Annotated in this window: 49 protein-coding genes and 4 pseudogenes (2 of these 53 running past the window's edge); 36 read left to right on the forward strand and 17 right to left on the reverse strand. The window is 73.1% G+C overall.

The window, feature by feature from the left end:
• The 3 genes from VSR01_RS23310 to VSR01_RS23320 all read left to right on the forward strand — a co-directional run.
• Positions 1-111 carry the 3' portion of a GNAT family N-acetyltransferase gene (locus tag VSR01_RS23310; RefSeq protein ID WP_326451104.1) on the forward strand. The gene continues 411 nt to the left of window position 1, outside the view, so the window shows 111 of its 522 coding nt (coding positions 412-522); its start codon lies beyond the left edge, outside the window; its stop codon occupies positions 109-111.
• Positions 112-178: 67 nt separating this feature from the next.
• Positions 179-535, forward strand: a complete 357-nt coding sequence (locus VSR01_RS23315; RefSeq protein ID WP_326451105.1) for a DUF4229 domain-containing protein — start codon at positions 179-181, stop codon at positions 533-535.
• 121 nt (positions 536-656) lie between these two features.
• Complete coding sequence (locus VSR01_RS23320; RefSeq protein WP_326453775.1) at positions 657-1265, forward strand: TetR/AcrR family transcriptional regulator; 609 nt, start codon at positions 657-659, stop codon at positions 1263-1265.
• Between the two features lie 29 nt (positions 1266-1294).
• Here the strand turns inward: VSR01_RS23320 and VSR01_RS23325 are convergent, their stop codons facing one another.
• Together VSR01_RS23325 and VSR01_RS23330 are read right to left on the reverse strand one after the other, a co-directional pair.
• Positions 1295-2233 carry a MaoC family dehydratase gene (locus VSR01_RS23325; protein WP_326451106.1) on the reverse strand — a complete coding sequence of 313 codons (939 nt, stop codon included), beginning with the start codon at positions 2231-2233 and terminating at the stop codon, positions 1295-1297.
• A gap of 1 nt (position 2234) precedes the next feature.
• Positions 2235-3698 (reverse strand): 3-oxoacyl-ACP reductase, encoded by a 1464-nt coding sequence (locus VSR01_RS23330; protein ID WP_326451107.1) that lies wholly within the window; start codon positions 3696-3698, stop codon positions 2235-2237.
• Between the two features lie 121 nt (positions 3699-3819).
• Here VSR01_RS23330 and VSR01_RS23335 point away from each other — a divergent pair, with 121 nt between their 5' ends.
• Positions 3820-5109 carry an acetyl-CoA C-acetyltransferase gene (locus VSR01_RS23335; RefSeq protein ID WP_326451108.1) on the forward strand — a complete coding sequence of 430 codons (1290 nt, stop codon included), beginning with the start codon at positions 3820-3822 and terminating at the stop codon, positions 5107-5109.
• Positions 5110-5488: 379 nt separating this feature from the next.
• Positions 5489-7408, forward strand: a complete 1920-nt coding sequence (locus VSR01_RS23340; RefSeq protein ID WP_326451109.1) for an AMP-dependent synthetase/ligase — start codon at positions 5489-5491, stop codon at positions 7406-7408.
• A 161-nt stretch (positions 7409-7569) separates the two neighbouring features.
• Here VSR01_RS23340 and VSR01_RS23345 read toward each other — a convergent pair whose 3' ends face one another.
• Positions 7570-7773 (reverse strand): cold-shock protein, encoded by a 204-nt coding sequence (locus tag VSR01_RS23345; RefSeq protein ID WP_103887033.1) that lies wholly within the window; start codon positions 7771-7773, stop codon positions 7570-7572.
• 312 nt (positions 7774-8085) lie between these two features.
• Between VSR01_RS23345 and VSR01_RS23350 the strand changes: the two genes are divergently transcribed.
• From VSR01_RS23350 to VSR01_RS23395, 11 genes and pseudogenes are all read left to right on the forward strand, one after another.
• Positions 8086-8970 (forward strand): menaquinone biosynthetic enzyme MqnA/MqnD family protein, encoded by an 885-nt coding sequence (locus tag VSR01_RS23350; RefSeq protein ID WP_326451110.1) that lies wholly within the window; start codon positions 8086-8088, stop codon positions 8968-8970.
• A gap of 370 nt (positions 8971-9340) precedes the next feature.
• Positions 9341-9769, forward strand: a pseudogene (locus VSR01_RS23355) (RHS repeat domain-containing protein); the annotation flags it as partial.
• A gap of 14 nt (positions 9770-9783) precedes the next feature.
• Positions 9784-9945, forward strand: a pseudogene (locus VSR01_RS37895) (SUKH-3 domain-containing protein); the annotation flags it as partial.
• A gap of 71 nt (positions 9946-10016) precedes the next feature.
• Positions 10017-10697, forward strand: a complete 681-nt coding sequence (locus tag VSR01_RS23360; RefSeq protein WP_326451111.1) for an SUKH-3 domain-containing protein — start codon at positions 10017-10019, stop codon at positions 10695-10697.
• A gap of 54 nt (positions 10698-10751) precedes the next feature.
• Positions 10752-11081 (forward strand): hypothetical protein, encoded by a 330-nt coding sequence (locus VSR01_RS23365; RefSeq protein WP_326451112.1) that lies wholly within the window; start codon positions 10752-10754, stop codon positions 11079-11081.
• A gap of 35 nt (positions 11082-11116) precedes the next feature.
• Positions 11117-11770 carry a hypothetical protein gene (locus VSR01_RS23370; RefSeq protein ID WP_326453776.1) on the forward strand — a complete coding sequence of 218 codons (654 nt, stop codon included), beginning with the start codon at positions 11117-11119 and terminating at the stop codon, positions 11768-11770.
• A gap of 66 nt (positions 11771-11836) precedes the next feature.
• Positions 11837-12136, forward strand: a complete 300-nt coding sequence (locus VSR01_RS23375; protein WP_326451113.1) for a WXG100 family type VII secretion target — start codon at positions 11837-11839, stop codon at positions 12134-12136.
• A 170-nt stretch (positions 12137-12306) separates the two neighbouring features.
• Positions 12307-13524, forward strand: coding sequence for a cyclic dehypoxanthinyl futalosine synthase (mqnC, locus tag VSR01_RS23380; RefSeq protein ID WP_326451114.1), 1218 nt, complete (start codon positions 12307-12309; stop codon positions 13522-13524).
• A 7-nt stretch (positions 13525-13531) separates the two neighbouring features.
• Positions 13532-14224, forward strand: a complete 693-nt coding sequence (locus VSR01_RS23385) for a demethylmenaquinone methyltransferase (RefSeq protein WP_326451115.1) — start codon at positions 13532-13534, stop codon at positions 14222-14224.
• Positions 14225-14384: 160 nt separating this feature from the next.
• Positions 14385-16700, forward strand: coding sequence for a zinc ribbon domain-containing protein (locus VSR01_RS23390; protein WP_326451116.1), 2316 nt, complete (start codon positions 14385-14387; stop codon positions 16698-16700).
• A gap of 165 nt (positions 16701-16865) precedes the next feature.
• The gene (locus tag VSR01_RS23395; protein WP_326451117.1) at positions 16866-18155 is read left to right on the forward strand and encodes a geranylgeranyl reductase family protein; all 1290 of its coding nucleotides are present in this window, start codon (positions 16866-16868) and stop codon (positions 18153-18155) included.
• Positions 18156-18256: 101 nt separating this feature from the next.
• Here the strand turns inward: VSR01_RS23395 and VSR01_RS23400 are convergent, their stop codons facing one another.
• Complete coding sequence (locus VSR01_RS23400) at positions 18257-20170, reverse strand: serine/threonine-protein kinase (protein WP_326451118.1); 1914 nt, start codon at positions 20168-20170, stop codon at positions 18257-18259.
• 301 nt (positions 20171-20471) lie between these two features.
• Between VSR01_RS23400 and VSR01_RS23405 the strand changes: the two genes are divergently transcribed.
• The 4 genes from VSR01_RS23405 to VSR01_RS23415 are packed head-to-tail and all read left to right on the forward strand — an operon-like array spanning position 20472 to position 25115.
• Entirely contained in the window at positions 20472-22925 is a 2454-nt protein-coding gene (locus VSR01_RS23405; protein ID WP_326451119.1) for an MMPL family transporter, read from the forward strand.
• Positions 22922-23953, forward strand: a complete 1032-nt coding sequence (locus VSR01_RS23410; protein ID WP_442785521.1) for a histidine kinase dimerization/phosphoacceptor domain-containing protein — start codon at positions 22922-22924, stop codon at positions 23951-23953. The genes VSR01_RS23405 and VSR01_RS23410 overlap by 4 nt, the downstream gene beginning before the upstream one ends.
• Positions 23914-24432, forward strand: coding sequence for an ATP-binding protein (locus VSR01_RS37900; RefSeq protein WP_442785522.1), 519 nt, complete (start codon positions 23914-23916; stop codon positions 24430-24432). The genes VSR01_RS23410 and VSR01_RS37900 overlap by 40 nt, the downstream gene beginning before the upstream one ends.
• Positions 24429-25115, forward strand: coding sequence for a response regulator transcription factor (locus tag VSR01_RS23415; RefSeq protein ID WP_326451120.1), 687 nt, complete (start codon positions 24429-24431; stop codon positions 25113-25115). The genes VSR01_RS37900 and VSR01_RS23415 overlap by 4 nt, the downstream gene beginning before the upstream one ends.
• 30 nt (positions 25116-25145) lie before the next feature.
• Here VSR01_RS23415 and tgmC read toward each other — a convergent pair whose 3' ends face one another.
• From tgmC to VSR01_RS23440, 5 genes are all read right to left on the reverse strand, one after another.
• Positions 25146-26315, reverse strand: coding sequence for an ATP-grasp peptide maturase system methyltransferase (gene tgmC, locus VSR01_RS23420; protein ID WP_326451121.1), 1170 nt, complete (start codon positions 26313-26315; stop codon positions 25146-25148).
• Entirely contained in the window at positions 26312-27268 is a 957-nt protein-coding gene (gene tgmB / locus VSR01_RS23425) for an ATP-grasp ribosomal peptide maturase (RefSeq protein WP_326453777.1), read from the reverse strand. Before tgmB ends, tgmC begins: the two co-directional genes overlap by 4 nt.
• Before the next feature lie 5 nt (positions 27269-27273).
• Positions 27274-27522, reverse strand: coding sequence for a putative ATP-grasp-modified RiPP (gene tgmA / locus VSR01_RS23430; protein WP_326451122.1), 249 nt, complete (start codon positions 27520-27522; stop codon positions 27274-27276).
• Positions 27523-27589: 67 nt separating this feature from the next.
• Positions 27590-27994, reverse strand: coding sequence for a hypothetical protein (locus tag VSR01_RS23435; protein WP_326451123.1), 405 nt, complete (start codon positions 27992-27994; stop codon positions 27590-27592).
• 53 nt (positions 27995-28047) lie between these two features.
• On the reverse strand, positions 28048-28479 hold the full coding sequence (locus VSR01_RS23440; protein WP_326451124.1) for an ATP-binding protein: 432 nt from the start codon (positions 28477-28479) through the stop codon (positions 28048-28050).
• A 140-nt stretch (positions 28480-28619) separates the two neighbouring features.
• Here VSR01_RS23440 and VSR01_RS23445 point away from each other — a divergent pair, with 140 nt between their 5' ends.
• Entirely contained in the window at positions 28620-29972 is a 1353-nt protein-coding gene (locus VSR01_RS23445; protein WP_326451125.1) for a tetratricopeptide repeat protein, read from the forward strand.
• 32 nt (positions 29973-30004) lie between these two features.
• Positions 30005-30505 carry an NUDIX domain-containing protein gene (locus tag VSR01_RS23450; protein ID WP_326451126.1) on the forward strand — a complete coding sequence of 167 codons (501 nt, stop codon included), beginning with the start codon at positions 30005-30007 and terminating at the stop codon, positions 30503-30505.
• 166 nt (positions 30506-30671) lie between these two features.
• Here VSR01_RS23450 and VSR01_RS23455 read toward each other — a convergent pair whose 3' ends face one another.
• Positions 30672-31457: a C40 family peptidase gene (locus VSR01_RS23455; RefSeq protein ID WP_326451127.1), complete on the reverse strand. Its 786-nt coding sequence runs from the start codon at positions 31455-31457 to the stop codon at positions 30672-30674.
• Between the two features lie 749 nt (positions 31458-32206).
• Between VSR01_RS23455 and VSR01_RS23460 the strand changes: the two are divergent.
• The 14 genes and pseudogenes from VSR01_RS23460 (at position 32207) to nuoN (ending at position 48654) form a co-directional block, all read left to right on the forward strand.
• Positions 32207-32564: pseudogene (locus VSR01_RS23460) on the forward strand (NADH-quinone oxidoreductase subunit A).
• A gap of 93 nt (positions 32565-32657) precedes the next feature.
• A complete protein-coding gene (locus tag VSR01_RS23465) occupies positions 32658-33212 on the forward strand; it encodes a NuoB/complex I 20 kDa subunit family protein (protein WP_326451128.1) in 555 nt (184 codons plus the stop codon).
• Entirely contained in the window at positions 33209-34120 is a 912-nt protein-coding gene (locus tag VSR01_RS23470) for an NADH-quinone oxidoreductase subunit C (protein ID WP_326451129.1), read from the forward strand. Before VSR01_RS23465 ends, VSR01_RS23470 begins: the two co-directional genes overlap by 4 nt.
• Positions 34117-35454, forward strand: a complete 1338-nt coding sequence (locus VSR01_RS23475; RefSeq protein ID WP_326451130.1) for an NADH-quinone oxidoreductase subunit D — start codon at positions 34117-34119, stop codon at positions 35452-35454. The genes VSR01_RS23470 and VSR01_RS23475 overlap by 4 nt, the downstream gene beginning before the upstream one ends.
• Entirely contained in the window at positions 35451-36215 is a 765-nt protein-coding gene (gene nuoE, locus VSR01_RS23480) for an NADH-quinone oxidoreductase subunit NuoE (RefSeq protein WP_326451131.1), read from the forward strand. The genes VSR01_RS23475 and nuoE overlap by 4 nt, the downstream gene beginning before the upstream one ends.
• Positions 36215-37549, forward strand: a complete 1335-nt coding sequence (nuoF, locus tag VSR01_RS23485; protein WP_326451132.1) for an NADH-quinone oxidoreductase subunit NuoF — start codon at positions 36215-36217, stop codon at positions 37547-37549. The genes nuoE and nuoF overlap by 1 nt, the downstream gene beginning before the upstream one ends.
• Positions 37546-40107: an NADH-quinone oxidoreductase subunit G gene (locus VSR01_RS23490; RefSeq protein WP_326451133.1), complete on the forward strand. Its 2562-nt coding sequence runs from the start codon at positions 37546-37548 to the stop codon at positions 40105-40107. Before nuoF ends, VSR01_RS23490 begins: the two co-directional genes overlap by 4 nt.
• Positions 40104-41570, forward strand: a complete 1467-nt coding sequence (nuoH, locus tag VSR01_RS23495) for an NADH-quinone oxidoreductase subunit NuoH (protein ID WP_326451134.1) — start codon at positions 40104-40106, stop codon at positions 41568-41570. Before VSR01_RS23490 ends, nuoH begins: the two co-directional genes overlap by 4 nt.
• A complete protein-coding gene (gene nuoI / locus VSR01_RS23500; protein WP_326451135.1) occupies positions 41563-42225 on the forward strand; it encodes an NADH-quinone oxidoreductase subunit NuoI in 663 nt (220 codons plus the stop codon). Before nuoH ends, nuoI begins: the two co-directional genes overlap by 8 nt.
• Positions 42222-43111: pseudogene (locus tag VSR01_RS23505) on the forward strand (NADH-quinone oxidoreductase subunit J). Before nuoI ends, VSR01_RS23505 begins: the two are co-directional and overlap by 4 nt.
• On the forward strand, positions 43108-43407 hold the full coding sequence (gene nuoK / locus VSR01_RS23510) for an NADH-quinone oxidoreductase subunit NuoK (protein WP_326451136.1): 300 nt from the start codon (positions 43108-43110) through the stop codon (positions 43405-43407). Before VSR01_RS23505 ends, nuoK begins: the two are co-directional and overlap by 4 nt.
• An 11-nt stretch (positions 43408-43418) precedes the next feature.
• Entirely contained in the window at positions 43419-45383 is a 1965-nt protein-coding gene (gene nuoL / locus VSR01_RS23515; RefSeq protein WP_326451137.1) for an NADH-quinone oxidoreductase subunit L, read from the forward strand.
• A 5-nt stretch (positions 45384-45388) separates the two neighbouring features.
• Positions 45389-46993, forward strand: a complete 1605-nt coding sequence (locus VSR01_RS23520) for an NADH-quinone oxidoreductase subunit M (RefSeq protein WP_326451138.1) — start codon at positions 45389-45391, stop codon at positions 46991-46993.
• Positions 46990-48654, forward strand: coding sequence for an NADH-quinone oxidoreductase subunit NuoN (nuoN, locus tag VSR01_RS23525; protein WP_326451139.1), 1665 nt, complete (start codon positions 46990-46992; stop codon positions 48652-48654). The genes VSR01_RS23520 and nuoN overlap by 4 nt, the downstream gene beginning before the upstream one ends.
• A gap of 97 nt (positions 48655-48751) precedes the next feature.
• Here the strand turns inward: nuoN and VSR01_RS23530 are convergent, their stop codons facing one another.
• The 7 genes from VSR01_RS23530 to VSR01_RS23560 form a co-directional block, all read right to left on the reverse strand.
• Positions 48752-49819 carry a polysaccharide deacetylase family protein gene (locus tag VSR01_RS23530; protein ID WP_326451140.1) on the reverse strand — a complete coding sequence of 356 codons (1068 nt, stop codon included), beginning with the start codon at positions 49817-49819 and terminating at the stop codon, positions 48752-48754.
• 17 nt (positions 49820-49836) lie between these two features.
• Positions 49837-50889 (reverse strand): glycoside hydrolase family 11 protein, encoded by a 1053-nt coding sequence (locus VSR01_RS23535; RefSeq protein ID WP_326451141.1) that lies wholly within the window; start codon positions 50887-50889, stop codon positions 49837-49839.
• 351 nt (positions 50890-51240) lie between these two features.
• Positions 51241-51735: a hypothetical protein gene (locus tag VSR01_RS23540; protein WP_326451142.1), complete on the reverse strand. Its 495-nt coding sequence runs from the start codon at positions 51733-51735 to the stop codon at positions 51241-51243.
• A gap of 217 nt (positions 51736-51952) precedes the next feature.
• Positions 51953-52843, reverse strand: a complete 891-nt coding sequence (locus VSR01_RS23545) for a class I SAM-dependent methyltransferase (protein WP_326451143.1) — start codon at positions 52841-52843, stop codon at positions 51953-51955.
• A gap of 138 nt (positions 52844-52981) precedes the next feature.
• Positions 52982-54112, reverse strand: a complete 1131-nt coding sequence (locus VSR01_RS23550; RefSeq protein WP_326451144.1) for a hypothetical protein — start codon at positions 54110-54112, stop codon at positions 52982-52984.
• Positions 54109-56283, reverse strand: coding sequence for a hypothetical protein (locus VSR01_RS23555; protein ID WP_326451145.1), 2175 nt, complete (start codon positions 56281-56283; stop codon positions 54109-54111). Before VSR01_RS23555 ends, VSR01_RS23550 begins: the two co-directional genes overlap by 4 nt.
• Positions 56284-56411: 128 nt before the next feature.
• Positions 56412-57549, reverse strand: partial view of a hypothetical protein gene (locus VSR01_RS23560; protein WP_326451146.1) — the 3' portion only. The gene runs 368 nt beyond the window's last position; 1138 of the gene's 1506 nt are visible here — the last part of the coding sequence; its start codon lies off the right edge, out of view; the stop codon is at positions 56412-56414.

Raw genomic sequence — 57549 nt, forward strand, 5'->3', positions numbered from 1 at the left:
GACCGCTTCTACGCCGGCTGCGGCTACAAGGAGGTCGGCCGCATCCCCGGCGCGATCCGTGTCGCGCCCGGCGACGACCGCGACGACATCGTGATGCTGCTGACGCTCTGACCGGGGCGCGGAGCCGCGGGGGCGGGGCGGCGTCGGGGGCCGGGAAGCCGCGTGCTTCACTGGACGTATGCTCCGATACACCGCACTGCGCTTCGGCCTCATCGTCGCCAGCTTCGGGGTCATCTGGGGGCTCGTCCGGCTGCGGATCCTGCCGGCCGGGCTCGGTGACTCCAACTACCTGTGGGTGGGCCTGCTCGCCCTCGTCGTCTCCGCGCCGCTGAGCTGGGTGCTGCTGCGTGACGTCCGCGAGCAGGCCGCCGTCCAGGTCTCCCAGCGCGTCGAGCGCACCCGGCAGAGCTTCGCCGCCGCGGCCGGCGAGGAGGACGAGGCGGACGACGCCGCGCGCGCGACCACCGGCGCCCGCGCCGCCGCGGACACCGGCGCGGGCGACGCCCGCCCGGCCGGAGAGCCGCACACCGCCTGAGCCTTCTCTCATAGGCTTGCTCCTGGGGATCGGCGTGGGGCGAGGGGAGAGGGTGGGACCTGTGGGAGTCGAGGAGAAGGTCCGGGGGAAACGGGTGCCGCGGGCCGTCCGCGAGCAGCAGATGCTCGACGCGGCGGTGGCGGCGTTCGCCAGGCGCGGCTACCGCGCCGCCTCCATGGACGAGATCGCCGTCGCGGCCGGCGTCAGCAAGCCGCTGGTCTACCTCTACCTGAACTCCAAGGACGACCTGTTCACCGCGTGCATCCGGCGCGAGGCCGAGGCGCTCAAGGCGGCGGTGCGCGCGTCGGTCGAGGTCGGCGCGCCGGCCGACCGGCAGTTGTGGAGCGGGCTGCTGGGCTTCTTCGAGTACACCGCGGCCCACCCCGACGGCTGGACGATCCTGTACAGCCAGGCGCGTACGGTCGGCGAGCCGTTCGCGGACGAGGTGGCCGCGATGCGGGCGGAGATCGTGGAGTTCGTGCGCGGGCTGATCGCGGCGGCGGCGCGGGACGCGGAGTGCGACGAGGAGCTGGCCGAGCGGGAGGTGGCGGCGCTCGCCCACGCGCTGGTCGGCGCCGCGGAGTCGCTGGCCGGCCGGCCCGGCCCCGCGACGGGCCGCGAGAACGCGGCGACGCTGATGAACTTCGCGTGGTCCGGCCTGGCCAACCTCATGTCCGGCCACACCTGGACCCCCTCCGGTTTCCGCCCGACGCCGCGCGCCGGCCGCTGAGCCACCCGGCCGCCCCCACGCCGGGCGTCTCAGCGGTCGAACGTGCCGGTCACATGGACGTCGTGCGCCGAGCGGACCTCGAAGCGGGCGCCCCGCGCGGCGTAGGAGACCTCCGCGGGGAGCGGGATGGGGCGGCGGAAGGACGCGGCCAGGTGCGTCACGTCAGGCCCGGCGGCGGCGACGCAGCGGGCCACCGTCCACATGCCGTGCACGATCGCCCGGGGGAAGCCCAGCGGTCGCGCCGTCCACGGGTAGAGGTGGATCGGGTTCCAGTCGCCGGTCACCCGGGCGTGCCGGCGCCCGAGGTCCGCGCCCAGCCGCCACCGCGCGACCTCCGGCAGCGGCCCCGCTGGCCCCGCAGGCCCCGCCGGCTCGGGCGGCTCGGGCGGCCCGGCAGCGTCGGCGCGCGCGGCCGCCGCCTCGTCCACCCGGTGCCGCGCCAGATACGTGCTGCGGTCGCACCAGACCGTTTGCCCGCCGAGCCGCGCCTGCGTCACCATCACGACCTCCGTCCCGCGCCGGTGCGCGCGCAACCCCTCCGCGTACACCACCAGGTCCGGCCGGTCGCCCGCGGTCAGCGGCCGGGACGCCTGGATGTCGATCGAGGTGTGCACCAGCCCCATCAGCGGCAGCGGGAACGCCCGGGCCGCCATGATCCGCGCGGCCAGCGGAAAGCCCAGCACATGGGGGTAGGTCAGCGGCAGCACGGCTCCCGCGCCGGCCTCGGCGCCAAGCCCCGCGCCGTCTCCGCCAAGCTCCCCGCCGGCCCCGCCGGCCTCCGCGTCGGCCCTCGCGTCCGCCCGCGGGTCCGGCGCGAAACCGCAGACGCGGGCGTACGCGGCCAGCCGCGCCGGGTCGACGCGCACCGCGGTCCGGGTGAGCACGGTCGGCGGCAGCTCGGCCGCGGGGGAGGGGCGCTTGCCCAGGCCCGCCACCGCTCCACGTACCAGCGTGAGCGCGAGCGCCATCTCACGCCCCCAGCAGGGACTGGCCGCAGACCCGGACCACCTGGCCGGTCACCCCTCCCGAGCCGGGCGCGGCGAGCCACGCGACGGTCTCCGCGACGTCCACCGGCAGGCCGCCCTGGCCGAGGGAGTTCATCCGGCGGCCGGCCTCCCGGATGAACAGCGGGACGGCCGCGGTCATCTGCGTCTCGATGAAGCCGGGCGCGACCGCGTTGACGGTGATGCCCCGCGCCCGCAGCTGCGGGTCGGCGGCCAGTGCGCGGACGAAGCCGATGATCCCGGCCTTGGACGCGGCGTAGTTGGTCTGTCCGGCGTTGCCCGCGATGCCGCTGATCGACGCGGTCGCGACGATCCGCGCGTGGTCGCCGAGGGTGCCGGCCTTCAGCAGGTGGCCGGTGGTGCGCAGCACGCTGTCGAGGTTGACGTCCAGGACCGCGTCCCAGCGGTCGGCGTCCATGTTGGCGAGCTTGCGGTCGCGGGTGATGCCGGCGTTGTGCACCAGGACGTCGAGCCGCCCGGCCGCGCCCCCTCCGCCGGCCGCGCCCCCTTCCGCGCCCCCTTCCGCGCTCCCTGCCGCGCCCCCTTCCGCGGCCGGGTCCGCGGCGGTCCGGTCCACGTCGGTCCGGTCCGCGGCGGCCGGCCCGGACGCGAGCGCCTCGACGGCCGCCGCGATCCGCTCGCCCGCGTCGGCCGCGGTGATGTCCAGCGGCAGCGCGGTGCCGCCGAGCCGCGCGGCCACCTCGGCCAGCGACTCGGCCGCCTGCGGCACGTCCAGGCACAGCACGTGCAGTCCGTCCCTGGCCAGCGTCGTGGCCACCGATTCGCCGATGCCGCGCGCCGCGCCGGTGACCAGGGCGACGCGCTGTCCCGGCCGGGCGGGCCCGGGCAGCGCGGACCCCACCTCGATGACCTGCCCGCTGACGTACGCCGACTTCGGCGACAGCAGGAAGTCCAGCGCCGGTTCGGGGTCCGCGCCGGGCGCCAGGCGCAGCAGCTGCACGGTCCTGCCCTGGCCGATCTCCTTGCCGAGCGAGCGGACGAAGCCCTCCAGCGCCTGCTGGGCGGCGGCCTGGCGCGGGTCCGCCGGGTCGGGCCGGCGGCCCAGCACCACCACCCGGCCGCAGGGAGACAGGGAGCTGACCAGCGGGTGCAGGCTGGTGTGCACCGCGCGCAGCCCGGCCGGGTCGGCGATCGCCGTCGCGTCCAGCACGACCCCGGCGTACGGCCTGCCGCCAACGCCGCCCGCCGCGCCGCCCGCCGCGCCGCCCGCCGCGCCGTCCCGCGCCCCACCGGCCGCACCGCCCGCCGGCTGCGCGGTCTCGCCCGCGGTCAGCCGCAGGAACGCGCCGTCGAACGCCGGACGCGCGGCCGACCACCGTCGCAGCGGGGTGGGCCGGGGCAGCCCGAGGCTCCGGGTGAGGAAGCGGCCCGGGGCCGTGCCGGTGAAGCGAAGGTAGCGATCGGCCATTGGCCTTCTCCTTACTCTGGAGTAAGTTTACCGGCGGTAAGGCTACTGGTGAGTCGCCGCTCCGGCCAAGAGACCGCCCTTCAGGCCCCCTCGGACCGCCCGACCACTTACGGAGGAGCGCATGCAGTCCGCCCAGACCGTTCGACGGGTCGCCGTGATCGCCGGCAACCGGATCCCCTTCGCCCGCTCCGACGGGCCCTACGCCACCGCGTCCAACCAGGAGATGCTCACCGCCGCGCTGGACGGCCTCGCGGTGCGCGCCGGGCTCTCCGGCGAGCGGCTCGGCGAGTTCGCGGCCGGCGCGGTGCTCAAGCACGCCCGCGACTTCAACCTCGCCCGCGAGACCGTGCTCGGCTCGGTGCTCGCGCACGACACCCCCGCGTACGACGTCCAGCAGGCGTGCGGCACCGGCCTGCAGGCGGTGTTCGCGGTCGCCGCCAAGATCGCGCTCGGCGTGATCGACGCGGGGATCGCCGGCGGCGCCGACACCGCGAGCGACGCGCCGCTGGGCGTCAACGACGAACTGCGCCGCACCCTGCTGGCCGCGCGCCGGGCCCGCGGATTGGGCGGCCGGGTGCGCGCGCTGGCCGGTGTGCGGCCCCGGCACCTGGTCCCGGACATCCCGCGCAACGCCGAGCCGCGCACCGGCCTGTCGATGGGCGAGCACGCGGCGCTCACCGCCGAGCGGTGGGGCATCACCCGCGCGGCCCAGGACGATCTGGCCGCGGCCAGCCACCAGCGCCTCGCCGCGGCGTACGAGCGCGGCTTCCTCGACGAGCTGGTCACCCCCTTCCGCGGCCTGGAGCGCGACCAGAACCTGCGGCCGGACTCCACGCCCGAGCGGCTGGCCCGCCTCAAACCCGTGTACGGGGGCCCCGGCGGCACGATGACCGCGGGCAACTCCACGCCGCTCACCGACGGCGCGGCGGTCGTGCTGCTGGCGAGCGAGGAGTGGGCGGCGGCGCGCGGGCTCGAACCGCTGGCGTACCTCACCGCGTACGAGACGGCGGCGGTGGACTTCGTCGACGGCGACGAGGGGCTGCTGATGGCCCCCGCGTACGCCGTGCCGCGGATGCTCGCGCGCGCCGGGCTCGACCTCGGCGACTTCGACTTCTACGAGGTGCACGAGGCGTTCGCGTCGCAGGTGCTGGCGACGCTGGCCGCGTGGGAGGACAAGGAGTTCTGCGAACGGCGGCTCGGGCTGGACGCCCCGCTGGGGCCGGTGGACCGGTCGCGGCTCAACGTCGTGGGGTCGTCGCTGGCCACGGGGCATCCGTTCGCCGCGACGGGCGCGCGGATCGTGGCGACGCTCGCGCGGCTGCTGGCCGAGCGGGACGCTCCCGGCCGCGGGCTCATCTCCATCTGCGCGGCCGGCGGCCAGGGCGTCACCGCGATCCTCGAACGCGCGTGACGCTCGCGCTGTGCGCTGCCCCCCTTCCCCCGGCCGCGCCGGCCCGCGCTTCGGCTCGCGCTGGGCGTCGCGCTCTTCCCGGGCTGCGCCCGTCCCTGCTTCGGCTCGGCGCTGGGCCTGTTTTTCAGGGGCGCGGGGAACTGCTCCCCCAGACTCCGTCCGGGGGTGCCCCCAGCAGCCCACCACCGGGCCGGTGGTCCGGAGCGATCCGATCTGCCCCTTCGGGGCGGTGGCGACCTTCCGCGCCGCGAGGGCTGGTCGCGCAGTTCCCCGCGCCCCTGGGGGGGCAAGGCCCGGCGTCGGCCCGACGCACAAACCCCTGCCCCTGCCGGCGCAGCGCCCAGCGCATTGCCGGACCAACCCTCGACCGGAGGTCGACATGCTGATACGCCACGTACGTCCGCCGGCGCAGCCCGTCGCGGGGGCGCCCGAGACCAGGCGCACCGCCGACCGGGTCGTGGAAGCCGCGGTGCCCGCGCTGGTGGAGCCGCCGCGCCGCGGCAGCCTGGGCGACATCCCGTACACGAACGCCGCGGAGGCCCCGGGGGACCCCGTGCTGGCCCGCAAGGACGACCACGGCGTCTGGCGCGACGTCAGCGCGCGCGCCTTCGCCGAGGAGGTCACCGCGCTCGCGAAGGGCCTGATCGCCGCCGGCCTGAAACCGGGCGACCGGCTCGCGATCATGGCGCGGACCACCTACGCCTGGACGCTGCTGGACTTCGCCGGCTGGGCGGCCGGCCTGATCACCGTACCGATCTACCCGACCAGCTCCGCCTCGCAGACCGCCTGGATCCTCGCCGACTCCGGCGCCGCCGCCTGCGCCGTGGAGAACGTCGAGCAGTCCCGCCTGGTCAGCGGGGTGCGCCGGGAGCTGCCCGGGCTGCGCGAGCTGTGGCAGATCGACGAGGGCGCGCTCGGCCGGCTCAGCGCGCAGGGCCGCGACCTGCCCGACGCGCTGGTCACCGCGCGGCGGCAGGCGCTGGGCCCGGACTCGGTGGCGACGCTGATCTACACCTCGGGCACCACCGGCCGCCCCAAGGGCTGCGTGCTGACCCACGGCAACTTCTTCGCCGAGGTGGACAACGCCGTCGAGCTGCTGCACCCGGTCTTCAAGACGGTGAGCACCGAGCCCGCCTCGACGCTGCTGTTCCTGCCGCTGTCGCACGTCTTCGGCCGGATGGTCGCGGTGGGCTGCCTGCGCGCCCGGGTGCGGCTCGGCCACGCGCCGAGCATCGCCACCGAGGACCTGCTCGCCGACCTGGCCGGTTTCCGCCCGACCTTCCTGCTGGCGATCCCGTACGTGCTGGAGAAGGTCTACAACACCGGCCGGGCCACCGCGGAGAAGATGGGCCGCGCGGCCTCCTTCGACCGGGCCGCCGCCGTCGCCCGGCGCTACGGCGAGGCGCTGGTGGACCGGCAGACCGGTGCGGGCCCCGGCCCCTCGCTCGGGCTGCGGCTGGCCCACGGGCTGTACGACCCGCTGGTCTACCGCCGGATCAGGGCCGCGCTCGGCGGCAAGGTGCGGTACGCGATCTGCGGCGGCTCCCCGCTGGGCAAGCGGCTCGCGGCCTTCTACGCGGGCGCCGGCGTCATGGTCTTCGAGGGCTACGGCCTGACCGAGACCACCGCCGCCGCCACGGTGACGCCGCCGCTGCGGCCCCGGCTCGGCACCGTCGGCTGGCCGCTGCCCGGCACGGCGGTGCGGATCGCCGAGGACGGCGAGGTGCTGCTGCGCGGCGGCCAGGTCTTCGCCGGCTACTGGGGCGACACCGCGGCGACCCCCGGCGGCCGGGCGGCGGCCGGGGACGGGCGCTGGTTCCCCACCGGGGACATCGGGGAGCTGGACGAGGCCGGCTATCTGACCATCACCGGGCGCAAGAAGGAGATCATCATCACCAGCGGCGGCAAGAACGTGTCGCCCGCGCCGCTGGAGGACCGGCTGCGGGCGCACCCGCTGGTCGCGCAGTGCATGGTGGTGGGCGACGACCGGCCGTTCGTCGCCGCGCTGATCACCCTGGACGCCGACGGCGTGGAGCACTGGCAGCGGATGCGGCACAAGGAGGGGCTGCGCCCGGCCGAGCTGGCCCGGGACCCCGAGCTGCTCGCGGAGCTGCAGAAGGCCGTGGACGGCGCGAACGCGAGCGTCTCGCAGGCCGAGTCGATCCGGAAGTTCCGGGTGCTCGCGGTGGACTTCACCGAGGACGGCGGCCACCTCACGCCGTCCATGAAGCTGAAGCGGTCGGCGGTCGCGCGGGACTTCGCCGCGGAGATCGACGAGCTGTACGCGCGCCGGAGCTGAGGGTGAGCGCGGGGGCGGGGGCGGTGCGGGGCCCCGCGAGGCAGGCGCCCCTACGCGAGGGAGGTGCCCCCACGCAAGGCAGGGGCCCCGCACGCGGTGCGGGGCCCCTTGGTACTACAGGTTCTGGGCGCGACAGCGCCGACCTTCCGGACTAGCGGGAACTAGTTCGGGGTGACGTTCTCCGCCTGGGGGCCCTTCGGGCCCTGCGTGACGTCGAAGGTCACCGGCTGGTTCTCCTCCAGGGAGCGGAAGCCGGTCGCGTTGATCGCGGAGTAGTGAACGAAGACATCCGGGCCGCCGCCGTCCTGGGCGATGAAGCCGAAGCCCTTTTCAGCGTTGAACCACTTGACGGTTCCGGTAGCCATAAAGCCCTCCTTGGGCCCAAAGGGTCGCCCTGCTCCAGAACCTGCATGTGCAATGTCTGAAAACTACAAAAGCCTGCGGGTCACATGCTCCGCAGGCTTTGTACTGCAAGGAAACCAAACTGCAACTTGCCGCTGAGCCTAGCACGGGGGTCCCGACCGGGGAAGGCTTGCAAGATCCCGGTTCGCCGGCACGCCGCCGGCCCGCGTCCCGCGGGTGTCCGGACGGCGTCCGGCACGCCGCCGGCAGGTGTCCGGCGCGCCGCCGCGGACCCCGCGGCCGGTGGCGGAGGGGGCAGGAGTAGCGTCCGCGATATGGACACATCTGCGCGTGACGACACAGAAGGCACAGGCGGCGGCACGAACGGCATGGTCCGCCCCCGGGTGGGCCACATCCAGTTCCTCAACTGCGTCCCGCTCTACTGGGGCCTGGCCAGGACCGGCACGCTGCTGGACGTGGAGCTGACCAAGGACACCCCGGAGAAGCTCAGCGCCCAGCTGGTGGAGGGCTCGCTCGACATCGGCCCGGTCACCCTCATGGAGTACCTCAAGCACGCCGACCAGCTCGTCGCGCTGCCCGACATCGCGGTGGGCTGCGACGGCCCGGTGATGTCCTGCGTGATCGTCTCGCAGCTGCCGCTGGAGCAGCTCGACGGCCAGCGGGTCGCCCTCGGCTCCACCAGCCGTACCTCGGTGCGGCTGGCCGAGCTGATGCTCACCGAGCGCTACGGCGTCGCGCCCGACTACTACACCTGCCCGCCCGACCTGTCGCTGATGATGCAGGAGGCGCCGGCCGCCGTGCTGATCGGCGACGCGGCGCTGCGCGCGAACCTGCACGACGGGCCGCGGCTGGGCCTGGACGTCCACGACCTCGGCACGATGTGGAAGGAGTGGACCGGGCTGCCCTTCGTCTTCGCGATCTGGGCGGTGCGCCGCGACTACCTCGCCGCGCATCCCGACGCCGTGCACGAGGTGCACCGCGCCTTCCTGGCCTCCCGGGACCTGTCCCTGGAGGAGGTCGAGAAGGTCGCCGAGCAGTCCGCGCGCTGGGAGTCCTTCGACGCGGAGGTGCTGCGCCGCTACTTCACCACCCTCGACTTCTCCCTCGGCGCCGAACAGCTCACCGGCATCGCCGAGTTCGCCCGCCGCGTCGGCTTCCCGCCCTCCGCCGCCGTCGAACTCCTCCCACCCCGCGCCTGACCGCGCGCGCCTGGCCGCGCGCCTGGCCGCCCGTGCCTGGCCCCGGCCGCCCGCCCCCGGCTGCCGGGAACCGTCCGCGCGCCCGTGTCCGTCCTGTCCCCTGTAGGTAAAGGCTGGGCCAAGTAGCATGTGCGGCCGGGCGGTTGGCGGCCGGGAGTCACGGGGGAGGCGGCGGTCATGGGGCGGCCGACGGACTGGCATGTGCTGGATCTGGACCGTGATCCGGTGCCGGGTGATCCGTACGAGGTGAAGGAGCTCGCGCGGAAGCTGGGGGCGTTCGCCGATGACGTGGCCACCGCGCTGCGGTCGGTACGCGGCCTGGGCGGGGACACCGTCATCCAGTCCTGGGCCGGACTGTCCGGCGACGCCTACCGCGGTGCACGCGGCGACCTGGACGGAGCGGTACGCCTACGACGCGGCGGGCGCCCTCACCGAGCGGCACTCAGAGCCGGCCCCGGCCGCGGACCAGGACGACGCCCGGCGGGCGCACGGCCCGGCGCAGGTGCACTACGAGCACGACGCCCAGGGACGGGTGGTCGTCCGCCGTCGCAAGCGGTTGTCCAGGAAGCCGGACGTCTGGCGGTACACCTGGGACAGCGAGGACCGACTGGTCGCCGTGGTCACGCCGGACGGCGCCCGGTGGCAGTACCGGTACGACCCCTACGGCCGCAGGATCGCCAAGGAGCGGCTCGCGCCGGACGGCTCGGGCGTCGTCGAGCAAACGATGTTCGCCTGGGACGGGTTCGTCCTCGCCGAGCAGACCACACGCGCGGCCGACGGGTCGGCGCACTGCCCGTGGACCGCTGGGAGGCGGTGCTGCGGTCGCGCGGCCTCCCGCTCCACGAGGCCGCCCGGCGGTTCCTGGGCGAGTTCGGCGGGCTGGGCACGGACGACTGGACGCCGGGGCCGGCCACGCCGCAGACGCTGTTCCGCTTCGACCCCGTCGCGGCGAGCGCCGATCAGGAGCGGTGGGCGCGGTTCTGCGCCGCCGCCGGCCTGGAGCTGTCGCCCCTCGGCGTCGCGGACGCGGGGCCGGCCTGCTGGGCATGGCGGCGGACGGTGCGGTCTACCGGGGCGGCGAGCGCGGCGGCGAGCGCGGCGGTGAGCGGGCCGAACGGCTCGCCGGCACCGGTCACGAGGCCGTGGAGAGGCTGGTCGCCGGACCGCGTGCCGCAGCCGCGCCGGACCCGGCACGCGATGCGGGCGCGTCGGACCTGGCCGGCGACGGGAGTGTGTCGGACGTGGTCCGCGACGGCGGCGCGTCGCCTGCTCCGGCCGGTTCGCCCGACCCGGCCGGCGCCCGCTGGTCCGCCGAGACGGACCGCGTGCTGCGGCAGGCAGGCTGGCGGCCCGGCCGCCAGGTGCCCGCCGACGCGTGGGAGCGGGCGCTGCACGACGCGGACGAGGGCTTCGTCATGCACGACGCGGCCCGGCGGTTCCTCGCCGAGTTCGGCGGGCTCACCGTGGAGGTGAAGGGGCCGGGCCGTACGATGTCGCGCTCGCCGTTCCGCCTCGACCCGCTGGTCGCGCAGTGGGATTCCGAGATCATCGACGTCCAGAGCGAGGAGACGGGCGTCCCGCTCTTTCCGCTCGGCGACACCGACCGTGGCAACGCGTACCTGACCATGGCGCCCGACGGCGCGGTCTACATGGGCATGGACTACCCGAGGAAGCTCGCCGACACCGGGGACCGGGCGCTGGCCAAGCTCGTCGAAGGCATCGCATAGTCGAAGGCGCCGCACAGTCGGAGGCATCGCACCAAGGGAGCAGGGGAGGACGCCGTGGGGGCGGATCGGCTGGGGGTCGACCTGACCGGGCTGGAGGACTTCGCGCGGAGCCTGGACGCCGTGCGGAACACGATGAACGGCACCCGCAAGCTGTTCGACGCGTACGAGGCCAAGCTCGGCTCCGACAAGGTCGCGGGCGCGCTGGACCACTTCGAGCACGGCTGGAAGGACGGCCGCAAGGAGATCGACGGGCAGTTGGAGGGGCTGGCGAAGATGGCGAACACGGCCGTGACGCAGATCAGGAAGGCCGACAAGGACCTCGCCGACCAACTGGCGAAGTCCGCGAAGGGCGACGGCGGCGGCAAGGGCGGGGACGGCGAGTGAGCACACCCAACGGCTCCGGGCCCGCCGTGCGGGTCATGCCCGTCGAGCGCGAGGGCTTCACCCTGACCGTGCCGATGACCTGGTGGGAGTTCGACCTGCACCCGGCCACCCGGGACGACTCGGTCCGCCGGCTGCTCGCGCGCCGCGTCAAGGAGAACCCCGCGCTGGCCGAGCACCGGGACGTGCTCGGCCGGTTCCTGAAGAAGGCCGCCCGCGACGCGTACGAGTCCGGCGCCGTCTACATCGGCTGCATGGCGCAGAACTTCGACACGCTGCCGCTCACCGCCTCGGTCACCGTCTCCCTCGTCGGCGCCCGCACCGCCGACGGCACCGCGCTGCCCGCCGACCCCGCCTCGATCGTCGCCGGGCTGCGCCCGAAGGAGGCCGCGCGCGAGGGCGACACCTGGCGCAAGGTCACCACCGTCGAGATCCCGGAGACCGGCCTCGCCGCCCGCACGTACGGCATCGAGGACGTCGCCGTGCCCGGCGACAGCAGGACCGTGCGCGCGGTGCTGATGCAGACGTTCATCCCGCTGCCCGGACACACCGACAAGGTCGCGCTGGTGGCCGCGAGCAGCTCCGTGGTGGACCTCGCCGAGCCCTTCTTCGACGTGTTCGACGCGGTCACCTCGACGTTCCGGTATCGGGAACCGGGGGCTGCGGGGGCCGCGTCAACCCCTGTAGGTTGAGAGCCAACTCAGGCGCCACGGGGGTAGGCCCTGCGGCAACACGTGCGAATGAGGAGTCGAGCCGCCATGGCTAATGTGAACGTTACGTACCAGGACATGCGGGACGCGGCGACCAAGCTGCGCACCGGCCAGCACGAGATCACCGAGAAGCTGAACACGCTGCACAAGTTCGTGCAGGACCTGGTCAACGGCGGCTACGTGACGGACCGCTCCTCGAAGCAGTTCGACCAGTCCTACACCGAGTTCAACACCGGTGCGACCAAGACCATCGAGGGTCTGGACGGCATGGGCAAGTTCCTGGAGTCGGCGGCCGACGCCTTCCAGCAGGCGGACGAGCAGCTCGCCAAGGGCCTCGGCGGCCACTGAGCCGTCCCGCCCACCGGGCCCGGCCGCCGCGGCCGCGCCGCCCGGACGCCTTCGGGCTCTCCCGCCCGCCGGACCGTGCCGCGGTCCGGCGGGCGGCGCTCGGGAGGCCGGACCGGCTGGCGTACGCTGGCACGGTCCGACGCCCGACCCCCTCCGAAGGGACCGCACCGGTGCCAGCTCCGGCGAACGCGACCGACGCGACCGATATCACCGCCGTCCTCGACCGTGCCGCGGCCGGCGGCCGGATCACCCCGGAGGAGGCGCTGGTCCTCTACCGCGACGCCCCGCTGCACGCGCTGGGCGCCGCCGCGGACGCCGTCCGCCGCCGCAGGTACGCCGGCATCGACCACATCGCCACGTACATCATCGAGCGGAACATCAACTACACCAACGTGTGTGTCACGGCGTGCAAGTTCTGCGCCTTCTACGCGGCCCCCAAGGACACCGAGAAGGGCTGGAGCCGCGACCTCGACGACATCCTGCGGCGCTGCGCCGAGACCGTCGAGCTGGGCGGCACCCAGATCATGTTCCAGGGCGGCCACCACCCCGACTACGGCGTGGAGTACTACGAGGAGCACTTCGCCGCCATCAAGCGGGAGTTCCCCCAGCTGGTCATCCACTCGCTCGGCGCCTCCGAGGTCGAGCACATGGCGCGGATCTCCGGCGTCAGCGCCGAGGAGGCCATCCGCCGCATCCACGCGGCCGGCCTCGACTCCTTCGCCAGCGCCGGCGCGGAGCTGCTGCCCGAGCGCCCGCGCAAGGCCATCGCGCCGCTGAAGGAGTCCGGGGAGCGCTGGCTGGAGATCATGGAGACCGCGCACCGGCTCGGCGTCGAGTCCACCTCCACCATGCTGATGGGCACCGGCGAGACCAACGCCGAGCGGATCGAGCACCTGCGGATGATCCGCGACGTGCAGGACCGCACCGGCGGCTTCCGCGCCTTCATCCCGTACACCTACCAGCCGGAGAACAACCACCTGAAGGGCCGGACGCAGGCCACCCTCTTCGAGTACCTGCGGATGATCGCCATCGCCCGGCTGTTCCTGGACAACGTCGCGCACATCCAGGGCTCCTGGCTGACCACCGGCAAGGAGGTGGGCCAGCTGTCGCTGCACTACGGCGCCGACGACCTCGGCTCGGTGATGCTGGAGGAGAACGTGGTCTCCTCGGCCGGCGCCAAGCACCGCTCCAACCGGATGGAGCTGATCCATCTGATCCGCGCCGCCGGCCGGGTGCCCGCGCAGCGCGCCACCACCTACGAGCACCTCGTGGTGCACGACGACCCGGCGAACGACCCGGTCGACGACCACGTGGTCTCCCACCTGTCGTCCACCGCGATCGAGGGGGGCACGGCCCACCCCGAGCTGCGCATCCTCCAGGCCCGGTGACGGCGCGGTGAGCCGGGCGGACCTGGACAAGAAGCCGCAGGACGTCGCGGCGATGTTCGACGACGTCGCCGCCAAGTACGACCTCACCAACGACGTGCTCTCGCTCGGCCAGACCCGGCTGTGGCGGCGGGCGGTCGCGCAGGCGCTGGACGTGCGGCCCGGCGAGCGGGTGCTCGACCTGGGCGCCGGCACCGGCACCTCGAGCCTGCCGTTCGCCGCGGCCGGCGCGCTGACCGTGCCGTGCGACTTCTCCCTCGGCATGCTGCGCGAGGGCAGGAAGCGCCACCCCGACCTGCCGCTGACCGCGGGCGACGCGACCCGGCTGCCGTTCGCCGACGGGGTGTTCGACGCGGTCACCATCTCCTTCGCGCTGCGCAACGTGCACGACACCGCGGCGGCGCTGCGCGAGATGCGGCGCGTCACCAGGCCCGGCGGGCGGCTGGTGATCTGTGAGTTCAGCCACCCCACGTACCGGCCCTTCCGCACCGTCTACACCGAATACCTGATGCGGGCGCTGCCGCCGGTCGCCAAGTCGGTGAGCAGCAACCCGGACGCGTACGTCTACCTCGCCGAGTCCATCCGCGCGTGGCCGGACCAGCCGGCGCTGGCCCGGCGGCTGCAGGACGCGGGCTGGCGGGGGGTCGCGTGGCGCAACCTCACCGGCGGGATCGTGGCGCTGCACCGCGCGGTCACCGGGTAGGCGGGGATTCCCGCGGCGCCCGGTGCCGGTGAGGTGTGGCGTGGGCGCGCGGTAAAGGGGAAGTCAACAATCCGGGGGCGGAAACCGGAACTGCCGCTTTAGGCTGCGGTGTCGGCGGGACGGCGTCCCCCGAACCGTCACCGAACTGCCCGGAGTGCCCATGTCGTTCTGCCCCGCGTGCGGGAACCCCGTCTCCGACGCGGCGGATGTGCGTTTCTGCGCGCGCTGCGGGAAGGAGCTGACGCCGCCCGCGACCGCCGCGGACGGCGCGCCGCCCGAGCCCCCGGTGGCGCCCGCGACGCCCACGATGCCCGCGGTGTCGCCGGCCCATCCGGGCGCCGCGCCGCCGACGATGCCGGCCGTGCCGCCGGCGCCCGGCGCGTCCGGGGTGCCCGGGGTCTCCGGGGCGCCCGGGGTCTCCGGGGCCGCCGGATACGCCCCGTCCGTTCCGCCCGCCGCCCCACCCGCCGCGCCGCCGGGCCCCTCGCCCGCCGCGCGGTTCGCCCGCCGGGTGTTCACCGGCCGCTGGGACGGCGCCGCGCTGGCCGCGCTCGCGCCCGCCGTCCTGCTGCTCGGCCTGGCCGCGCTGCTCGGCGGCACCTCGGGCGGCCTGCTCAGCGGCAGCGGCATAGGTTTCCTCAAGCGCTCCCGGATCGCCCTCGCGCTGCTGCTCCAGGGCGTCGGCGGCTCGGTCGACGTGCACGCGCCCCGGGACGAGCCCACCGTCGACGACGACTTCGGCTCGGACGACAGCTCCGGCGACGATTTCGGCGACTCCGACGGGTCGGGGGACTCGGACGGTTCCGACGGGTTCGACGACGGGTCGGGGGACTCGGACGGTTCGGACGGGTTCGACGACGGCTCGGGCGACGACTCCGATCCGTTCGGGGACGGCTCGGGCGACGACTCCGATCCGTTCGGGGACGGCTCGGGCGATGACTCCGATCCGTTCGGGGACAGCAGCGGCGACGACTCGGACCCGTTCGGGGACGGTTCGGGGGACGATTCCGATCCGTTCGGGGACGGTTCGGGGGACGATTCCGATCCGTTCGGGGACAGCAGCGGCGACGACTCGGACCCCTTCGGCGACACCGGCGCCGACACCGGCTTCGACACCGGCTTCGACCACGCCTCCTACCTCGACGACGGCGACGACGGCTCCGACTCCGGCAGCTTCTCGTACAGCCCGATGACGAGCGGCGGCCACACCGTGCACACCGCGATCTCGATGATCCCGCTGACCGTCACCGCGCTGTGGGTGCTCGCGCTCGCCGTGGCGCTGCGCGCGGTGCGCCGCCGGGCGGGCGGTCCGGAGGCCGCGGTCCGGGTCGCGCTGCTCAGCGGCGCCGCCACGCTGGTGCTCGCGCTGCTCGCGCAGCCCTCGATCGAGGAGGTGCACCTCCACGACGCCCCGGTCTTCGCCGTGCTGGGCAGCATCGCGCTCGCCTTCGTGACCGCGTTCGCCCTGCTGCCCGCCCCCGGCCGCGCCGCCTGGCTCGCCGCCCGGCCCGGCCTGGTCGCCGCGCTGCGGGTGCTGCGCGCCACCGGCTACGCGCTGCTCGCCGCGGTCGGCATCGCCGCGGTCGTGGTCCTGTGCGTGGCGCTCGGCCACTACGACGACGTGACCGGCTGGGGCGTCGTCCTCGTCGCCTTCCTGCTGCCGAACGCGGGCGTGAGCGGCCTCTCGCTCGGCTGGGGCGGCCCCTTCGACGCCCACTTCCGCTTCTCCTCCACCGGGGCCGCCGACGGCGTCGGGAACAACGCGAATCTCGACCTCGGCGACCTCAGCCACATGTGGGACGGCTGGGCGGCGGTCGGCGCGGTGGCCGGCGGCGTGGTCTGCGCGCTGCTGATCGGCGTGCTCGCCGCCCGGCTGACCCGCGGCCGGGCCGAGCAGTTCGCGGTCGCCGGGCTGTTCACCGTGCTGTTCGTGGCGCTCGCCGGGCTCAGCGGCGTCACCTTCGAGGACGGCGTGGTGCTGTCGACGGCCGGCACCCACGAGTCCTTCGGGCCGAACGTCGGGTACGCGCTGCTGGTCGCCCTGCTCTGGTCGTTCGGCGGCGTGCTGGTCGCGCCCTACGCGGCGCGGGCGCTGGGCGCGCGCGGGGCCGCGCTGTACGGGCCGGCCGCGGCGGGCGCCGCCGCGGGATGGGCGCCGCCGGCGTACGGCACACCGCCGTACGGACAGCAGCCGTACGGTCCCCAGGGCGGGCAGCCGTACGGTCCCCAGCCGTACGGACCGCCGCCGGGCCCGTACGGTCCGCCGCCGCAGACGCCGCCCGGGTCCGTACCGCCGCCCGGGTCCGTACCGCCGCAGGGGGCCGCGCCGCAGCCGGGGGCCGGGCCGGCGCAGGACGCTCCCGCCGGGCCTCCCGCGCAGCCGGGGCCGCCGGCCGGGGAGACGACCGTCCACGACCTCGGGGTGGTCCAGCCGCCGCGGCTGAACAAGCGGGACCGGCCGCCGGACCACCGCTGAGCCGCTGCCCGACGCGACCGGGCGCGGGTCGGGCGCGGCCCGGCCGCCTCCGGGCCGCGTCCGGCCGGTTCGTGAGAGCCGCCGCGCCACCGGGCGCCCCGGCTGCATAGACTCGACCGCATCGAGCAGCCGCAACACCCCCTCGCCGAAACGGGAGAGCCCACCGTGACCGACACCGCCGCCCTTTCCGAGCGCAGTGCCGATGTGATCGTCGTCGGCGCCGGTCCCGCCGGCTCGACGACCGCGTACTACCTGGCCAAGGCCGGACTCGACGTCCTGCTGCTGGAGAAGACCGCGTTCCCGCGCGAGAAGGTCTGCGGCGACGGCCTGACCCCGCGCGCCACCAAGCAGCTCGTGGCGATGGGCATCGACATCTCGGAAGAGGCCGGCTGGCTGCGGAACAAGGGCCTGCGGATCATCAGCGGCGGCATGCGCCTGGAGATGGACTGGCCGGACCTGGCCGCGTACCCGGACTACGGACTGGTGCGCAAGCGCGAGGACTTCGACGAACTGCTGGCCCAGCAGGCGGTGAAGGCCGGCGCCCGGCTGTACGAGCGGTGCAACGTCACCGGGCCGCTGATCGACGAGCGCACCGGCCGGATCACCGGCGTCACCGCCAAGCTCGGCGAGGAGAAGACCCCGGTCGCCTTCGACGCGCCGCTGGTCGTGGCCGCCGACGGCAACTCCACCCGGCTGTCGCTGGCGATGGGCCTGCACCGGCGCGACGACCGGCCGATGGGCGTGGCGGTGCGCACCTACTTCACCTCGCCGCGGCACGAGGACGACTACCTGGAGTCGTGGCTGGAGCTGTGGGACCGGCGCGGCCCCGACGCCCGCCAACTGCCCGGCTACGGCTGGATCTTCGGACTCGGCGACGGCACCTCCAACGTCGGGCTCGGCATCCTGGACTCCTCCGCGGCCTTCCGCGAGCTGGACTGGCGCGAGGTGCTCAGGTCCTGGGTCGCCTCGATGCCCGAGGACTGGGGTTTCACCCCGGAGAACATGACCCAGCCGATCCGCGGCGCGGCGCTGCCGATGGCGTTCAACCGGCAACCGCACTACACCCGCGGCCTGCTGCTGGTCGGCGACGCGGGCGGGCTGGTCAACCCGTTCAACGGCGAGGGCATCGCCTACGCGATGGAATCCGGCCAACTCGCCGCCGACGTCATCACCCAGGCGCACGCCCGTGCGACCTCCGCGCAGCGCGAACTGGCGCTCCAGCGCTACCCGCGCATCCTGAAGGACACCTACGGCGGCTACTACACGCTCGGCCGCGCGTTCGTGAAGCTGATCGGCAACCCCAAGGTGATGCAGCTGTGCACCCAGCGCGGCCTGACCCACCCGATGCTGATGCGCTTCGCGCTCAAGCTGCTCGCCAACCTCACGGACCCGACCGGCGGCGACGCGATGGACCGCATCATCAACGGCCTGACGAAGGTCGCCCCGCGCGCCTGAGCGGGGCCGACCCCGCGCCGGGTGGCCGGTCGGTCGGGTGGCCGGTCGGTCGGGTGGCCGGTCGGTCGGGTGGCCGGTCGGTCGTCCCGCCGGGCGTCCGGTCACCCGTCCGTCGGCGGGACGGCGTTGCGCCAGACCGTGACGTCCAGGACGGCGTAGGTGCTCGGCTCGCTGCTCTTCGACGCGTGCTTGAAGGTGATCAGCGCGACCGTGCTGTCGGTGGTCGCGCAGATCTGCGAGCCGGGCGACAGCCGGGCCTGGTCGATCTCCGTGGTGTAGCGGGTGTCCTTCAGGCAGGCGTCGAGGGAGCCCTTCTCGCCGCTGTCGAGCAGGACGAGTTCCGCGGTGTTCGTGGAGAAGCGGCAGCCGACGTCGATCATGTCGGTGCAGGAGTAGGTCATGTCGTCGTCGAAGCCGCGGGCCGGCTTGAGGTCGGGGTCGGCGAAGAACAGGTGGTAGTCGTCGGCCAGTTGGATGCCGGGGTGGACCTCGGGCTTCGGCGCGGCGGGGGTGTGGGAGCCGGCCGTCGCGTCGGAGGCGTCGTCGCCCGTGCCGCCGCTGTTCGCACGCGGCGAGACGGATGACGAACTGCCGCCGCTTCTGGCCTTGTTGTCGTCGCCGCCGCTGCCGTTGAGCGCGAGCGGCACGACGACCGCGAGCACGACGACCGCGAGGACCGCGGCCAGGACGTAGGGCGCCTTGCTCTTCTTCGGCGGCAGCGGCTGGAACGGCTGCTGCCGGTAGGGCTGTTGGGGATAGCCCGGCGCCATCGGCCGTCCGGGGCCGCCCGGTCCGCGGTGCTGCGCCTGCTGCGGGTACGGCGTCGGGTACTGCTGCTGCGGGTAGCCGTACGGCTGGTGCGGGTATCCCACCGGGCGCGCCGCCTCGGTGGGCGGGTAGTCGGGTGACGGCGCCGACGGGCGCGGTGCCCCCAGCGGGGCCTGCGGGACCTGCGGGGCCTGCGGGTTCTGCGCCGCGGCGGCCGGCGGCACCGGCTGCGTCGGCGGGTGCACCGGCGCGGCGGCGTCCGGGCGGGTCACGCCGGCGGGTCCCGCGGCGGCCGGTCCCGCGGCGGCGGGAGATGCGGCGGTCGCGGTCGGCGGCGGGACCGGCAGCGCGACCCGGGCCGGGATCTGCGCCGCGATGTCGCCCGGCAGCCACTGCTCGGGCCGGACCAGTCGGCCGTCCGCGGACGCGGCCTGGCACATCGCCACCACCTGCTCGGTGGACGGCCGCCGCGCCGGGTCCTTGGCCAGGCAGCTCCGCACCAGCGGCGCCAACTCCTCGGGCAGGCCGACCAGTTCGGGTTCCTCGTGCACGATGCGGTACAGCACCGCGTGGGACGGCCCCTCGCCGTAGGCGGGCGCGCCGATCGCGGCGTAGGCGGCGACCTGGCCGAGCGCGAAGACATCGGTGGCCGGGGTGATCTCGCGCATCGCGGCCTGCTCGGGGGCCATGAACGCCGGAGTGCCCACGGTCACGCCGCTGTCGGTCAGCGCGGTGGTGTCGGCGGCGCGGGCGATGCCGAAGTCGATGACGCGCGGGCCGTCGTCGGCCAGCAGCACGTTGGACGGCTTCAGGTCACGGTGCACCAGGCCGGCCGCGTGCACCGCCTGGAGGGCCTCGGCGATCCCGGCGACCAGCAGCAGCACGGTCTGCGGCGGCAGCGCGCCGTGCCGGGCGACCGCCGCGGACAGCGTCGGCCCCTGCACGTACGCGGTGGCCAGCCACGGCCGCGGCCCCTCGGTGTCGCTGTCCAGCACCGGCGCGGTGTACAGGCCCTGCACCCGGCGCGCGGCCAGCACCTCCTGGCCGAACCGCCGCCGGAAGTTCGGGTCCTCGGCGAACTCGGGCCTGATCACCTTGATCGCGACCGGCCGGCCGGGCGCGTGCCCCAGGTAGACCTTGCCCATCCCGCCCGCGCCCAGCCGCGCCGCCAACCGGTACGGCCCGACCTGCGCCGGGTCGTCGTCCTGCAGCGGCTGGAACACCGCTTCGTCCCCCGTGCCCGTCACCCTGTGTCCCCGTCCCCTTCGGTGTGCGTGTTCGGCGCGAAGGAGACTACCGAACGGCCCGCGCCCCACGGAGGCCCGCGGCCCGCCCGCTCAGTATCCGCACACGATCGTGACCCGCCGGTGCTGTAGTGCGTACGCACCAGGCCGGGGCCCGCCTGGTCCGTACGCACCAGGTGAGGACGGCGGCTGCGGACGATGTCCGGCGCGGCGCCGGAAGGGAGCGTGGGAGGTGCGCGGATTCCGCGCGCTTCCCCTTTTTCCTTCTTCCCGCCCGAGCAGCGGTGTCTGGAGTGATCGACGGATGGCGGCAATTCTCTATCGGATCGGACGGTGGTCGTTCCGGCGGCGCCGGCTGGTGACGCGGGTGTGGCTCGGTGTGCTGGTGGCGGCCGTGGCGGCGGCGGTCCTCGCGCCGGAGGCGAAGGACCAGGACCTGTCCATGCCGGGCACGCAGTCGCAGAAGGCGTTCGACCTGCTGGACGCCCGCTTCCCGCACGGCAACGCGCAGGGCGCCGAGGCCCGGATGGTGTTCCGGGCGCCGGACGGACAGCGGATGACGGCCGCGGCGAACCGGGCGGCCGTGGAGAGCGCGCTCGCCTCGCTGGGCGGGAGCGGTCACGCGGGCGCGGGCGCCGACGAGGGCAAGGGCAAGGGCGCGGGAGGGGGAGCGGACGCCGACGCGGGCAAGAGCGCGGGAGCGGGCGGCAGCGGTCAGCTCGCGTCGGCCACCGATCCGTACCGGACCGGCGCGGTCAGCCGGGACGGCGCCGTCGCGTACTCCACGATCACCTACACCGTGGACGCCGTGGACCTGACGGCCGCGACGAAGAGCGCCCTGGAACACGCCGCCGACCGGGCCAGGGACGCGGGGCTCACCGTGGAGATCGGCGGCTCTGCGCTGGACTCCGAGGAGTCGCCGGGCGGCACCACGGAGCTGGTCGGCGTGGCGGTGGCCGCGGTGGTGCTCATCCTCGCGCTCGGGTCGCTGGTCGCCGCCGGACTGTCACTGCTGACCGCCTTCCTGGGCGTGGGCATCGCCTTCGGCCTGATCTCCGCGCTGGCCGTGCCGCTGGGCCTGACCTCCACCGTCGGCATCCTGGCGCTGATGCTGGGGCTCGCGGTCGGCATCGACTACGCGCTCTTCATCACCTCGCGCTTCCGCGACGAGCGCGCCCGGGGCAGCGACCCGGAGGAGGCGGCGGGGCGCGCCGTGGGGACGGCCGGGTCCGCCGTCGTCTTCGCCGGCGCGACGGTCTTCATCGCCCTGGTCGGCCTCGGGGTCGTCGGCATCCCGGAACTCACCAGGATCGGCCTGGGCGGCGCGGGCGCGGTGGGCCTCGCGGTGCTCGTCGCGCTGACGCTGGTCCCGGCGCTGTTCGGGGTGTTCGGGCGGCGCGTGCTGCCGCGGCGGCTCCGCAAGGCCGTACGGCCGACGGCTGTTCCGGCGGCTGCTCCAGGAGCCGGTCCGGCTGTTCCGGGGGCTGTTCCAGGAGCCGGTCCGGCTGGTCCGGCCGGGCCGGGCCGGGGGCGTCCGGGGCTGGCGGCCCGCTGGGCGCGGTTCGTGCTGCGCCGGCCGGTGGCCGTGCTGCTGGTCGCGGTGCTGGGCCTGGGCGCCGTCGCCGTACCGGCGCTGAGCCTCGAACTCGGGCTGCCCGGCGACGAGTCCAAGTCGGTGGACACCACGCAGCGGCGGGCCTACGACCTGCTGTCGGAGGGCTTCGGGCCCGGCTTCAACGGTCCGCTGACGGTGGTCGTCGACGCGTCGGCTTCCGGGAACGGCAGCGGAGGCGACGGTGGCTCCGCGCGGGGGGACGGGTCCGCGCCGGGGCACGCCGACGTCCGGGTCGCCGCCGACCTGACGGCCAGGACCGTACGGGCCCTGCACGGCGTCGCGTCGGTCGGCGAGCCGGTGCTCGACGACGCGAAGGACACGGCCGTCTTCACCGCCGTCCCGACCACCGCGCCGAACAGCGAGGCGACCAAGGACTTGGTGCACGCCATCCGGCACGCGGCCTCCGGCGTCGAGGCGGACACCGGCGCGGGCGTCCTGGTGACCGGCACCACCGCGATGAACATCGACATCTCCGACGCCATGGCCGACGCGCTCCTGCCGTACCTGAGCGTGGTGATCGGCCTGGCGGTGCTGCTGCTCGCGGTGGTCTTCCGGTCGGTCCTGGTCCCGGTCAAGGCCGCCCTCGGCTTCCTGCTGTCGGTGGGCGCGGCCTTCGGGGTCCTCGTCGCGGTCTTCCAGTGGGGCTGGGGAGCGGACCTGCTGGGCGTCGAGCAGACCGGTCCGGTCATGTCGCTGATGCCGATCCTCATCATCGGCATCGTGTTCGGGCTCGCCATGGACTACGAGGTCTTCCTGCTCACCCGGATGCGGGAGGCGTACGTCCACGGCGCGTCCCCGGCCGAGGCGGTCGTCCAGGGCTTCCGGCACAGCGGGCGTGTGGTGGCCGCGGCGGCGATCATCATGATCAGCGTGTTCACCGGGTTCGTCGGGATGGACATGCCGACGATCCAGACGATGGGCGTCGGCCTGGCCTCGGCGGTGCTCTTCGACGCGTTCGTGGTGCGGATGGCGATCGTGCCGGCGGTCCTGGCGTTGCTCGGCCGCCGGGCCTGGTGGCTGCCCCGTATCCTCGACCGCATGCTGCCGAACGTGGACATCGAGGGCGAGGCGCTGAGCAGGCGCGGCCCGGGTGCCGCCACGGGTGCGGCCGTTCCCGTTCCGCCGGCGCTGAACTGGCCATGACGGACGCGCGCGGCGGGGACCCGCGGCCGCGCGGCGCGTGGTGGCGGGAAGCGGCGGTCACGGCAGCGGCGTTCGCCCTGTGCCTGCTCGGCGGCATGCTGCACAGCGACGGCCGCGGGCTGTCGGCGCCGCCCCTCGCCGCGTACGGCGTCGCCGTGGTGTCCTGTGCCGTGCTGCCGGTGCGGCACCGGGCGCCGCTGGCCGCGATGGCGGCCACGACCGCGGTCGGCGTGCTGGTCACGCCGCTCGGCCTGCTGCTGAGCCCGCTCATCGTGGCGCCCGCCGTGGTCACCGCGTACTCGCTCACCGCGCGCACGCGGCGGCACGCGGCCAGCGCGGTGGCGCTGACCTCGGTGGCGCTGCTGGTCGCCGCCACCCCGCTGCTCGGCGCCCTGTCGTGGAAGGACGCGAGCAGGGTGGCGGCGGTGGCGGCGTTCCCGCTGCTCGCCGGGGTGCTCGGGCACTCGGTGCAGACCCGGCGGGCGTACCTCGCGGCCGTGGAGGAGCGGGCCCGGCGGGCCGAGGAGACCCGGGAGCGCGAGGCGCGGCGGCGGGTGGCCGAGGAGCGGGTGCGCATCGCCCGCGAGCTGCACGACCTCGTCGCGCACCAGATCACCCTGGCCAACGCGCAGGCCACGGTCGCGGCCCATCTGTTCGACGTCCGACCCGAGCAGACCCGCCAGAGCCTGGACGAGCTGGTCCGTACGACCCGCGACGCGCTCGACGAACTGCGGGCGACGGTGGGCCTGTTGCGCCAGCCCGACGAGGAGGCCGGGGCTGCGGCGGGGCCGGGGTCCGCGCCGGGCCGGCGTCCGGGTGGGCCTCCGGGTCGGGGCCGGCGTCCGCGCCCGGGTCCGCGCAGGGCGCCGCGCCCTCGGAACCGGCGCCGGGGCTGTCCCGGCTGCCCACGCTCCTGGAGTCCTTCCGCCGCGCGGGCCTCCGGGTGGAGCGGGCCGAGCAGGGCACGCCCAGGCCGCTGCCGCCGGGGGTGGACCTCACCGCGTACCGCATCGTCCAGGAGGCGCTGACCAACGTGACCAAGCACGCGGGGACGCCCGAGGCGAGGGTGCGCCTCGCGTGGGACCGCGGGCGCCTGACGCTCACCGTCGCGGACGACGGACCGGGCGGCCGTACGGGAGCGGATGTGGGTACGGGACCGGGTGCGTCGGCGGCCGGCGACCGCACGGGAACGGGTGCTCGTACGGGACCCGGCGCCCGTACGGGACCGGGCGGCTCCGCGAGGACGGCTCCCGGCGCCGCGCGGGACCGCGCGTCCGGTTACGGTCTGATCGGGATGCGCGAACGCGCCACCGCGGTCGGGGGCCGCCTGACCGCGGGCCCGCGCCCGGAGGGCGGCTTCCTCGTCACCGCGGACCTGCCCTTCCGGCAGCGCGGCGACGCACAGGACGCGGCGGACGCGGACGCGGCGGACGCGGACGCGGCGGACGTGCCGGACGGCTGGGACGCCGCCGGCGGCGGCGACGGAGAGGACGGTGATGCGCGGTGACGCTCCGGGTGCTGCTCGCCGACGACCAGGCGCTGCTGCGCGGCGCCTTCCGGATGCTCCTGGACTCGGCCGAGGACATCACCGTGGTCGGCGAGGCGGGCGACGGCCGGGAGGCGGTGCGGCTCACCCGGGAACTGCGCCCGGACGTGGTGGTGATGGACATCCGCATGCCCGAGGTGGACGGCCTCGCCGCCACGGCGGAGATCTGCGCGGACCCGGAGCTGCGCGGCAGCCGCATCCTGATCCTCACCACGTACGAGACCGACGAGCACGTCGCCCAGGCGCTGCGCGCGGGGGCCGGCGGCTTCATCGGCAAGGGCATCGGCGCGGACGAACTGCTGGACGCCGTACGCACGATCGCCGCGGGCGACACGCTGCTGTCGCCGGCCGCGACCCGCTCGCTGGTCGCCCGCTTCCTGGCCACGCCGGACGACGCCCGGCCGCAGCACCCCGAGCGCCTGGCCGCGCTCACCCCGCGCGAACGCGAGATGGTGGCCCTGGTGGCGACCGGCCTGTCCAACCAGGAGATCGCCGAGCGGATGTACCTCAGCCCCTTCACCGTCCGCGCCCACGTGCAGCGCGCGATGACCAAGCTCGACGCCCGCGACCGCGCCCAGCTCGTCGTGATCGCCTACCGCACCGGCCTGGCGACCCCGGGCCCGGACGCAGACCGCCCCAGGTAGGCCCTGGCGCACCAGCCCGCGTCCGGGTGGTCAGACGATGCGGTGCTCCCATCGCAGGTCCGGGTTTCCGCCGATCTCGTAGGTGTGGCAGCGGTCGGTGATCCGCACGCCTACAGCGGTGATGTCCGGCTGTCCGGTGTCCTGCCAGGCGGAGAGCGCTCGTTCGACCGCGTCCCACAAGGCGACAGGGCCGCCCTGGCGGACGGCCCATTCCCCCTCGACGCCCTCGATCGCGGCGAACGACTCCCGTTCGGCATCGAACAGGTACACCGCCTGCTCACCGCTTTCGGACACCGCGTTGACCAGTTGGGCGCCGGGGGCGGCGAGTTGCGCAAGGAAGGCGGGCACCCACTCGTCCAGCAGCCGCGGCGGGATCTTTGTGCGCCGTTCGGTGTCCGCGTAGGCGGCGCGGGCCGAGAGGTCGCCGGTCGGCGGCATGGCGGCTTGGGACCGGGCGGGCATGAAGGAGGACCGGCCGATGATCCTGCCCTCCGCCGTGCCGTCGTCCCGGACTGTCACCCGGGCCAGCCCGGTTCCGTAGGACCAGGAGCCGACCGTGGCGAGGATCGTCCCGCCCGGCCTGGTCTGCCGCACCCAGGAGTAGGGGATGCGGCGGACCGCGCAGGTGGCGATCACCTTGTCGTACGGGGCCCGGCGGGGGTGGCCGAGCAGACCGTCCCCGGTGACCGTCCAGGTCGAGAAGCCGCACGCCTCCAGCGCGGCGTCCGCCCGGGCGGCCACCTCGGGGTCCACCTCGACGCTGGTGACGCCGTCCTCGCCGAGGCGGTGGCACAGCAACGCGGTCGAGTAACCCGTTCCGGTGCCGATTTCGAGCACGGACTGGCCGTCCTCCACTTCCAGCGCCTCGATCATGCCGACCACCGTGGCCGGGAGCGTGGAGGAGGAGGTGGGAAAGCCGCTGACGGGTTCGGTGACCTGGCCGGCGGTCACGTGGCCGTCGAGCTGGGTGACCAGAGACTGGTCGCTGTAGGCGATCTGCACCCATTCCGCCGGGGTGGCGCTGAGCGCGGTGACCGGCCGCCACCGGGCGTCGTCCGTGGGCAGGAACACGCCTGGCCGCAGGAAGAGTTCGCGTGGGACGGCCTCGACGGCAGTCCGCCACGCGGGACTGATCAAGTTGCCGCCTCGCGCCAGGCGCTCGGCGAGCGAGCGGCGCTCGGCTGTGGTGTCCGGGATCATGACGCTCCTTGCGTGAGCAGATCGACAAAGGCGCTGGTCAGGTCGAGCTCTGTCTCGTCCTCCAGCCAACCCCACTGGCCGTTCGGATTCAGTTCAAGCCAGTGGATGTCGCCCGCCCGGTCGATGGCGAGGTCGAAGCTGCCGGAGGCGAGGCGGAAGTGTTCCAGGCAGGCGATCAGAGCCGTGGCCAGCCGGTCGGGGAGATCGATCACGCTGTACGTGAGCGCGTCGTAGTCCCTGCGCCAGTCCAGCAGGTCGGAGTCGATCCGCACTGCGAACACCCGGGTGCCCACGACCACCACGCGCAGGTCGGCGACCTTGTCCACGCGAGCCTGGAACAGATGCGGGACCACCGAGATCGACTCGTCCAACTCATCGACGGTGACCGGCTCGGTCCACGTGGTCAGCCCGACCTCGCCCTGCCGGTAAGGGGTCCAGCGCAGCGCCTTGTAGACCACCTCGCGGTGCGCGCCCATGAACTCCCGGGCCTGTTCAAGGTCATTGGTCACCACGGTGGGCGGCACGGTCAGTCCCAGGTGCTGGGCGACTGCGAGTTGCAACGGCTTGTGCTCGGCCTCGGCGTTGCGCAACGGGTGGTTGACGTAGCGGCAGTTCGGCAGCGCGTAGAGCACGCCTCCGAGGCCGTGTCGCACTTGAGCCGTGGCGAAGCGTGCGTCGTCCGCTTCCAAGCGGTTGAAATCCGGCCAGGTGGGCCGTCGCCAGTACAGCGCGCGGACGCTGGTGAGATCGGCAGTCCTCGACGGGGTGCGCACCTGCCCGTCCATGGGATCCGGGCAGGTGCCGAACCGGGCCGAGACCGCCAGATCCGCGCCGATGTCCGCGGGGTTGAACCTGACCACGGGAACACCGCGGCGGTTGAGTTCGGTGATGACCAGATCGGCGGTCTGGTCATCCGCCTCGGTGGCCACCACCACTGGCCCGGTTCTGGTCATCGTCATCAGTCCTGGTTGCTGTCCTGGTCGTGGTCGGTGTCGTTGCGACTGTCGAGGTTGGTGGACTGCGGACTGGTCTCGGTGCCCTTGCTCGTGCCGTGCTTGCCCATCTCCACCACCAGACCCTCGGCGTCGCGGAACACCGCGGTCTGGGTGGTGGGGTCGATGACGACGGAGCTGAACGGCTGGACGCACGCGCTCGGGTACGGCCGCATCCGGCCGACACCCCAGGGACGAACGGTGGTCTGCTGCATCGGATTCCTTTCATAGCAGTTGTTTCGCGCACCCTGCGGAGGCGGGGGCACGACGGCGAATGTTCGGTTAGGCGGGCTGGGTGGTGGGGTGCCAGGGGTCGGTGAGTTCGTAGCAGTGGCCGCCGGGGTGGTCGGCGTACTGGCAGCAGGTTTCGTCGAGGGGTTCGGGGGCGCGGGTGCGGCAGTCCGGAAGAACCGTGAGGGCGAGGGGGTCGTGGGGGTGGGTCCAGCGGACCCAGAGGGAGCCGGTGTCGGCGCCGGGCAGGTGCATGGCGTAGGCGTGGTGGTCGCCGGTGGTGTGGGCCTGGAGGGTGCAGCGCAGGTCGCGTTCGACGCGTGCGGTTTCGGTGTCGCCGGTGGCGCTGGCGGGGGTGTGGGCGTGGGCGACGGGGACGAGGTGGTCGGGGAGGGTGCGTCGGGCGCCGCAGACGGGGAGGAGCGCGGGGGTGTGCGTGGTGGAGTGGGTGGTCATGGGTAACTTTCTGCGCGGATGATTGGTGCCGGTTTGGGGTGTGGTGTTGTGGTTCAGTCGGGCTCGGGGCCGATGAGGGCCCATACGGTCTTGCCGTCGCCGGTGGTCGTGGGGGTTACGCCCCATCGGCCGTGGGTGAGCGCGTCCACGAGGGCGAGTCCTCGGCCGTTTTCGTCGTCGGTCGCGGCCTGCTTGAGCCGGGGCCGGGCCGAGCTGGTGTCGTGGACCTCGACGCGCATTCCGTCGGCGGTCGGCGTGAACCGGGTCGCGATCGCGTGTTCGTGGGTTCGTCGGCCGTGTCGGAGTGCGTTGGTCATCAGCTCGGAGAGCACGAGTGCGGCGGTGTCGGCGAGGTGCGCCATTCCCGATTCGGCGCACACGTCGGCGAGTTGGCGTCGCGCGTGACCCACGGAGCGTGGCGAGTACGGCCATTGCCGTTGTCGGGTCGCCGCCTCGTCCGTGCGCACGGTCGGTGTTGCGTTCATTGCACGCGTCCTTCGCTCATCGCCGCCGGCCGAACAGGCGGTTGGCTTGCTCTCGATAAGTGAACCGGCGGTCACGCGCCGTGGGTAGCGTGGTGGGTAGGCAGAGCGGTATACGCGGTTTAACCCCGGCTGGAGGGGTCGTGGCGACGTCGAAAAGGCTCAACTCGCAGCTCCGCGAGACCATTGCCGCGGTCGGGTGCACGTACGAGGCGTTGGCGAAGGACGTGCGGCGCATCGCGGCGGAGAACGGCGAGGTGCTCCAGACCAACAAGTCCGCGGTGGCGCACTGGGTGAACGGCACGCAGCCGACCGGACAAGCAGGCCAGTATCTGGCCGAGGCGCTGTCCCGCAGGGCCGGTCGGCCGGTGACGTCGGCGGAGATCGGGTTGCGGGAGACCACCGAGCCGATTCCCTCGGACATCGATCCCGTCGTCACGGCTACGGATCTCGGCCGGGCCGATGTGGAGCGCAGGCGCTTTCTGGCCGTGGCCGCGTTCACCAGTGCGGGGGTGGCGATGCCGTTGGGGTACGACCATGAAGCCACAGCCCGCATTCTCCGCGCGCGGACGGGTGAGGCGATGGTGGGTGAAGCAGACATCGACGTGGTCCGCCAGATCACCACCGCGTTCAGTGTTGCTGATGAACGCCTGGGCGGCGGCCATGGATTGACGACCGTCACCGCGTATCTCGCGGACACCGCTGCGCCGATGCTGCGGGCGCGGTACCCGAACGAGGGCTTACGCGCGGCTGCTTTCGGAGCCGTCGCCGAACTGGCCTATCTGGCCGGTTGGAAGCACCACGACCTCGGACACGAGGGTGCGGCGCAGAGGTACTACCAAGTCGGCCACCAACTCGCCTGCGAGGCCGACCCGCACGGCCACGCCGCGTGGATGATGCGCGCCCTGGCCCATCAGGCGCTGAGCTTGAAGCAGCCGCGTCACTGCGTGGACTTGATCGAGGGCGCTTTGGCGCGAGGGCTCGGTCATGTCGACGGCCAGACGGAAGCGTTGCTCCACATCACCCATGCACGTGCCTACGCCGCCACGGGCGAGAAGGCGCGCGCCGCGCGTGCGCTGCTGTCGGCGGAGGATGCCCTTGTCCGCGACAGCCGTCCTCAGCCCAGCTTCTCGCTCGTCAGCGGCCCGGCTGCGGGAACAGTCGCGAGCCACACCGCCCGCACCCTGACCGATCTTGAGGACCATGCCGGTACCGAGCGGCAGCACCGGGAAGCCCTCCACCGCTGGGACGCGGTGACATACAAGCGTGTCCACGCGCTCACGCACGCCGACCTCGGCGACAGCCTCGCCGCCCAGGCACGCGCGGACGAAGCCGTCACGGCCTGGACACAAGCACTGGACCTGATGAGCGGAATGACGTCGGACCGCACCCGCAAGGCGATCACGTCGCTGCGCTCGACCCTCGCTGTCTACCAACGACGTAAAGTGCCCGGCGCGGCCGAACTTGCACGCAGGGCACGAGACGCAGTCGCCTAACATCCCTAGCGACGGCCGACGAAGGGATTCTTGTGGCTCAGCCGAACACCCACGACCGCCCGCAAGCCCTCGCGCCCGCGGTGGACTCCATGACCCTGCTCGTCGCGGCAGTTATCGTCCACGACCCGGACACCGATCGCGTCGTCCTGCTCCAGCGTGGCGAGCACGCCAAGTTCGCCCAGGGGATGTGGGACCTGCCGGTCGGCAAGAGCGACCCCGGCGAACCGATCACGCGGACGGCGGTCCGTGAACTGCGCGAGGAGACCGGCCTGATCGTCAAGCCCGAGGATCTGCGCATCGCGCACATCATCCACGGAGCCTGGGGCGTCGAATCGCCCAACGGCTTCCTCACCGTCGTCTTCGCCACCCGCGCGTGGACCGGCGAACCCGAGAACCGCGAACCCCACAAACACGCCCAGGTCCGCTGGACTCCCACCGACGCGCTCCCCGAGCGGTTCGTCCCCAGCACTGCCGAAGCCCTCCGCAGCTACCTCGCAGGCGGCCCGGCGGTCTCGCTGCACGGCTGGCGCTGAAAGGGGTCGGGTTCCGGATGAGGTGCGGGCAGCGTACGAGGTGCTGGTCCGCGACGGCTTCACGCGCCGGATGATCGTGGGCTGAGGCCCGGAGGTACACCAAAGCCGCCGCGGACCTCGTCGGGGAGGCCGCGGCGGCCTCGGCGGTCGGGGCGGGGTAAGGCGGTCACAGGACGCGGACCGCCCAGTCGGGCTCGTAGTCCACGAGCTGGTGGATCGCGACCGGGGTCGAGGAGTTGGCCGCGTCCAGGTACTGGCCGTCGCCGATGAAGACGCCGACGTGGTAGGCGCTGCCCTCGCCGCCCCAGAAGATGAGGTCGCCCGGCTGGAGGGCCGAGGTGGAGACCGGGGTGCCCACCGTGGACTGCTCCTGCGAGGTGCGCGGCAGGGTCACGCCCACGGAGGCGAACGCGGCCTGGGTCAGGCCCGAGCAGTCGTAGGAGTCGGGGCCGGTCGCGCCGTAGACGTACGGCTTGCCCAGCTGGGACTTCAGGAAGGCGATCAGCTGGTCGACCTTGCTGGAGGACGCCGGCCCCACGGTGGTGCTCGCGGTCGCGGACGCGGAGGGTGTCGCGGACGACGAGGATGACGAGGACGCTGAGGACGACGACCCGGACGAGGCGGCGTGCAGCGCGGTGCGCCGCGCCGCGCGCGACGCGGCAGCCTGCGCGGCCGCCCGCTCCCGCGCGGCCTTCAGTAGCGCCGCGGCCTTCGCGGCCTTGAGCTGCGCCGCCTTCTTCGCGGCGGCGGCGCTCTTGGCGGCCGCCGCGGCGTCGTGCTGGCGCACGGCGGCCAGCTGGGCCTGGACCGCGGACTGCCCGACCGCGTCGGCGGCCTGCCGGGCGCCGGCGCCCGTCGACAGGAACGCGAGCGCCGAGGACGGCGAGGACGGCGCGGACCCGGTGGCCCGCGGGTGGGCGGGGGAGGGACGGTGGTGCGTGTTGTCGGCCATGGCCGGAGCGGCCGCGCCGCTGAGAGCGAGCGCGCTGACGACACCGCCGACGAGTCCGGCCCGGCGAGCCCAGTGGGGATCGCGGGGCGCCGCGTGCCGTCGGCGGCCGGTATGGGGCCTCGCCTCGGCATCTGTATGGGTATGCGCAGCGGACGTCAGGGTCCGCACCTGGTTCGGGGACATGCGTCTCTGGCTATCAGGAACGAAAGGTTCCGTTCAACAAAGGTGGGATGCGCCACACTTGACGTGCTCACGGCCCAATTGCCCGTTTCGGGATCTTGGTTCGGGCGTGCTTTGGGGCGTTTTCCGACCGCTGGTTACGTATGCGCTCGTGCACGCGTTCACACGCGTCAGTCCCGGGTTCCCCGGGTCACCCGGCCGGGTCGGCAGCCGCTATCACGACCTTCGGTCCATCTCCAATTTGCCTGGGCCGTGCTCGGGCTGATAGTGCGAGCGCCGCACTGACCAGCGGTAACGCCGAAAAAAATGACCTGAAGTGATCGTTTGGACGAGTTCCGCCACAAGATCGCCGCTCATCCGACTTCATGATCATCTCCCAGGTGGTGGAGATCACAAAGCTGGTGCGTACCCCCGTGTCGCAGATCACAGACCGGCAGGCATAGGATGCGGGCAGCTTGGGCTTGTGAACTGCCTCACATAGATGCGATCTTCGCCTCTGCGTGACGGTTCACTCGCACCGGGTGACGGTCTGAGCGTCAGTCACTGTCGACTGAAAGGAGCGGGGGACGGTGAACACCTACGCGCCCATCATCGTGCTGGGAGGGCTCGCTGCCGGATTCGCGATCTTCTCCGTGGTGATGGCCTCGATCATCGGGCCGAAGCGGTACAACCGGGCCAAATTGGAGGCCTACGAGTGCGGCATCGAGCCCACTCCGCAGGCCAGGCGGCGGCCGCTTCCCGATCAAGTACTACCTGACGGCGATGCTCTTCATCGTCTTCGACATCGAGATCGTCTTCCTCTACCCGTGGGCCGTCACCTTCGACCGGCTGGGGATGTTCGGGCTCGTCGAGATGCTCCTCTTCGTGCTCACCGTCTTCGTCGCGTACGCGTACGTGTGGCGCCGCGGCGGCCTGGAGTGGGACTAGGCATGCGCTAGCCGGGCCGAAGACCACCACCTAGACGACCACCTAGAGGGCCACTCAGAGAACCAGGGGACCGAGGGGACCAGGAGCCAACCCATGGGTATCGAAGAGAAACTGCCGAGCGGATTCCTGCTCACGACGGTCGAGACCGCGGCGGGGTGGGTGCGCAAGGCGTCGGTCTTCCCGGCCACCTTCGGACTCGCCTGCTGCGCCATCGAGATGATGACCACCGGCGCCGGCCGCTACGACATGGCGCGGTTCGGCATGGAGGTCTTCCGCGGGTCGCCGCGCCAGGCCGACCTGATGATCGTGGCCGGACGGGTGAGCCAGAAGATGGCCCCGGTGCTGCGGCAGGTCTACGACCAGATGCCGAACCCCAAGTGGGTGATCTCGATGGGCGTCTGCGCCTCCAGCGGCGGCATGTTCAACAACTACGCGATCGTGCAGGGCGTCGACCACATCGTGCCGGTCGACATCTACCTGCCCGGCTGCCCGCCGCGCCCGGAGATGCTGCTCGACGCGATCCTCAAGCTCCACGAGAAGATCCAGCACGGCAAGCTCGGCGTGAACCGCGAGGAGGCCGCGCGCGAGGCCGAGGAAGCCGCCCGCAAGGCACTGCCCACGATCGAGATGAAGGGGCTGCTGCGATGAGCACTCCCTCGAACCCGCCAGGCCCCGCCGACCCGTCCGGCCGGCCGGACCCGTCCGACCGGTCCGGTTCGAACGCGCCGGGACACAAGGGGCCCGAGCCGTCGGGGCCGAACCCCTCCGGCTCGCAGCAGCCCGGCCAGGGCGCGCCCGACTCGAACCCGCGCGCCTCCAGCCCGCCCGGCGACGGCGCGCCGACCACGCCGGAGCAGCGCAACGAGGGCGCGGTGCCCTCCCCGCGGGACGGCGCGGGCGAGGTCATCGGCGTCCGCCGGGGCATGTTCGGCGCCAACAACGGCGGCGACACCTCCGGTTACGGCGGCCTGGTGCGCACCGTGCGGCTGCCCGGCGCCGCCACCCGCCCGTACGGCGGGGTGTTCGACGAGATCGCCGACGAACTCGAGGGTGCGCTGGAGGAGCAGGGTCTGCCGCCCGGCGACGCGATCGACAAGACCGTGGTGGACCGCGGCGAGCTGACCTTCCACATCGCCCGCGAGCACCTGCTCCAGGTGGCCCGCACGCTGCGCGACGACCCGGCGCTGCGGTTCGAGCTGTGCACCGGCGTCAGCGGCGTGCACTACCCCGGCGACAAGGGCCGCGAGCTGCACGCGGTGTACCACCTGCGCTCGATCACCCACGGCCGGCTGATCCGGCTGGAGGTCTCGGCGCCCGACGCCGACCCGCACATCCCCTCGCTGGTCCCGGTCTACCCGACCAACGACTGGCACGAGCGCGAGACGTACGACTTCTTCGGCATCGTCTTCGACGGCCACCCCGCGCTCACCCGGATCATGATGCCGGACGACTGGCCCGGCCACCCGCAGCGCAAGGACTACCCGCTCGGCGGCATCCCCGTCGAGTACAAGGGCGCCCAGATCCCGGCGCCCGACCAGCGGAGGTCGTACTCATGAGCAACGGATACGCGTCCCCGCAGCAGGCGGAGGAGCGGGAGACCACCGAGGGCCGGGTCTTCACCGTCACCGGCGGGGACTGGGACGAGCTGGCCGAGAGCGTCGGCAAGGCCGACGACGAGCGGATCATCGTCAACATGGGCCCGCAGCACCCGTCCACCCACGGCGTGCTGCGGCTGATCCTGGAGATCGACGGCGAGACGGTCACCGAGGCCCGCTCCGGCATCGGCTACCTGCACACCGGCATCGAGAAGAACATGGAGTTCCGCACGTGGACGCAAGGCTCCACGTTCGTGACGCGCATGGACTACCTCACGCCGCTGTTCAACGAGACGGCGTACTGCCTGGCTGTGGAGAAGCTGCTCGGCATCACCGACCAGGTGCCGGACCGGGCCAGCGTGATCCGCGTGATGATGATGGAGCTCAACCGGATCTCCTCCCACCTGGTGTGCATCGCCACCGGCGGCATGGAGCTGGGCGCCACCACGATCATGATCTACGGCTTCCGCGACCGCGAGCTGATCCTGGACATCTTCGAGCTGGTCACCGGCCTGCGGATGAACCACGCCTACGTCCGCCCCGGCGGCCTGGCGCAGGACCTGCCGCCCGGCGCGGTCGACCAGATCCGCGAGTTCGTGAAGAAGTTCCGCAAGAACCTGCCGGAGTACGACAAGCTCGCCACCGGCAACCCCATCTTCAAGGGCCGCATGCAGGACGTCGGCTACCTGGACCTGGCCGGCTGCATGGCGCTCGGCGCCACCGGGCCGATCCTGCGCGCCGCGGGCCTGCCGCACGACCTGCGCAAGTCCGACCCGTACTGCGGCTACGAGACCTACGACTTCGAGGTGCCGACCGCCGACACCTGCGACTCCTACGGCCGCTTCCTGGTCCGGCTGCACGAGATGGAGCAGAGTCTGCGGATCGTCGAGCAGTGCCTGGACCGGCTCGCGCCGGGCCCGGTGATGGTCGAGGACAAGAAGATCGCCTGGCCCGCGCAGCTCGCGCTCGGCCCGGACGGCATGGGCAACTCGCTGGACCACATCAAGAAGATCATGGGCACCTCGATGGAGGCGCTCATCCACCACTTCAAGCTCGTCACCGAAGGCTTCCGGGTCCCGCCCGGCCAGGCGTACGCCGCGGTGGAGTCCGCGAAGGGCGAGCTGGGCGTGCACGCTGTCAGCGACGGCGGCACCCGCCCGTTCCGGGTGCACTTCCGCGACCCCTCCTTCACCAACCTGCAGACCATGGCGGCGATGTGCGAGGGCGGCCAGGTCGCCGACGTCATCGTGGCCGTGGCGTCCATCGACCCCGTGATGGGAGGTGTCGACCGATGAGCGCCGAAGTGTCGCTGGGAATCCCCGAGATGCCCGCTCCGGACTACCCGGCAGACGTCCGGGCCCGGCTGGAGACCGACGCCGCGGAGGTGATCGCCCGCTACCCCGGTTCGCGCAGCGCCCTGCTGCCGCTGCTGCACCTGGTGCAGTCCGAGGAGGGCTATGTCACCAGGACCGGCATCCGGTTCTGCGCCGAGGTGCTGGGCCTGACCACCGCCGAGGTCACCGCGGTCGCCACCTTCTACACGATGTACCGGCGCAAGCCCTCGGGCGACTACCAGGTCGGGGTCTGCACCAACACCCTGTGCGCGGTGATGGGCGGCGACGCGATCTTCGAGGACCTGCAGCGCCACCTGGGCGTCGGCAACGACGAGACCACCGCCGACGGCAAGGTCACGCTGGAGCACATCGAGTGCAACGCGGCCTGCGACTTCGCGCCGGTGGTGATGGTCAACTGGGAGTTCTTCGACAACCAGACCCCCGAGTCGGCCCGGCAGCTCGTCGACGACCTGATCGCCGGCCGGGAGGTCCGCCCGACCCGCGGCGCGCCGCTGTGCACGTACAAGGAGACCGCGCGCATCCTGGCCGGCTTCCCCGACGAGCGTGAGGGCGCCGTCGAGGCGACCGGCGGCGCGGGCCCCGCGTCGCTGGCGGGGCTGCGGCTGCACCGCGGCGACCCCGGCGCCCACATCGTCCCGCAGCAGGCCGAACCGCACCGGGCCGAGTCGGGAGAGGCCGAGTCGGGAGAGGAGGGCGAGTGATGACCGTGGAACCGGCCGAGAAGCTGCTCGCGCCCGTACTGTCGGAGTTCTGGGACGACCCGCGGTCGTGGACGCTGGACACCTACCGCAGGCACGACGGCTACCACGCGCTCGGCAAGGCGCTGGCGATGGCGCCGGACGACGTGATCGCCTACGTCAAGGACTCCGGACTGCGCGGCCGCGGCGGCGCCGGCTTCCCCACCGGCATGAAGTGGCAGTTCATCCCGCAGGGCGACGGCAAGCCGCACTACCTGGTGGTCAACGCCGACGAGTCCGAGCCGGGCACCTGCAAGGACATCCCGCTGCTCTTCGCCAACCCGCACGCGCTGATCGAGGGCATGATCATCGCGTGCTGGGCGATCCGTTCGAACCACGCTTTCATCTACCTCCGCGGTGAGGTCGTGCCGGTGCTGCGCCGGCTGCACGAGGCGGTCCGCGAGGCCTACGCCGCCGGCTACCTCGGCAAGAACATCAAGGGCAGCGGCTTCGACCTCGACATCACGGTGCACGCGGGCGCGGGCGCGTACATCTGCGGCGAGGAGACGGCGCTGCTGGACTCGCTGGAGGGACGCCGCGGCCAGCCCCGGCTCCGGCCGCCCTTCCCGGCGGTCGAGGGCCTGTACGCGTGCCCCACCGTCGTGAACAACGTCGAGTCCATCGCATCGGTTCCCGCGATCATCAACCGGGGCAAGGAGTGGTTCCGGTCGATGGGCAGCGAGAAGTCCCCGGGCTTCACGCTGTACTCGCTGTCCGGCCACGTCGCCCGCCCCGGCCAGTACGAGGGCCCGCTCGGCATCACCCTGCGGCAGCTGCTCGACATGGGCGGCGGCATGCGGCCGGGCCACCGGCTGAAGTTCTGGACCCCCGGCGGCTCCTCGACCCCGATGTTCACCGACGAGCACCTCGACGTGCCGCTGGACTACGAGGGCGTCGGCGCGGCCGGCTCGATGCTCGGCACCAAGGCGCTGCAGTGCTTCGACGAGACGACCTGCGTGGTGCGGGCCGTCACCCGCTGGACCGAGTTCTACGCCCACGAGTCGTGCGGCAAGTGCACGCCGTGCCGCGAGGGCACCTACTGGCTGGTCCAGCTGCTGCGCGACATCGAGGCCGGCAAGGGCGTCCCCTCCGACCTGGACAAGCTCAACGACATCGCCGACAACATCAACGGCAAGTCCTTCTGCGCGCTCGGCGACGGCGCCGCCGCCCCGATCTTCTCCTCCCTGAAGTACTTCCGGGCGGAGTACGAGGAGCACATCGAGCGCAGGGGCTGCCCGTTCGACCCGGCCCGCTCCACCGCCTGGGCCGACAAGTCCCGTACGGAGGTCAACGCGTGACCGTCACTACCAACGCACCCTCCGGAGGCGGGCAGGCGGTGCCGCCGGAGGACCTGGTCTCCGTCACCGTCGACGGGATCGGGGTGTCCGTCCCCAAGGGCACGCTCGTCATCCGCGCCGCCGAACTGGTCGGGATCGAGATCCCGCGGTTCTGCGACCACCCGCTGCTGGACCCGGCCGGCGCCTGCCGGCAGTGCATCGTGGAGATCGAGGGGCAGCGCAAGCCCGTCGCCTCGTGCACCATCGCCTGCACCGACGGCATGGTGATCTCCACCCAGCTCACCTCGCCGGTGGCCGAGAAGGCGCAGCGCGGCGTGATGGAGCTGCTGCTGATCAACCACCCGCTGGACTGCCCGGTCTGTGACAAGGGCGGCGAGTGCCCGCTGCAGAACCAGGCGATGGCGGTCGGCGACCCGGACAGCCGCTTCGACGGCCGCAAGCGCACCTACGACAAGCCGGTGCCGATCTCCACCCAGGTGCTGCTGGACCGCGAGCGCTGCGTGCTGTGCGCGCGCTGCACCCGCTTCAGCAACCAGATCGCCGGCGACCCGATGATCGAGCTGATCGAGCGCGGCGCGCTGCAGCAGGTCGGCACCGGCGAGGGCGACCCGTTCGAGTCGTACTTCTCCGGCAACACCATCCAGATCTGCCCGGTCGGCGCGCTCACCTCGGCCGCGTACCGCTTCCGCTCCCGGCCCTTCGACCTGGTGTCCTCGCCGTCGGTGTGCGAGCACTGCGCCGGCGGCTGCGCCACCCGCACCGACCACCGGCGCGGCAAGGTGATGCGCCGGCTGGCCGCCGACGACCCGGAGGTCAACGAGGAGTGGCTGTGCGACAAGGGCCGCTTCGGCTTCCGCTACGCCCAGCGCCCCGACCGGCTGACCCACCCGCTGGTGCGCGGCGCCGACGGTGAACTCGCCCCGGCCTCCTGGCCCGAGGCGCTCGCTGCGGCCGCCGCGGGGCTGACCGCGGCGCACGGCAGGGCCGCGGTGCTGGCCAGCGGCAGGCTCACCGTCGAGGACTCCTACGCCTACGCCAAGTTCGCGCGGGTGGTGCTCGGCACCAACGACGTCGACTTCAGGGCCCGCGCGCACTCCGCGGAGGAGGCCGACTTCCTGGCCGCCGTGGTCGCCGGCCGCGGGATCGACATCGGGGGCACCTCCCAGGCCGGAGGCTCTGGCGGGGGTACCTCCCAGGCCGGAGGCTCTGGGGGAGGCAAGGGCCTGACCAACCGGGCCCTGGAGAAGGCGCCCGCGGTCCTGCTGGCCGGCCTGGAGGCCGAGGAGGAGGCGCCCGGCGTCTTCCTGCGGCTGCGCAAGGCGCACCGCAAGAACAAGCAGCAGACCTACGCGCTGGCCACCCACGCCACCCGCGGTCTGGACAAGGCCGGCGGCATCCTGCTGCCGGCCGCGCCCGGCACCGAGCCGGAGTGGCTGGACGCGCTGGCCGGGGGCGTCGGCCTGGACGAGGCCGGGCGGGCCGCGGCCGAGGCGCTGCGCGCGCCCGGCGCCGCGATCCTGGTCGGCGAGCGGCTGGCCGCGGTGCCCGGCGCGCTGACCGCGGCGCTGCGACTGGCCACCGCGACCGGCGCCACGCTGGCGTGGATCCCGCGCCGGGCCGGCGAGCGCGGCGCGGTCGAGGCGGGCGCGCTGCCCGGGCTGCTGCCCGGCGGCCGGCCGCTGACCGATCCGCGGGCCCGCGACGAGGTCGCCAGGCTCTGGGGCCTGCCGGCGCTGCCGACCCGGTTCGGCCGCGACACCGGGCAGATCCTCCAGGCCGCGGCGGGCGGCGAGCTGGCCGCGCTGGTGGTCGGCGGCGTCGAGGTCGCCGACCTGCCGGACCCGCGGCTGGCCCGCGAGGCGCTGGACGCGGTCGGCTTCGTGGTCAGCCTGGAGCAGCGGCCCAGCGAGGTCACCGAGCGCGCCGACGTGGTGCTGCCGGTGGCCGCGGTCGCCGAGAAGGCCGGCACCTTCCTCAACTGGGAGGGCCGGGTGCGGATGTTCGAGACCGCGATCAAGCCCGACCAGGCCACCACCCGCCACCAGCTGCCGGACGCCCGGGTGCTGACAATGCTCGCCGACGCGCTCGACGTCGCGCTCGGCCTGTCCGACGTGCGGCAGGCCCGCGCCGAACTCGACGCGCTGGGCGCCTGGGACGGGGCGCCGGCCGGCGCCCCGCAGACCTCGCCGGTCGCGCCGCAGCGGCCCGAGCCGGGGCAGGCGGTGCTCGCCGGGCACCGGCTGCTGCTGGACCAGGGCCGGCTGCAGGACGGCGACGACGCGCTGGCCGGCACCCGGCACGCCGCGGTGGCCCGGCTGTCCGCGGCGACCGCCGCCGAGGCCGGACTCGCCGAGGGCGACCCGGTCACGGTGACCGGCCCGGAGGGCTCGGTGACGCTGCCGCTCGCGGTGACGCCGATGCCGGACCGGGTGGTGTGGCTGCCGCTGAACTCGACCGGCGGCGGCGTGGCCTCGGACACCGGGGCCCGCCCCGGCCAGGCCGTCGGCGTCGCCGCGGCGGCGGACGCCGGCGCGGCTGAATCGGAGGTCCAGGCATGAGCGCCCCCCTGGCCGCGCCCCTCGCGGCCCCCCTGTCCGCACCCCTCGGCGACGGCGCCCGGCAGTTGGCGGGCGCGACGGAGAACCTGTCGTTCTTCGGCACCGACCCGTGGTGGCTGATCGTCGTCAAGGCGGTGTTCTGCTTCGCCTTCGCGATGCTGACCGTGCTGTTCTCCATCGTGTGGGAGCGCAAGGTCGTGGCGTGGATGCAGCTGCGCATCGGCCCCAACCGGCACGGCCCCTGGGGCATGCTCCAGTCGCTCGCCGACGGCGTGAAGCTGATGCTCAAGGAGGACATCACCGTCAAGCGGGCGGACAAGGTGGTGTTCGTCCTCGCGCCGATCGTCGCGGCGATCCCCGCCTTCATGGCCTTCGCGGTGATCCCCTTCGGCCCGGCCGACGACGAGGTCTCGATCTTCGGCCACCGCACGCCGATGCAGCTGACCGACATGCCGATCGGCATCCTCTACATCCTGGCCACCGCGTCCGTCGGCATCTACGGCATCGTGCTGGCCGGCTGGTCGTCGGGCTCGACGTACCCGCTGCTCGGCGGCCTGCGCGCGTCCGCGCAGATGATCTCGTACGAGATCGCGATGGGCCTGGCCTTCGCGGCGGTGTTCCTCTACTCCGGCTCGATGTCCACCTCCACGATCGTCGCCTCGCAGCACGACCGCTGGTACGTGATCCTGCTGCCGGTGTCGTTCCTGGTGTACATCGCGACGATGGTCGGCGAGACCAACCGCGCGCCGTTCGACATGCCGGAGTCCGAGGGCGACCTGGTCGGCGGCTTCAACACCGAGTACAGCTCGATCAAGTTCGCGCTGTTCATGCTCGCCGAGTACGTGAACATGGTGACGGTCTCCGCGGTCGCCACCACGCTCTTCCTCGGCGGCTGGCGGGCCCCCTGGCCGATCACCACCTTCTGGGACGGCGCGAACCACGGCTGGTGGCCGATGCTCTGGTTCGTCATCAAGGTCCAGCTGCTGCTGTTCTTCTTCATCTGGCTGCGCGGCACCCTGCCCCGGGTCCGCTACGACCAGCTGATGAAGCTCGGCTGGAAGGTGCTCATCCCGGTCTCGATGGTCTGGCTGATGCTGGTCGCCGCGGTCCGCGCGATGCGCAACGAGGACTACGACTTCACCAAGATCGTGCTGTACATCGGCGGCGCGGTCCTCGCGCTGCTGCTGATCTCGCTGCTCGTGGACCTGTTCAGGGACCGCGGGGAGAAACAGGCGCAGGCCGCGGGCGGTCCGCTGGCCCCGCCGGACCGGTTCGACCCGATGGCCGGCGGGTTCCCCGTACCGCCGCTGCCGGGACAGCAGGCGCAGCAGGTGCCGCGGCGGCCCAGCCGGGCGCAGCGCCAACTCGTCGGCGCGAACGGCCCGAACGGCCCGGGCGGCCCGGCCGGCGCCGCGGACGGGTCCACCGAGGACGCACAGAAGACGGAGGACGGCGATGCCTGAGTTCCTCGGCCCGGTCGCAGGCTTCGGCGTGACCTTCAAGGCCATGTTCAAGAAGCGGCTGACCGAGCAGTACCCGGAGTACAAGAAGCCCACCGCGCCGCGGTTCCACGGCCGCCACCAGCTCAACCGGCACCCGGACGGGCTGGAGAAGTGCGTCGGCTGCGAGCTGTGCGCGTGGGCCTGCCCGGCCGACGCGATCTACGTGGAGGGCGCGGACAACACCGACGAGGAGCGCTACTCGCCGGGGGAGCGCTACGGCCGCGTCTACCAGATCAACTACGCCCGCTGCATCCTGTGCGGCCTGTGCATCGAGGCGTGCCCGACCCGGGCGCTGACGATGACCAACGAGTACGAACTGGCCGACCGGACCCGCGAGTCGCTGATCTTCACCAAGGAGCAGCTGCTGGCCGGCCTGGAGGAGGGCATGGTCGACTCGCCGCACGCGATCTTCCCCGGCATGGACGAGGGCGACTACTACCGCGGCGCGGTCACCGAGGCCGCGCCCGGGACCGTACGGCAGGTCGCGGTCTCCAAGGGCGAGAAGGCGGACGAGACGATCGTGCCGGGCCCGGCGGCCGAGGACGACGCCGCCGCCGACGCCGAGGTGACCGCGCCGGGCGGCACGACCCCCGCCGGGACGGGGGCCGAGGCATGACCCCCACGCTGTCGCTGGCCGCCGACACCCTCGCGGTCACCACCAGGACCTCCACCGGCGAGGCCGTGCAGTTCTGGATCCTGGGCACCGTCGCGGTGCTCGGCGCGCTCGGCACGGTGCTGATGAAGAAGGCCGTGCACAGCGCGCTGTCGCTGGCCGGCACGATGATCGTGCTCGCCGTCTTCTACCTCGCGCAGGGCGCGTACTTCCTGGGCATCGTGCAGATCGTCGTCTACACCGGCGCGATCATGATGCTGTTCCTGTTCGTGGTCATGCTGGTCGGCATCACCGCGGCGGACTCCCTCAAGGAGACGCTGAAGGGGCAGCGCTGGATGGCCGCGGTGTGCGGCCTCGGCTTCGGCATCCTGCTGATCGCCGGCATCGGCAACGCCTCGCTCGGCACCTTCGCCGGCTCCGGCCAGGCCAACGCCGGCACCGGCGGCAACGTCCAGGGCCTGGCCCGGCTGGTCTTCACCGACTACGTGTGGGCGTTCGAGATCACCGGCGCGCTGCTGATCACCGCGGCGGTCGGCGCGATGGTGCTGACCCACCGCGAGCGCACCGAGGAGCGGCAGAGCCAGCGCGAGCTGTCCGAGGCCCGGGTGCGCGAGGGCAGGCACGTCACGCCGCTGCCGGCCCCGGCACCTACGCCCGGCACAACGCGGTGGACATCCCGGCGCTGCTCCCCGACGGCACGCCCGCCGAGCTGTCGGTCAGCTCCACGCTGCGCGACCGCGGCCAGGTGCGGGACGTGACGCGGGACGCGATGCGCCGACTGGCCGCGCTGGACCAGGCGTCGGGCGAGTGGCTGGGCCGCAAGGGCCTGGAACCCGCGAAGCCCGGCGCGTCGTCGGCGTCCGACCGGACCGAGGAGGGTGCGAAGTGAATCCGGCCAACTACCTGTACCTCGCGGCGCTGCTGTTCACCATCGGCGCGTCCGGTGTGCTGATCCGGCGCAACGCGATCGTGGTCTTCATGTGCGTGGAGCTGATGCTGAACGCCTGCAACCTGGCGTTCGTCACCTTCTCCCGCATGCACGGCAACCTCGACGGGCAGGTGATCGCCTTCTTCACCATGGTGGTCGCCGCCGCGGAGGTCGTGGTCGGGCTGGCGATCATCGTGTCGATCTTCCGTTCGCGCCACTCGGCCTCGGTCGACGACGCCAACCTGATGAAGCTGTAAGGGGCTGCGCAGTGGAAACCCTGATCGGACTGCTCGTCGCGGCGCCACTGCTGGGCGCGGGCATCCTGCTGACCGGCGGCAAGCGGCTGGACCGCACCGGCCACCTGCTCGGCACACTGCTCGCCCTGGTGTCCTTCGCCCTCGGCGTGGCGCTGTTCGCCGACATGCTGGGCAAGGACGCCGACCAGCGCACCCTGACCTCGCACCTGTTCACCTGGGTGCCGGTCCAGGGCTTCCAGGCGCAGGTCGGCTTCCAGCTCGACCAGCTGTCCATGACGTTCGTCCTGCTGATCACCGGGGTGGGCTCGCTCATCCACATCTACTCGATCGGCTACATGGAGCACGACGAGAAGCGCCGGAAGTTCTTCGGCTACCTCAACCTGTTCCTCGCGGCGATGCTGCTGCTGGTGCTGGCCGACAACTACTTCCTGCTGTACGCCGGCTGGGAGGGCGTGGGCCTGGCCTCGTACCTGCTGATCGGCTTCTGGCAGCACAAGCCGAGCGCGGCGACGGCGGCGAAGAAGGCGTTCCTGGTCAACCGGGTCGGCGACATCGGCCTGTCGGTGGGCATCATGCTGATGTTCACCACCTTCGGGTCGTTCGCCTTCGCCGACGTCTTCCCGAAGGTCGGCCAGGCCTCGGGCTCGCAGCACGCCACGGTCACCGGCATCGGCTTCATGCTGCTGCTGGCCGCCTGCGGCAAGTCCGCCCAGGTGCCGCTGCAGTCCTGGCTGGGCGACGCGATGGAGGGCCCGACCCCGGTCTCCGCCCTCATCCACGCGGCGACCATGGTGACCGCCGGCGTCTACCTGATCACCCGCTCCGGCGCGATCTTCAACGCCGCGCCCGACGCGCAGACCGCGGTGGTCACCGTCGGCGCGGTCACGCTGCTGTTCGGTGCGATCGTCGGTTGCGCCAAGGACGACATCAAGAAGGCGCTGGCCGGCTCGACCATGTCGCAGATCGGCTACATGATCATGGCCGCGGGCCTCGGCCCGATCGGCTACGTCTTCGCGATCATGCACCTGGTCACCCACGGCTTCTTCAAGGCCGGGCTGTTCCTCGGCGCCGGCTCGGTGATGCACGGCATGAACGACGAGGTCGACATGCGACGCTACGGCGGCCTGCGCAGGTACATGCCGGTCACCTTCGTCACCTTCGGCCTCGGCTACCTGGCGATCATCGGCTTCCCCGGACTGTCCGGCTTCTTCTCCAAGGACAAGATCATCGAGGCGGCCTTCGCCAAGGGCGGCACCGAGGGCTGGATACTCGGCGCCTGCGCCCTGGTGGGCGCCGCGGTCACCGCGTTCTACATGACCCGCGTGATGCTGATGACCTTCTTCGGCGAGGAGCGCTGGAAGGACGCCGGCGGCCGGGAGGCGACCCCGTCGCCGCAGGAGCCGTCGGTGGAGCCGGCCGCCGCGCACAGCGCGCACGGCGCCCCGCACCCGCACGAGTCCCCGGCCTCGATGACCATCCCGATGATCATCCTGTCCTTCGGCTCGGTCTTCGCCGGCGCCCTGTTCAGCATCAACTCCTCCTTCCTGCACTGGCTGGAGCCGGTCACCGGCCACAGCGAGGGCGACTCGCCGGTCAGCACCGGCGCCGTCACCGCCGGCACCATGGTGGTGCTGGTCCTCGGCGTCGCGGTGGCCTGGCTGATGTACGGGCGCCGGCCGGTGCCCGCGGTCGCGCCCCGCGGCAGCCTGCTGACCCGGGCCGCCCGGCGGGACCTGCTGCAGGACGACATCAACCACGTGGTGCTGGTCCGCGGCGGCGAGCACCTCACCCGGTCGCTCGTCTACCTCGACCACTCCCTGGTGGACGGCGTCGTCAACGGCACCGCCGCCTCGGTCGGCGGCCTGTCGGGACGGCTGCGCAAGCTGCAGAACGGCTACGTCAGGTCGTACGCGGTCTCGATGCTCGGCGGTACCGCGGTGGTGGTCGCCGCGACCCTTCTGATGAGGGCGGTCTGAACCCCATGGCTGATTTCCCGATCCTTACGGTGACCGCCGCCGTCCCGGCTGTCGGCGCGGTCGTCACCGCGGCGGTGCCCGCGGCCCGCAGGACCGCCGCCAAGTACACGGCGCTGGTCTTCTCGCTCGCCGTGCTGGTGCTGTCGCTGGTCACGCTGGTCCGCTTCGACACCGGCTCCGGCGCCGCCCGCTACCAGTTCACCGAGTCGCACGCCTGGGTGAAGAGCTTCGGGCTGCGCTACGACCTGGGCGTCGACGGCATCGCGGCGGTGATGGTGGCGCTGACCGCGCTGCTGATCCCGTTCGTGATGCTGGCCGGCTGGCACGACGCCGATCCGCTGGAGGACGCCAACCCCAACCGGCGCTGGCGGCCCACCCAGGGCTTCTTCGCGCTGATCCTGCTGGTCGAGGCGATGGTGGTGCTCTCCTTCGAGGCCACCGACGTCTTCCTCTTCTACATCTTCTTCGAAGCCATGCTGATCCCGATGTACTTCCTCATCGGCGGCTTCGGCGACCGCGCGCACGCCGCGGGCGAGGAGGAGGCGGCCCGCCAGCGGTCGTACGCGGCGGTGAAGTTCCTGCTCTACAACCTGGCCGGCGGTCTGATCATGCTGGCCGCGGTCATCGGGCTGTACGCGGCGACCGCCAAGCAGCTGGGCGCCGGCACCTTCTCGCTGCAGGAGATCCTCCAGGCGCGCGCGTCGGGCAAGCTGCACCTGGAGACCTCCACCGATCGCTGGCTGTTCCTCGGCTTCTTCTTCGCCTTCGCGGTGAAGGCGCCGCTGTGGCCGCTGCACACCTGGCTGCCCAACGCGATGCAGGAGTCCACCGCGCCGGTCGCGGTGCTGATCACCGCGGTGGTCGACAAGGTCGGCACCTTCGCGATGCTGCGCTTCTGCCTCCAGCTGTTCCCCGAGGCGTCCAAGTGGGCCACCCCGACGATCATGATCCTCGCGCTGATCAGCATCCTGTACGGCGCGCTGCTCGCGGTCGGCCAGCGCGACATCAAGCGCCTGATCGCCTACGCGTCGGTGTCGCACTTCGGCTTCATCATCCTGGGCATCTTCGCGATGACCACCCAGGGGCAGTCGGGCGCCACGCTCTACATGGTCAACCACGGCATCTCCACCGCGGCGCTGATGCTGGTGGCCGGCTTCCTGATCACCCGGCGCGGCTCGCGGCTCATCGCGGACTACGGCGGGGTGCAGAAGGTCGCGCCGGTGCTCGCCGGCACCTTCATGGTCGGCGGTCTGGCCACCCTGTCGCTGCCCGGACTCGCGCCCTTCGTCAGCGAGTTCCTGGTGCTGGTCGGCACCTTCAGCCGCTACCCGGTGCTCGGCATCATCGCCACCCTGGGCATCGTGCTGGCCGCGCTGTACGTCCTGGTGCTCTACCAGCGCACCATGACCGGGCCGGTCAAGGCCGGCGTGGAGGGCATCGCCGACCTCAAGGCGCGTGAACTTCTCGTCGTGGCGCCGCTGATCGCGCTGCTGCTCTTCCTCGGCGTGTACCCCAAGCCGGTGACGGACATCGTCAACCCGTCGGTCAAGCACACGCTCTCCGACGTGCACAAGACCGACCCCAAGCCCGCGCTGGAGGCGAAGAAGTGAGCGCATCCGCAGCCGTCCCGGCGGCGTCGTCGGTCCACAGCCTGTGGACGACGGCGGCGCCCGTGGACAAGATCCCGACCCCGCACATCGAGTACGCGCAGCTGTCGCCGGTGCTCATCGTCTTCGGCGCGGCCGCCCTGGGCATCCTGCTGGAGGCGTTCCTGCCGCGCCGCTCGCGCTACACCGCGCAGGTGGCGGTGTCGGTGGTGGGCCTGGCGGCGGCCTTCGCCGCGGTGGTGGCGCTGGCCGAGAAGGGCTACGGCACCACCAAGGCGCACATCGCGGCGATGGGCGCGGTCGCCGTCGACGGGCCCGCGCTGTTCCTCCAGGGCACCATCCTGCTGGTCGGCATCGTCGCGGTGTTCACCTTCGCCGAACGCCGGCTGGACCCCAAGGCGCACGGCAACAACGTCGACTCCTTCGCCGCACAGGGCTCCGCGGTGCCCGGCGGCGACCAGGAGAAGGCCGCGGTCAGGGCCGGCTTCACCACCACCGAGGTCTTCCCGCTGCTGCTCTTCGCGGTCGGCGGCATGCTGATCTTCCCGGCCGCCAACGACCTGCTGACGCTCTTCGTGGCGCTGGAGGTCTTCTCGCTGCCGCTGTACATCCTGTGCGCGCTGGCCCGCCGCAACCGCCTGATGTCCCAGGAGGCGGCGGTCAAGTACTTCCTGCTCGGCGCCTTCTCCTCGGCCTTCCTGCTCTTCGGCATCGCCCTGCTGTACGGCTACGCGGGCACCGTCTCGTACTCCGGCATCTCCTCGGTGATCGACGGCACGGCCACGATGACGCCGGCGCTCGCGGACTCCACCGGCAACGACGCGCTGCTGCTGATCGGCCTCGCGATGGTCGCGGTCGGGCTGCTGTTCAAGGTGGGCGCGGTGCCCTTCCACATGTGGACGCCGGACGTCTACCAGGGCGCGCCGACCCCGGTCACCGGCTTCATGGCCGCCGCGACCAAGGTGGCCGCCTTCGGCGCGCTGCTGCGGCTGCTGTACGTGGTGCTGCCCGGCATGCGCTGGGACTGGCGGCCGGTGATGTGGGGCGTCGCGATCGCCACGATGGTGATCGGCGCGGTGATCGCGGTGACGCAGACCGACGTGAAGCGGCTGCTGGCGTACTCCTCGGTCGCCCACGCGGGCTTCATCCTGGCCGGTGTGATCGCCACCGACAAGAACGGCGTCTCCTCGGTGCTGTTCTACCTGGCCGCGTACTCCTTCGTGACGCTCGGCGCGTTCGCCGTGGTGACGCTGGTGCGCGACGCCGGCGGCGAGGCCACCCACCTGTCGCGCTGGGCCGGCCTCGGTCGGCGCTCGCCGCTGGTGGCCGCGGTCTTCGCGGTGTTCCTGCTGGCCTTCGCCGGCATCCCGCTGACCTCCGGCTTCGCGGGGAAGTTCGCGGTGTTCAAGGCCGCCGCGCAGGGCGGCGCGATGCCGCTGGTGATCGTCGGCGTCATCTCCTCGGCGATCGCGGCGTTCTTCTACATCCGGGTCATCGTGCTGATGTTCTTCAGCGAGCCGAAGGCCGACGGCCCCTCGGTCGCGGTGCCGTCGCCGCTGACGTCCACGGCGATCGCGATCGGCGTCGCCGTCACGGTGGTGCTGGGCCTGGCGCCGCAGTACTTCCTGGACCTGGCGGACAAGGCGGGGGTCTTCGTGCGGTAGCCCCCGCGGGGGTGCTGCCGCGGAACAGCGGTGCGGCGCGGCGGTCCGGATGTCCGGGCCGCCGCGCCGCGTTGTGGGGGAGGCGAAGGGCGTGCGGTCAGCTCGTGGAGCAGCTGACCGTGGGCCACGTCCAGGTGCCGTTGGTCTGGATCGTCACGCCCCAGTTGTTGCCGCTGCCGTTGGGCTTGGCGGTCAGGACCTGTGCGCTGGGCCAACTGGCGTTGATGTTCCAGGTGGCGATGATCTTCTCCGGCGCGGGGACGTTCATGGTGACCGTCCAGGTGGTGGAGCCGGTGACCGCCACGTTGAGGTTGTAGCGGTCGCTCCACTGCTGGCCCGCGGAGAGCGTCGCGGTGCAACTGCCGCCGCTGCCGCCGCCCGTGGTCCCGCCGGTGGTCGTGCCCCCGGTGGTGCTGCCACCGGTGGTCGTGCCGCCGGTCGTCGTGCCCCCGCTCGTGGTCCCGCCGCCCGTGGGGGCGACGGCGCGACCGGTCTGCGGGGAGATCATCCCGGCGCACAGGCCCTTGGCGGCCAGCGTCTGCGCGATGCGCGGAATCGCCGCCAGGGTGTTGGCCGGCCACTCGTGCATCAGGATGATCTGGCCGTTGGTGAGCCGGGAGTTGGCCTGCACGATCGCGTCGGTGCTCGCGCCGTTCCAGTCCTGCGAGTCGACGTCCCAGATGATCTCGGTCAGGCCGTACTTGGCCTCCACCGACTTCAGCGTGCTGTTCGTCTCGCCGTACGGCGGCCGGAACAGCTTGGGCGTGCCCCCGCCGGCGTTCGCTATCGCCTGCTGGGTGTTGCCGACCTCGGAGTCGATCTGGGCCTGGCTCTCCTGGATCAGGTGCGGGTGGGTGTAGCTGTGGTTGCCCACCCACATCCCGGCGTTGATTTCCGCCCGCACCTGCGCCGGGTACGAGGCCGCGTACTGGCCCTCGTTGAACATCGTCGCGCGCAGGCCGTTCTGCTGCAGCGCGCTGAGGATCGCCGGGGTGTGGTCGTTCGACGGGCCGTCGTCGAACGTCAACCCGACATAGCCGTTGCAGCTCGCCGCCTGCGACACGGTGGCGTTCGCGCCGACGGCCAAGGCGCCCGCCACGGCCGCGGCCGCGGCGGCCAGCCCCGCGACCAGCATGCGCAGCCCGCGGTGGTTTCGAGTCCGCATGAGGGGTCCCCCTCCTCTCAGCTCGTGGTGCAGGAGACGGAGGGCCAGGTCCAGGTGCCGTTGGTCTGGATGGTGACGCCCCAGTTGTTGCCGCTGCCGTTGGGCTTGGCGGTCAGGACCTGGGCGCTGGGCCAGGAGGCGTTGATGTTCCAGGTGGCGATCATCTTCTCGGGCGACGGCAGGGTCATCGTCACGGTCCACGAGTTGGAGCCGGAGACCGAGACGTTGAGGTTGTAGCGGTCGCTCCACTGGTCGCCGGCCGACAGCGTCGCGGTGCAGCCGCTGCCGCCTCCGCCGGTCGTGCCGCCGGTGGTGGTCCCGCCGGTGGTGCTGCCGCCGGTCGTGCTGCCGCCGGTGGTGCCGCCGCCGCTGCTGCCGAGGGTGATGTTGGAGTTGCCGCTGGACTGGTAGCCCTCGGTGGCGAGGATCTCGTAGTTGAAGGTGCCGAGGTTCATGCCGTGGCTGGCCCAGGCGTTGAAGTGGTTGGCGACGGATATCGTGCCGCCGGTCCGCTTGGACTGCCGGACGCTCCAGTACTGGTTGAACGTCGCGGTGCCGATGATGGAAGGCGCGTTGTAGCGGGTGGTCTCGTAGATGTCGTACGTGCCGCCGTCGCTGGTGACGGTGCCCTTGTAGGTGCCGGTGGGCCGGTACGTGCCGTAGTTGTCGACGATGTAGTACTCGACCAGCGGGCTGGTGGTCCACCCGTAGAGCGACAGGTACGCGTTGCCCGACGGGTTGAACGAGCCGGAGTACGTCACCGGGTTGCGCGACCCGGTGCTCCAGCCCTTGCCGGCCACGAAGTTGCCGACGTTGCTCCAGTTGGTGCTGTAGTTGCCGCCGGAGCCGAGGTTCATCGACACCGACCCGCCGCCGTCGGTCCAGAACGAGTAGAAGTACCCGTTGTTGTTGCCGGTGCCGGAGGTGGTGATGACGGTGTCGGCGTTGGCGGTGCCCGGCAGGATCATCGCCGCGACCGCGACCAGCACGGTGGCGCAGATCCCGCTGAGCAGCAGCCGCAGCCTGCCGAGCCCCGCCCGCCGGTGCGGACGTGCGGATACGTCGTTCATGTGCGTGCTTCCTCCTGGTGTGTGGGGGTGATGTGGGGGTGTGTGGGGGAGTGGGACGCCCCAGGGAGCACCGGTCAGTGTTGGTCTGCCCATGACGGGTGTCAACAGTTTCGGCACGATTATCGAAAGCTTCGACTCCGGTGTGGGCGTGGTGAGTTGACGTCTCCGCATGTCAGCGTGGTAACGCGCGTAGTGGAGCGCCATGCCCCGCGAAGGCATCGGGGACGTGGGTCACCGGTCGACGCTCGCCGTGTCGAAACTTTCGAAAACTTTTCGGCGCGATGCGGCGGCGGTGGGCGGCGGCGTCGGGTCGCGCCGGCGGCCGGGCCGGGACGCCCCCGGCCGGGCCGGTCAGTCGACGACGAACGGCGTGGGCTTCGGGGCCAGCTCGAGCTGTGCCTGGATGAACGCCTTGCTCATGAACTGCAGCACCGGCCGCGGCCCCGGGTGGCTGCTGCTGACCCGGGCGCGGAGGAGGTCGCCGTCGTCCTCGGTGTCCGCGATGTGGATCAGGTAGTCCTCGCCGGCTGCGGCGGAGGCGTCCTCGGGCAGCAGCCGGAGCATCGCGGGACTGTCCGCGTCGACGATCGCGTTGCGGCGCATCGACGCGATGGTGGAGGTGATGTCGCCGCGGTGCATCAACCAGACGTCCACGGTGTCGCGGTCGGCGGTCACATGGCTGCTCCAGCCGGCCGGGAGGCGACCGGAGACGTCGCGCTGTATCCGGTCGGTGTCGGCGCGCGGGCGGCCCGCGTCGCCGCCGCCGAGGAGGACGACGACCGTCGTCGCCGCGGCCCCCACCACGACGACCGCGCCGGCGAGGGCGACGGACCTGGCTCTCCTCATGAGCGCGAGCATATGCCCCGGACGCTTCCACGTCCCGACCCCTACGTGACAACCCCCGACCCGGGGTCGGCGGCCGGCGACCCGTTGCCCACGCCCCGCGACCGGCGGCCGGCGATCCTCGTCCGCGGCTGCCCTTTACGCCGACCCCCGCAGCGGCTGCCCGGTTCGCCGACCCCGGCGGGGCCGACCGGTCGACCGACCCCGCCGGGCCGACCGGCTAGCGGACCTCGGCCGAGGCGAGCAGCGCGCGGTGGGGGAGTGCGAGCAGGCCGTCGGGGCGGCGGAACTCCGCGGCCAGCGCCTCGTAGTGCGCGTGTATCTCGGCGATCACCTCCGGGGGCTGGGCCACGACGGTCTGGCCGACCGAAGCGATTCCCGCGGCCGGGCCCGACCACCACACGTCCGCGTCCACGACGTGGTCCCAGGCCAGCGACCGCGTCCGCGCGCCCGGCAGCCCCGCCGCGGCGAACAGCGCCGCCAACCCCGCCTCGGTGCGCGGGAAGTCCTCCTCGGCGTCCACCTCCGGCACCGACGCCGGGCGCTCGACCCCGGCGGCCTGGACCGCGCGGCCCAGCAGCGCCTGGCCGGGCGCGTGCGGCGCGGACCACACGGTGAGCGCTATCCGGCCGCCCGGCGCGGTCACCCGGCGCAGCTCCGCCAGCGCGGCGGCCGGGCGGCCCACGTGGTTGAGCACGAAGTTGGCGACCACCGCGTCGAACGCACCGTCCGGGAACGGCAGATCGGGCAGCAGCGCATGCCGTACCTCGGCCTCCGGCACCGACCGCGCGGCCCGCGCGACCATGGACGGCTCGGCGTCCACGGCCGTCACCCGCGCGCCCCGCGCCACCGCCGCCGCGGCGACCGTGCCGGGGCCGGTTCCCACGTCCAGCACGCGTATCCCGGCGGTCCCCTCGGCCCGCACGTCCGAACCCGCGCCCGCCCGTACGTCCGCCGCGTCCAGCAGGTACGGCACCGCGTACCGGCACAGCTCCGCGAAACTCCCGGCGTACGCCTCCGCGCGCCCCTTCCACGCGCGCCGCTCGAACGCGTCGAACGCGTTCACGTCCCCCGCGCCCGCCGTACCGACCGCACCGCCCGTCGCCTTCATGATGTCCCCGCCCCTCGTGCCGTTCTCACAAGGAGCAACTTCCGGTCACACCGGCCGGTTCCCGCGTGGCGCGCAGGTCACCCGTCCGGAGCGGCGCAGCCCGGACCTCGCAGCACGGACCCGCGGCTCAGGGCGGGTTTACGCCTCTGCCGCGTCCCCCCGCTGCGCCGGTCCGTCCGTGTCCCGTTCCGGCTCCGGGGGCGGCGTCGGAGTCGCCGTGTCCGTCGGAGCCGCCGGCACGGCTGGAGGCTGGGGCGGGAGCGGTGGCGCGTCGGCCGGAGACGGCGGCGGGATTAGCCCGACCGCCGGCTGCGGCAGCCCGTTGTCGAACACGCCCTTGCTCACCGTCCGCGCGAAGTCGATGAGCATCTGCACCTGCCCCTCGACCTGGTGCCGCTGCACGACGCCCTTGTCGATCAGCCGGCTCAGATACTCCAGCGCGCCCTGCCGCTGCTCCTTCGCCTCCGCCTGGAGCGCGCCGAAGACCTCCGCGGCGCGCGACGGGTCCTGCGCCAGCAGCACCGCGTACTGCTCCGCCTCACCCGCCTCGATCAGCCGCCGCGCGTCCGCCAGATTCGCCTGCAGCCGCGCGGCGTTGGCGCGGTCCGCGGCCGACTGGACCGTCGCGGTGTGCTGCACCTGGAGCATCCGCTGGTTGTGGTCGGACGCGGCGCGGCCGAGGTCGATGCGGACGAAGACCTGGGTGATCAGGCCGATGTCCGTGCCGAAGGGCGACCAGTTGCCGCCCGACAGCACCGCCTGGATCGCCTCGTCCGCGGCCTGCGCGCCGTCCAGGCCGTGCCGGCGGGTGATCGACCGCAGCCGCGCCAGCAGCGGCGGACGCAGCATCTTCTCCACGTCCACCACCCGCTTCTCGGCGACCAGATGGAAGTCGGCGACCTCCCAGTTGACGTCCACCGCGCAGGTGAAGTCCGCCTGGTCGCCGAGCGTCGGCAACTGCATCTCGAACGACGCCTGGTGCCGGCCGCGCGCGATGTGGCACACCGACGTCGGCTTGCCGAACACCGGCTTGCCGTGGTGCTGCGCGCCGCGCACGGTGATCACGCTGTAGCCGCCGTTGCGGTAGAAGACCACCGACGCGATCTGCGCGCCGTGGTGCTTGTAACCGCCCTGCGGCACGAACTCCTTCAGGAACGGCCCCTGGAGCTGGTGGGGGAGCTCCACGTCCTGCGGGGCCTTCGCCCAGGGCCCCGCCGCTGCCTGCGGCTGCTGCCAGCCCCCCTGCCGCTGCCACCCGTTGTTGCTCATCGTGTCCCTGCTCTCTCTATCGCCTGCCGCAGGCGGTGGGTCTGCTCCTGCCCCAGCGGGGCGTCGGGGTCGTCGGACAGTTCCTTCAGCAGCGACAGCAGCCGCTGCCGGTCGTCGGGGCCGAACACCAGCAGCGGGAGGAAGGACGTGACCTGCTCCTCCCACGGCTTGCCGCGGCAGCCGCGCAGCCAGCCGGTGAGCGCTTCGAGCGCCGGCTCGTACGAGCGGCTGGTGTTCAGCGCGGTCCACAGTAACCCGGCGATCTCCCGGGCCCGTTCGGGATGCGCCGCGCACAGGGCGAGCGCCAGCGGCCAGGAGCCGAGGCCGTCCAGTTCGGGTGCCGGGTTCCACACGTCGTCGGTGAGGAAGTCGCACAGCGTCAACGTCGCGACCAGGCCCAGGTCCTGGTGCTCGCGCCGGTTGTCGCCCAGCCAGCCGCGGATGCGGGCCAGCGGCTCGCGCGAGGAGCTGAAACCGGCCAGGTGCACCACGCTCTCCGCGGCGACCGCGCGCAGCCTGCCCTCCTCCCAGGTGCCGATCCGGCCGAGCCGGCCCAGCGCCTCGGACACGGTCGTCGTGGCCGTGCCGCGGGCGAGCACCGCGGCCGCCGTCCAGCGCAGGTCGGCGTCGGCGCTCTCGTCCCACGACGTGACCACCGCCCGCAGCGCGGCGCCCACTTGGGGGTCGCCGAGCACCGACTCCAGCGCGGTCGCCACGAACAGCCCGCGCCTGGCCTGTTCGGCCTCGGCCATCGGCGTGAGCAGCTCGCTGAGGGTGTACACGCAGTCGTGCCGGCACAGCTCGCCGGAGGCGACCGCGGCCCTGGTCCACACGTCGGGGCGCGGGTCCTGGCACAGCGAGTCCAGCCAACGCAGCACCGGGCCGCGCATGTTGTGGTGGTGCTCCCACACGTACGCCAGCAGCGCGGGCGCCAGGCCCTCGCCGCCGAACCTGACCGTGCGCACCGGGATGTCCTCGCCGCTGACCAGCGGTTGCGGCCGCACCTCGGTGACCGCGCGGGTCGAGGCGAGCCGGGCCTCCAGCCCGTCGCCGAGCAGCGGCCGGCCGATCACCCGCTCCGGCTCGGCGGTCACCGCCAGCTCCCACGCGAGCAACTCCGCCGCCTCCGCGACGGTGTTGAACGAGCCGCGGCCGAAGACGGCCATCGCGATGCGGTACGCCGCGTCGCGCAGCACGGGCAGCGTCTCGGCCGCGCCGCCGCCGAACCACTGGTGGATCTGGGCGGCCGGGAAGCCGCGGCACTCCGCGACGAGCCGGTCCTCGGTGAGCACGCCGGTCGCGCAGTTCGCGACCAGCACGGCGAACCGCGCGGCCTCCGCCGGCAGCAGGCGGTCCAGGCCGAGCGCCGCGCGCACCGACGGCCGGCCGGCCAGCTCCAGCGCGGTGGCCCCCAACGCCTCGGCCCGCTCACCGAGTTCGGCCGCCAGATGGGAGGCCAGGACCGCGTCCGCGGCGGCCGGCTCGTGCAGCCGGTGGTAACGGCTCGGGCCCGGCGCCGCTTCGCCGGGCCGCCCCGCGACCCCGGCCCGGCCCGGGTCGGGCACGGTGAGCAGCACCGCGTACGAGTCGCGCCCGGCCAGGGTCCGCGACAGCCGGTCCAGATGGAGTTCGTCGGGCAGTCCGGCGGCGGCCGGCTCCAGTGCGTAGCCGTGCCGCTCGGCCACCGCGCCGTCGCCGTCGAGGGCGGCCAGGTCGGTGTGCGGGTCGAGCCGCGAGACCGCGCCGCGGGCCATGTCGTCCAGCAGCGACAGCGCGGTGAACATCCGCCCGGTGCCCGGCTGCCCCGACAGCACCAGCAACCGGTCGGCCGCCAACTGGGCCTTGAGCGCGGCGTATCCCGGCGGCTCCGCGAACCGGTCGCGCAGCCTGCGCAGTTCGTCCTCCGGCAGCGGCCCGGCCAGCAGCCGCTGCTGCCGGCCGAACGGACTGCTGTCGCCGAACTGGAAGTTGACCGAGCCGATCTCGCCGCCGATGTACGTGCTCGCGTCGTGCAGCGAGAACGCGGCGCGCGACTCGCGGGCGATGCGGGCCGCGCCGCCGCCCGCGTCCGTCCGGCCGTCCTTCGCGCCGGGTTCGCCCGCCGGAGCCGCCGAACAGGCCCTCGGCGGCCTGGGGTTCGGCCGGCTGCTGACCCTGGTCGGGGCGCCCATGCGCGCCGCCCGCGGGGTTGGCGCTGCCCGCGCCCCGCCGGCCGGTGCGCCGGGACCCCGCCCGCCCGCGGGACCGCCCGCGCCGCCCGCCGGCGCCGCGGGCCCCGCGCCTGCCGCGCCCTCACCGCTCACGAGGCGCCGCCCCGGGGACGGTCCTGCGGGCGGTCCTGCGGGCGGTCCTGGGCACGGTCCTGGGCACGGTCCTGGGCACGGTCCTGGGGGTCGTCGTGCGGGTCGCGCCGCGGGTCGTGCGGGTCGCGCCACGGGTCGTCGTGCGCGCCGCGCCCCGAGGCGCCGCCGTCCCGCGAACGCCCCTGCGACGGCTGGTCGGACGCGCCGCCGCCCTGCCGGTTGTCGAAGGTGAGGTCGCCGAACTGGCCCTGGAGGACCTGGCCGGAGCCGTGATGGGTGACCGGGCCGAAGTGGAAACCGGGGCGGTCCGTACGGTCCGCGCGGCCTTCGCCGTGATCGCGGCCCGTACGGTCGGCCGGTCCGTGCGGGCCGGGTGCGCGCCCCGGCCCCGGCCGCGGCGTCCGGTGCGCGTCCGCCGGGTCCGTGCCGTGCACGGGCCACCGCTCCCCCGCGCCGTGCGGCGCGGAATCCGCGTCGTCCCCCGATGCCGCGGATCCCCCTCCCTCGGGGAGCGGCGGCGCCGTGCGTCCCGCCACCATGAACCAGGGCCGCTGCGGGCCCTCTTGGAGCGAGACGTCGAAGGGGCGGTAGTGGCCGGACTCGATCCACCGACCGCCGTGCCGGATGACGTCCTGGTAGAGCCGGTCGCTCACGGCGACCAGCAGCGGCGCTCCGGGCGCCGCGTCCAACACCGCTTTCGCCTCGGCACAGTTGCCGATCCGGCAGGCCAGGTCGACCGCGCCGCCGGAGAAACCGTGCGCGTCGGTGCGGAACGGGCCGACCGCGAGCCCGGCGCGCAGCCGCAGCGGCCGCCGCAACTCCCGGTTGACCGCCCGCAGGTTCTGATGGAGGTACTCCGTCCACTCGCCGGCCACGCGGGCCGCGACGCGCGGGCGTACCACCGCGATGATGCCGTCGCCGCGGTCCTCCTGGACCAGCCGCGCCCCGGCGATCCTCGCCTGCTCGAAGGCGAGTTCGGCGACCCGGTAGATCCGCTCGCGCAGCGCCGGGCGGTCGGGGTCGGGCAGTCCGCTGGACCCCTGCGCGTCCAGGCTGATCACGATCCCGTAGTCCGCGTCCTGCTCGGCGCCGAGCCCCGTGGCGGGTCCGAACCCCGCCTCCGCCGCGCCCGGC

This window comes from Actinacidiphila sp. DG2A-62 (assembly GCF_035825295.1).
GTDB lineage: Bacteria > Actinomycetota > Actinomycetes > Streptomycetales > Streptomycetaceae > Actinacidiphila.

Coding starts and splice junctions, on each gene's coding strand:
- nuoE (WP_326451131.1), top strand. CDS start 35,451: ATGAGCGCCGAAGTGTCGCTGGGAATCCCCGAGATGCCCGCTCCGGAC.
- VSR01_RS23470 (WP_326451129.1), top strand. CDS start 33,209: ATGAGCACTCCCTCGAACCCGCCAGGCCCCGCCGACCCGTCCGGCCGG.
- VSR01_RS23345 (WP_103887033.1), bottom strand. CDS start 7,773: ATGGCTACCGGAACCGTCAAGTGGTTCAACGCTGAAAAGGGCTTCGGC.
- nuoI (WP_326451135.1), top strand. CDS start 41,563: ATGCCTGAGTTCCTCGGCCCGGTCGCAGGCTTCGGCGTGACCTTCAAG.
- VSR01_RS23360 (WP_326451111.1), top strand. CDS start 10,017: ATGGCGGCGGACGGTGCGGTCTACCGGGGCGGCGAGCGCGGCGGCGAG.
- VSR01_RS23465 (WP_326451128.1), top strand. CDS start 32,658: ATGGGTATCGAAGAGAAACTGCCGAGCGGATTCCTGCTCACGACGGTC.
- tgmC (WP_326451121.1), bottom strand. CDS start 26,315: ATGATCCCGGACACCACAGCCGAGCGCCGCTCGCTCGCCGAGCGCCTG.
- nuoH (WP_326451134.1), top strand. CDS start 40,104: ATGAGCGCCCCCCTGGCCGCGCCCCTCGCGGCCCCCCTGTCCGCACCC.
- VSR01_RS23350 (WP_326451110.1), top strand. CDS start 8,086: ATGGACACATCTGCGCGTGACGACACAGAAGGCACAGGCGGCGGCACG.
- VSR01_RS23335 (WP_326451108.1), top strand. CDS start 3,820: ATGCAGTCCGCCCAGACCGTTCGACGGGTCGCCGTGATCGCCGGCAAC.
- VSR01_RS23435 (WP_326451123.1), bottom strand. CDS start 27,994: ATGACCACCCACTCCACCACGCACACCCCCGCGCTCCTCCCCGTCTGC.
- VSR01_RS23475 (WP_326451130.1), top strand. CDS start 34,117: ATGAGCAACGGATACGCGTCCCCGCAGCAGGCGGAGGAGCGGGAGACC.
- VSR01_RS23325 (WP_326451106.1), bottom strand. CDS start 2,233: ATGGCGCTCGCGCTCACGCTGGTACGTGGAGCGGTGGCGGGCCTGGGC.
- VSR01_RS23520 (WP_326451138.1), top strand. CDS start 45,389: ATGGCTGATTTCCCGATCCTTACGGTGACCGCCGCCGTCCCGGCTGTC.
- VSR01_RS23440 (WP_326451124.1), bottom strand. CDS start 28,479: ATGAACGCAACACCGACCGTGCGCACGGACGAGGCGGCGACCCGACAA.
- VSR01_RS23550 (WP_326451144.1), bottom strand. CDS start 54,112: ATGAGCAACAACGGGTGGCAGCGGCAGGGGGGCTGGCAGCAGCCGCAG.
- VSR01_RS23530 (WP_326451140.1), bottom strand. CDS start 49,819: ATGCGGACTCGAAACCACCGCGGGCTGCGCATGCTGGTCGCGGGGCTG.
- VSR01_RS23370 (WP_326453776.1), top strand. CDS start 11,117: ATGCCCGTCGAGCGCGAGGGCTTCACCCTGACCGTGCCGATGACCTGG.
- VSR01_RS23340 (WP_326451109.1), top strand. CDS start 5,489: ATGCTGATACGCCACGTACGTCCGCCGGCGCAGCCCGTCGCGGGGGCG.
- VSR01_RS23555 (WP_326451145.1), bottom strand. CDS start 56,283: ATGGGCGCCCCGACCAGGGTCAGCAGCCGGCCGAACCCCAGGCCGCCG.
- VSR01_RS23540 (WP_326451142.1), bottom strand. CDS start 51,735: ATGAGGAGAGCCAGGTCCGTCGCCCTCGCCGGCGCGGTCGTCGTGGTG.
- VSR01_RS23390 (WP_326451116.1), top strand. CDS start 14,385: ATGTCGTTCTGCCCCGCGTGCGGGAACCCCGTCTCCGACGCGGCGGAT.
- VSR01_RS23535 (WP_326451141.1), bottom strand. CDS start 50,889: ATGAACGACGTATCCGCACGTCCGCACCGGCGGGCGGGGCTCGGCAGG.
- VSR01_RS23545 (WP_326451143.1), bottom strand. CDS start 52,843: ATGAAGGCGACGGGCGGTGCGGTCGGTACGGCGGGCGCGGGGGACGTG.
- VSR01_RS23410 (WP_442785521.1), top strand. CDS start 22,922: ATGACGGACGCGCGCGGCGGGGACCCGCGGCCGCGCGGCGCGTGGTGG.
- VSR01_RS23315 (WP_326451105.1), top strand. CDS start 179: ATGCTCCGATACACCGCACTGCGCTTCGGCCTCATCGTCGCCAGCTTC.
- VSR01_RS23375 (WP_326451113.1), top strand. CDS start 11,837: ATGGCTAATGTGAACGTTACGTACCAGGACATGCGGGACGCGGCGACC.
- VSR01_RS23330 (WP_326451107.1), bottom strand. CDS start 3,698: ATGGCCGATCGCTACCTTCGCTTCACCGGCACGGCCCCGGGCCGCTTC.
- VSR01_RS23455 (WP_326451127.1), bottom strand. CDS start 31,457: ATGGCCGACAACACGCACCACCGTCCCTCCCCCGCCCACCCGCGGGCC.
- VSR01_RS23320 (WP_326453775.1), top strand. CDS start 657: ATGCTCGACGCGGCGGTGGCGGCGTTCGCCAGGCGCGGCTACCGCGCC.
- tgmB (WP_326453777.1), bottom strand. CDS start 27,268: ATGACCAGAACCGGGCCAGTGGTGGTGGCCACCGAGGCGGATGACCAG.
- tgmA (WP_326451122.1), bottom strand. CDS start 27,522: ATGCAGCAGACCACCGTTCGTCCCTGGGGTGTCGGCCGGATGCGGCCG.
- nuoF (WP_326451132.1), top strand. CDS start 36,215: ATGACCGTGGAACCGGCCGAGAAGCTGCTCGCGCCCGTACTGTCGGAG.
- VSR01_RS23405 (WP_326451119.1), top strand. CDS start 20,472: ATGGCGGCAATTCTCTATCGGATCGGACGGTGGTCGTTCCGGCGGCGC.